The sequence below is a fragment of the Bradyrhizobium sp. TM239 genome (assembly GCF_036247985.1).
Taxonomy (GTDB): domain Bacteria; phylum Pseudomonadota; class Alphaproteobacteria; order Rhizobiales; family Xanthobacteraceae; genus Bradyrhizobium; species Bradyrhizobium ottawaense.
The window spans coordinates 167,529-208,699 of the sequence record NZ_BTIR01000010.1; the positions used below are offsets into that span (position 1 = coordinate 167,529).

At 64.4% G+C, this 41,171-nt stretch carries 38 protein-coding genes; 12 read left to right on the forward strand and 26 right to left on the reverse strand.

The window, feature by feature from the left end; translation table 11 throughout:
* Positions 1 to 206: 206 nt before the first annotated feature.
* Complete coding sequence (locus tag AABA84_RS18325; protein ID WP_018317786.1) at positions 207 to 371, reverse strand: Flp family type IVb pilin; 165 nt, start codon at positions 369 to 371, stop codon at positions 207 to 209.
* A 417-nt stretch (positions 372 to 788) separates the two neighbouring features.
* Between AABA84_RS18325 and AABA84_RS18330 the strand changes: the two genes are divergently transcribed.
* The 4 genes from AABA84_RS18330 to AABA84_RS18345 all read left to right on the forward strand — a co-directional run bounded on the left by AABA84_RS18330 (position 789) and on the right by AABA84_RS18345 (position 5,794).
* The gene (locus AABA84_RS18330; protein ID WP_338312666.1) at positions 789 to 2,276 is read left to right on the forward strand and encodes a hypothetical protein; all 1,488 of its coding nucleotides are present in this window, start codon (positions 789 to 791) and stop codon (positions 2,274 to 2,276) included.
* Positions 2,277 to 2,378: 102 nt separating this feature from the next.
* Entirely contained in the window at positions 2,379 to 3,941 is a 1,563-nt protein-coding gene (locus tag AABA84_RS18335; RefSeq protein ID WP_338312667.1) for a hypothetical protein, read from the forward strand.
* A 165-nt stretch (positions 3,942 to 4,106) separates the two neighbouring features.
* Positions 4,107 to 5,102, forward strand: a complete 996-nt coding sequence (locus AABA84_RS18340) for a glycosyltransferase family 2 protein (RefSeq protein WP_338312668.1) — start codon at positions 4,107 to 4,109, stop codon at positions 5,100 to 5,102.
* An 8-nt stretch (positions 5,103 to 5,110) separates the two neighbouring features.
* Positions 5,111 to 5,794 (forward strand): class I SAM-dependent methyltransferase, encoded by a 684-nt coding sequence (locus tag AABA84_RS18345; RefSeq protein WP_212248724.1) that lies wholly within the window; start codon positions 5,111 to 5,113, stop codon positions 5,792 to 5,794.
* Position 5,795: 1 nt separating this feature from the next.
* On the opposite strand, the gene AABA84_RS18350 is transcribed toward AABA84_RS18345, so the two are convergent.
* The 11 genes from AABA84_RS18350 to tolQ form a co-directional block, all read right to left on the reverse strand.
* Positions 5,796 to 7,241 (reverse strand): hypothetical protein, encoded by a 1,446-nt coding sequence (locus tag AABA84_RS18350; RefSeq protein ID WP_338312669.1) that lies wholly within the window; start codon positions 7,239 to 7,241, stop codon positions 5,796 to 5,798.
* Between the two features lie 170 nt (positions 7,242 to 7,411).
* The gene (gene ftsH / locus AABA84_RS18355) at positions 7,412 to 9,337 is read right to left on the reverse strand and encodes an ATP-dependent zinc metalloprotease FtsH (protein WP_018317780.1); all 1,926 of its coding nucleotides are present in this window, start codon (positions 9,335 to 9,337) and stop codon (positions 7,412 to 7,414) included.
* A 264-nt stretch (positions 9,338 to 9,601) separates the two neighbouring features.
* Positions 9,602 to 10,660, reverse strand: a complete 1,059-nt coding sequence (tilS, locus tag AABA84_RS18360; RefSeq protein ID WP_338312670.1) for a tRNA lysidine(34) synthetase TilS — start codon at positions 10,658 to 10,660, stop codon at positions 9,602 to 9,604.
* A gap of 76 nt (positions 10,661 to 10,736) precedes the next feature.
* Positions 10,737 to 11,777 (reverse strand): tol-pal system protein YbgF, encoded by a 1,041-nt coding sequence (gene ybgF, locus AABA84_RS18365; RefSeq protein WP_338312671.1) that lies wholly within the window; start codon positions 11,775 to 11,777, stop codon positions 10,737 to 10,739.
* Between the two features lie 204 nt (positions 11,778 to 11,981).
* A complete protein-coding gene (gene pal / locus AABA84_RS18370) occupies positions 11,982 to 12,470 on the reverse strand; it encodes a peptidoglycan-associated lipoprotein Pal (RefSeq protein ID WP_018317777.1) in 489 nt (162 codons plus the stop codon).
* 305 nt (positions 12,471 to 12,775) lie between these two features.
* Entirely contained in the window at positions 12,776 to 13,516 is a 741-nt protein-coding gene (locus AABA84_RS18375) for an N-acyl amino acid synthase FeeM domain-containing protein (RefSeq protein WP_028140318.1), read from the reverse strand.
* A gap of 190 nt (positions 13,517 to 13,706) precedes the next feature.
* Positions 13,707 to 16,037: a putative bifunctional diguanylate cyclase/phosphodiesterase gene (locus AABA84_RS18380; RefSeq protein WP_212248720.1), complete on the reverse strand. Its 2,331-nt coding sequence runs from the start codon at positions 16,035 to 16,037 to the stop codon at positions 13,707 to 13,709.
* Positions 16,038 to 16,289: 252 nt separating this feature from the next.
* Positions 16,290 to 17,645 (reverse strand): Tol-Pal system beta propeller repeat protein TolB, encoded by a 1,356-nt coding sequence (tolB, locus tag AABA84_RS18385; protein WP_433960975.1) that lies wholly within the window; start codon positions 17,643 to 17,645, stop codon positions 16,290 to 16,292.
* Positions 17,646 to 17,668: 23 nt separating this feature from the next.
* On the reverse strand, positions 17,669 to 18,628 hold the full coding sequence (locus AABA84_RS18390; RefSeq protein WP_338312672.1) for a protein TolA: 960 nt from the start codon (positions 18,626 to 18,628) through the stop codon (positions 17,669 to 17,671).
* Positions 18,629 to 18,631: 3 nt separating this feature from the next.
* The gene (gene tolR, locus AABA84_RS18395; RefSeq protein ID WP_212248718.1) at positions 18,632 to 19,081 is read right to left on the reverse strand and encodes a protein TolR; all 450 of its coding nucleotides are present in this window, start codon (positions 19,079 to 19,081) and stop codon (positions 18,632 to 18,634) included.
* A 145-nt stretch (positions 19,082 to 19,226) separates the two neighbouring features.
* Positions 19,227 to 19,943: a protein TolQ gene (tolQ, locus tag AABA84_RS18400; protein ID WP_018317771.1), complete on the reverse strand. Its 717-nt coding sequence runs from the start codon at positions 19,941 to 19,943 to the stop codon at positions 19,227 to 19,229.
* A gap of 423 nt (positions 19,944 to 20,366) precedes the next feature.
* On the opposite strand from tolQ, the gene AABA84_RS18405 reads away from it, so the two are divergent.
* Complete coding sequence (locus tag AABA84_RS18405) at positions 20,367 to 20,885, forward strand: DUF2231 domain-containing protein (RefSeq protein WP_338312673.1); 519 nt, start codon at positions 20,367 to 20,369, stop codon at positions 20,883 to 20,885.
* Between the two features lie 94 nt (positions 20,886 to 20,979).
* Here the strand turns inward: AABA84_RS18405 and AABA84_RS18410 are convergent, their stop codons facing one another.
* The gene (locus AABA84_RS18410; protein WP_338312674.1) at positions 20,980 to 21,747 is read right to left on the reverse strand and encodes a serine O-acetyltransferase; all 768 of its coding nucleotides are present in this window, start codon (positions 21,745 to 21,747) and stop codon (positions 20,980 to 20,982) included.
* Between the two features lie 320 nt (positions 21,748 to 22,067).
* On the opposite strand from AABA84_RS18410, the gene AABA84_RS18415 reads away from it, so the two are divergent.
* On the forward strand, positions 22,068 to 23,231 hold the full coding sequence (locus AABA84_RS18415) for an acyl-CoA desaturase (RefSeq protein WP_338312675.1): 1,164 nt from the start codon (positions 22,068 to 22,070) through the stop codon (positions 23,229 to 23,231).
* 54 nt (positions 23,232 to 23,285) lie between these two features.
* Here the strand turns inward: AABA84_RS18415 and AABA84_RS18420 are convergent, their stop codons facing one another.
* The 7 genes from AABA84_RS18420 to AABA84_RS18450 form a co-directional block, all read right to left on the reverse strand.
* Positions 23,286 to 23,987 (reverse strand): peptidoglycan-binding domain-containing protein, encoded by a 702-nt coding sequence (locus tag AABA84_RS18420; protein WP_338312676.1) that lies wholly within the window; start codon positions 23,985 to 23,987, stop codon positions 23,286 to 23,288.
* A gap of 106 nt (positions 23,988 to 24,093) precedes the next feature.
* On the reverse strand, positions 24,094 to 24,987 hold the full coding sequence (locus AABA84_RS18425) for a peptidoglycan-binding protein (RefSeq protein WP_338312677.1): 894 nt from the start codon (positions 24,985 to 24,987) through the stop codon (positions 24,094 to 24,096).
* 407 nt (positions 24,988 to 25,394) lie between these two features.
* Positions 25,395 to 25,886, reverse strand: coding sequence for a DUF2852 domain-containing protein (locus AABA84_RS18430; RefSeq protein ID WP_212248712.1), 492 nt, complete (start codon positions 25,884 to 25,886; stop codon positions 25,395 to 25,397).
* 118 nt (positions 25,887 to 26,004) lie between these two features.
* Positions 26,005 to 26,742, reverse strand: a complete 738-nt coding sequence (locus AABA84_RS18435; protein WP_212248711.1) for a TetR/AcrR family transcriptional regulator — start codon at positions 26,740 to 26,742, stop codon at positions 26,005 to 26,007.
* A 163-nt stretch (positions 26,743 to 26,905) separates the two neighbouring features.
* Positions 26,906 to 27,268, reverse strand: a complete 363-nt coding sequence (locus AABA84_RS18440; RefSeq protein WP_338305580.1) for a hypothetical protein — start codon at positions 27,266 to 27,268, stop codon at positions 26,906 to 26,908.
* 60 nt (positions 27,269 to 27,328) lie between these two features.
* Positions 27,329 to 27,733, reverse strand: coding sequence for a YciI family protein (locus AABA84_RS18445; RefSeq protein WP_212248709.1), 405 nt, complete (start codon positions 27,731 to 27,733; stop codon positions 27,329 to 27,331).
* Positions 27,734 to 27,858: 125 nt separating this feature from the next.
* Entirely contained in the window at positions 27,859 to 28,224 is a 366-nt protein-coding gene (locus tag AABA84_RS18450; RefSeq protein ID WP_212248708.1) for a nuclear transport factor 2 family protein, read from the reverse strand.
* A gap of 156 nt (positions 28,225 to 28,380) precedes the next feature.
* Here AABA84_RS18450 and AABA84_RS18455 point away from each other — a divergent pair, with 156 nt between their 5' ends.
* From AABA84_RS18455 to AABA84_RS18465, 3 genes are all read left to right on the forward strand, one after another.
* Positions 28,381 to 29,169, forward strand: coding sequence for an SDR family NAD(P)-dependent oxidoreductase (locus AABA84_RS18455; protein ID WP_338312678.1), 789 nt, complete (start codon positions 28,381 to 28,383; stop codon positions 29,167 to 29,169).
* A 21-nt stretch (positions 29,170 to 29,190) separates the two neighbouring features.
* Positions 29,191 to 29,628 carry a hypothetical protein gene (locus tag AABA84_RS18460; RefSeq protein ID WP_338305583.1) on the forward strand — a complete coding sequence of 146 codons (438 nt, stop codon included), beginning with the start codon at positions 29,191 to 29,193 and terminating at the stop codon, positions 29,626 to 29,628.
* A gap of 551 nt (positions 29,629 to 30,179) precedes the next feature.
* Positions 30,180 to 30,542, forward strand: a complete 363-nt coding sequence (locus tag AABA84_RS18465) for a hypothetical protein (protein ID WP_212248705.1) — start codon at positions 30,180 to 30,182, stop codon at positions 30,540 to 30,542.
* Between the two features lie 108 nt (positions 30,543 to 30,650).
* Here AABA84_RS18465 and AABA84_RS18470 read toward each other — a convergent pair whose 3' ends face one another.
* The 4 genes from AABA84_RS18470 to AABA84_RS18485 all read right to left on the reverse strand — a co-directional run bounded on the left by AABA84_RS18470 (position 30,651) and on the right by AABA84_RS18485 (position 33,463).
* Positions 30,651 to 31,064, reverse strand: a complete 414-nt coding sequence (locus AABA84_RS18470) for a VOC family protein (protein ID WP_212248704.1) — start codon at positions 31,062 to 31,064, stop codon at positions 30,651 to 30,653.
* Positions 31,065 to 31,094: 30 nt separating this feature from the next.
* Positions 31,095 to 31,634 carry an SRPBCC family protein gene (locus tag AABA84_RS18475; protein WP_338312679.1) on the reverse strand — a complete coding sequence of 180 codons (540 nt, stop codon included), beginning with the start codon at positions 31,632 to 31,634 and terminating at the stop codon, positions 31,095 to 31,097.
* 162 nt (positions 31,635 to 31,796) lie between these two features.
* Positions 31,797 to 33,098 (reverse strand): RNA polymerase sigma factor, encoded by a 1,302-nt coding sequence (locus AABA84_RS18480; RefSeq protein ID WP_338312680.1) that lies wholly within the window; start codon positions 33,096 to 33,098, stop codon positions 31,797 to 31,799.
* Complete coding sequence (locus AABA84_RS18485; protein WP_028140339.1) at positions 33,095 to 33,463, reverse strand: YciI family protein; 369 nt, start codon at positions 33,461 to 33,463, stop codon at positions 33,095 to 33,097. The genes AABA84_RS18480 and AABA84_RS18485 overlap by 4 nt, the downstream gene beginning before the upstream one ends.
* Before the next feature lie 142 nt (positions 33,464 to 33,605).
* On the opposite strand from AABA84_RS18485, the gene AABA84_RS18490 reads away from it, so the two are divergent.
* Positions 33,606 to 34,571: a 2-hydroxyacid dehydrogenase gene (locus AABA84_RS18490; RefSeq protein ID WP_338312686.1), complete on the forward strand. Its 966-nt coding sequence runs from the start codon at positions 33,606 to 33,608 to the stop codon at positions 34,569 to 34,571.
* A gap of 322 nt (positions 34,572 to 34,893) precedes the next feature.
* A complete protein-coding gene (locus AABA84_RS18495) occupies positions 34,894 to 36,861 on the forward strand; it encodes a methyl-accepting chemotaxis protein (protein WP_338312681.1) in 1,968 nt (655 codons plus the stop codon).
* A 182-nt stretch (positions 36,862 to 37,043) separates the two neighbouring features.
* On the opposite strand, the gene AABA84_RS18500 is transcribed toward AABA84_RS18495, so the two are convergent.
* Positions 37,044 to 37,730, reverse strand: coding sequence for a TetR/AcrR family transcriptional regulator (locus tag AABA84_RS18500; protein ID WP_338312682.1), 687 nt, complete (start codon positions 37,728 to 37,730; stop codon positions 37,044 to 37,046).
* Between the two features lie 103 nt (positions 37,731 to 37,833).
* On the opposite strand from AABA84_RS18500, the gene AABA84_RS18505 reads away from it, so the two are divergent.
* A complete protein-coding gene (locus AABA84_RS18505) occupies positions 37,834 to 38,478 on the forward strand; it encodes a glutathione binding-like protein (RefSeq protein ID WP_338312683.1) in 645 nt (214 codons plus the stop codon).
* A 106-nt stretch (positions 38,479 to 38,584) separates the two neighbouring features.
* Here AABA84_RS18505 and AABA84_RS18510 read toward each other — a convergent pair whose 3' ends face one another.
* The gene (locus AABA84_RS18510) at positions 38,585 to 40,735 is read right to left on the reverse strand and encodes a methyl-accepting chemotaxis protein (RefSeq protein ID WP_212248697.1); all 2,151 of its coding nucleotides are present in this window, start codon (positions 40,733 to 40,735) and stop codon (positions 38,585 to 38,587) included.
* Between the last annotated feature and the right edge of the window lie 436 nt (positions 40,736 to 41,171).

Genomic DNA, 41,171 nt, shown 5'->3' on the forward strand with positions numbered 1-41,171 from the left:
AACTATTCAGGAAGGATGACAAGAAGCAAATGCGCGGGGCGCCGCTGCTCGCGGCCGCCTATGGCCACCGGATCGTCAAAGGCGAGCTTGCGGATCCGGCGTCTGGGTCCGCAGCGCCGGCTTCGTTACGGGCCTTGCCGGCCTCGCCCAAAAGAAAAGAGCCCCGTCAGGGACGAGGCTCTCAGAAATTCGCAGTTCGTCCGGTCTTACTTGAGGCCGGTCGAGATCGCGGTGAACTTGGTGTTCAGCGTGGTGCCGAGATTGTTGACGACGGTGATGATCGCCAGCGCGATGCCGGCAGCGATCAGGCCGTATTCAATGGCGGTGGCGCCGGATTCATCCTTCAGGAAACGCGCAACGAGGTTCTTCATAGAGTGCTCCAAATGAGTACACGAGGCTACAACTGATCTGGTCTTTTCGGCTTCCCAGCGCCGCCCGACCATGGAACCGAACGTAGAGGCAAAGAATTGCGCCGCAGTTAATTCGACTGCGTAAACACCGAACGGTTTGCGTGTATTCGCCGATGGTAAATTGGAATCTAAAACAATCCGTTAAATTTGTCGGGACATGAAACCGGCGTGGCCTGCCGGTTTACCCGAAGTTATGACCGCCCGTGGTCCAATGCCGCCCACTCGGACTGACACGCGACGAGATGAATCGTTCATCGCGCGTCAGGTGATCGCTCGAGCATGAACTTCTCGGAAAGCCGCACCACACTTTGCGCTTAACGCGGCCCTCCGGATCCAGATCGTGCCCGACCGACAAGAACAACAGGACGACGAGGCGGCATGTCCCTTTCCTTTGCCAACAGCATCGCGGCGCAGAGCCGCGCGAGGGCCCTGGTGCCGCTGTGCGTCGGTGCCGGCGTCTATCTGTTCTTCCTCTACCTCGGCGACACGCGGCTACAGGACTCCGACTCGTTCTGGCAGGTGAAGATCGGGCAATGGATTCTGGATCACCGCACCATGCCCACCACCGACTTCTATTCCTTCACGCGAACGGGCGCGCCATGGATCTCGACGTCGTGGCTGTCACAGGTGCTGTTCGCCTATTCCCATGCCCAATGGGACTGGGCAGGCCCCGTCATCCTCACCGCGGTCGCGGTCGCGATCACGGTCGCGATCTTCGTCCATCTGCTCGACGCGCAGATCGAGGCACCACGCGCTGTCCTGTTCGCGATGCTGGCGCTGCTGCTGTCGACCCATCACGTGCTGGCGCGTCCGCATATCCTGGCGCTGCCCGTCATGGTGGCGTGGGTCGGCCTGCTGATGGCGGCTGCCGACCGCAAGAGCGCGCCGTCCTGGTATTGGCTGCCGCTGATGGCGCTCTGGGCGAATTTGCATGGCGGCTTCGTGCTGGGCCTCGCGCTGATCGGCCCGATCTCGCTCGAGGCCGTCGAGCATGCCGAGAAGGGACGCCGGCTCCAGCTGTTCCTGCGCTGGGTGTTGTTCGGGATCGGCGCGCTGATCGCGAGCTGCTGCACGCCATATGGCTGGCGGACGCTGCTGGGCGCGACCAACATCCTCGGCCTCGGCGAGCTGCTGTCGCTGATCTTCGAATGGATGCCGGCGAACTTCTCCACGTTCACCCCATTCGAAGGCGCCCTGCTCGGCTTGATCGCATTCGGCTATTATCGCGGCCTGGTGCTGTCGGCGCCCCGGATCTTCCTGATCCTGTTCCTGACCTGGAGCGCGCTGACCCATATCAGGAGCATCGAGGCATTTGCGTTCCTGGTGCCGCTGGTGCTGGCAAAGCCGCTCGGCGAGCTGTTCCAGCGCCCGGCGCCTGACGCCGGTGCCGGGCGCTGGCCCGCCCGCTATGTCACCGCGCTCGGCGCGCTGATGATCGTGGCGGCGAGCTGGACCTCGACGTCGCTCTACATGGCGCACCACCGCTTCACCTTCACGACGACGCACACGCCGGTTGCGGCCGTCGACCTGCTCGAGCAACGCAAGGTGCAGCGCATCTTCAATGCCTACCAGTTCGGCGGTTATCTGATCTCGCGCGATATTCCGGTCTTCGTCGATGGCCGTGCCGAGCTCTATGGCGAGAAATTCGTCATGGACTTCTTCAAGGCGACGGAGGGCAAGAAGCCCGAATTGCTGCCGCGCCTGCTCGACGAGTACAAGATCGACGCGACGCTGCTGGTTGCCGATGCGCCGGGCCCGCAGATCCTCGACCAGCTCAAGGGCTGGAAGCGGATCTATACGGACGACATCGCCGTGATCCATGTGCGAGACCATGCGGACAGCTCGACCGCGACGCCTTCGAAGTGAGTACCTACTTGCGGGCGCGTATTCGTAACCGTGAGACGTCCTTCCAAATGCGACGCGGACTCGACCTGGCACACCGCGCTCAGACATCAGCGATCCCACGACATGTCTTCTTTTGACAGGCCGAGTTTGACAATCCCGGCTCGGTACGGCTCGGAGCGGTCGGTGGCGATCGCCGTTCTTGCGGTGCTGGCGGCCGTCTCGTTTCTGCCGGTGCTGCTGAGCCCCATTCCGGCGATGGTGGATTATCCCAATCACCTCGCCCGCATGTACATTCTGAGCCGGAACGGCACCGCCGACGCCAATCCGTATTACGAGGTGGCCTGGGCCTTCTATCCCAACCTTGGAATGGATCTGCTGGTCCCGCAGCTGGCGCGGCTGATGAGCGTCGAGAACGCCACACGGCTGTTTCTGCTGCTGAGCCAATTGCTGATCGTCGGGGGCGCGCTGCTGCTGGAATGGGCCCGGAAGGGGCGGGTTCATCTTGCCGGCTTCGCTGCGCTCGCTTTCCTCTACTGTCTGCCGTTCAGCTGGGGCTTCGTGAATTTCGAGTTTGGGCTCGGCCTCGCTCTCTGGGGCATCGCAATCTACCTGATGCTGGCCGAAGGCCCATGGCCGCTGCGTTTTGGCGCCAATTTGCTGTTCGTCGCTGCGCTGTATGCGGCGCATTTCTTCTCGCTCGGCATCTACGGCGCGACGCTTGGCCTCTACGAGCTCTCGCGCATTCGTCAGCAGCGTACATCGTACCTGGTTGCGGCCGCGCGACTCGGCGCGCTGGCCCTGCCGGCGCTCGTGTTGTTTGGGATCATGCAAATGACTGCGGGCTCGATCGGAAGCGAAGGGACGAGCTGGTTCCTCGGATTCAAGCCGATCTGGCCGTTGCGCATCCTGAACGGCTACAGCCTGACGGCATCGGCAGTGACCGGACTGGCGCTGATGATCCCGTTGCTTTTCGCCGCAAGGCGCGGCGTCCTCAAGCTCGAGCCGGCCGGGCTCTGGCTCGCGATCGGCTTTGCGCTGCTCTACCTGGTCATTCCCTCGAAGCTGTTCGGGACCGCCTTTGTCGACCTTCGCGTGATTCCCGCTGCAGCTCTGATCCTGCCGGCCTTCTGCTCGCTGTCGCTGCCCAGCCGTGCCTGGAGATCGGCTGCGCTCGCCGCGATCAGCGGCATCACACTGATCAATCTCGCCGTCGTCCTTGCGGTGTGGCTGCCTTACCGCGCCGACTATGCGGCCATGATCGCCTCGTTCCACAAGATCGATCGCGGCTCCCGCATCCTTGTCGGTAGCACCGGCGACAATGGAGACCCGCCCTTCGCCGATCTCACCTCGTATCCGATGTATTACGCGCCGACGCTGGCCGTGCACTATGCCAACGCGTTCGTGCCCAATTTATTCACGGAAGCGGGCAAGCAGCCGGTGCGGCCACGCGAGGCCGTGCGCCATCTTGCCATTCCCTACGGAGGGCCGGTGCCGTCGGAGCTGCTCACCGCGATTGCGACAGGCCAGCCGCCGGCGGATGTTCCGCCGTTCATCCGCACCTGGTACCAGGACTACGACTATCTCTATGTGCTCGGCCCGCCGGCCGCGAACCCGCTGCCGGATCTGCTGGAGGCGCTGGACACCTCGGAGCGATTTGTTCTCTACAAGATCCGCCGCAGATCCTAGACCGAAGCTGGGACTGCACCGCATGGTTAATCGGGGATCACCATCCCGTCCCGCCTCCCGCCCTCAGCCACCCCAGGGCCCTAGATCCTTAACGGTTGCGGCAAGGCGACCTTAACCACCGCCGAACTAGACTCCCGCCCCTGCAACCCAGCCGGAATCTCTCGCATGGCGGCCAATTCCAGATCGATCCGCTACAGCCTCGTCATCCCCGTGTTCAACGAGGAAGCCGTGCTGCCGGTCCTGCTGCGCCGGCTCGACCAGGTCTTGTCCCGGCTCGACGGGCCGGCAGAAGCAATCTTCGTCGACGACGGCAGCAAAGATTCCAGCTCGATCGTCCTTCAGGCGCTCGCCAAGCGCGATCCGCGCTTTCGCTATATCGGCCTGTCGCGAAACTTCGGACATCAGGTTGCCATCACCGCCGGCATGGACGCCGCGCAAGGTGACGCGATCATCGTCATGGACGCCGATTTGCAGGATCCGCCCGAAGTGATCGAGCAATTGATCGCAAAATGGCAGGAAGGCAACGACGTCGTCCACGCCCGCCGCCTGTCGCGCGAAGGCGAAAGCCGGTTCAAGCGTGCGACCGCGCATGTGTTCTACCGGCTTCTCGGCAGGATGTCCTCCGTCGGTATCCCCGCCGATGTCGGCGATTTCCGCCTGATCGATCGCAAGGTGCTCGACGCACTCAGGCAGATGCCGGAGCAGGACCGCTTCGTGCGCGGCATGATCGCCTGGCTCGGTTTCCGGCAGGCCGAGGTCGCCTTCCACCGCCTCGAGCGCGCCGCGGGCGAAACCAAATACCCGCTGTTCAAGATGGTGCGGCTCGCGGTGAACGCCGCGCTCGGCTTTTCCGATCTGCCCTTGCGGCTTGCGATCTGGTGCGGATTGACGGTGTCGGGACTGGCCCTGCTCTACGGCGGCTGGGTGATCCTGCTGTGGCTCAGCAAGGACAGCCATCTCGTGACCGGCTGGTCGTCGACGATCGTCGTCGTGTCCCTGCTGTGCGGAATCAACATGCTGATGACCGGAATCGTGGGGCTCTATGTCGGCCGCATCCATGCCGAGGTGAAACGCCGCCCGCTCTATGTGGTGCAGACGCGCGCCGGCTTCGATCGCAACGAGGCGGCGGCAGCACCTGCAATCCACGCCGTCAACGAGTGACCCGGCGCATGACTGAGCTCTTCGACGGTTATCACGCCAACTACCGTGACGTTGTCCAATCCTCGATCGACTTCTCCGGCTTGCCGCATGATTTCTTCATGCGTGCGAAGGCCGATCTGCTGGGCGATCTGATCGCGCAGCGGCTGAATACGGAGAGGCCCGACATGCTGGACGTCGGCTGCGGCGTGGGCAGCCTTCATCCGCTGCTGCACGGCATGGTCGGCCGCTTGAGCGGTATCGACGTCTCGTCGGCCAGCCTGGCGCAGGCCCGCGCGGCCAATAGCGAGGTCGACTACCGCGAGTTTGACGGGCGCACTTTTCCCTTCGAGGACGCCAGCTTCGATCTGGTTACGGCCATCTGCGTGATGCACCACATCCTGCCGGCCGAATGGACGCATTTCATCAGCGAGATGCGGCGGGTGGTGCGCCCGGGGGGGCTCGTCTGCGTGATCGAGCACAATCCGTACAATCCGCTGACACGTCTGGCCGTTGCGCGCTGTGAGTTCGACCGGGACGCCGTCCTGCTCAGTGCCGGCAAGACCCGAAAGTTGATGGCTGCGGGCGGCCTGCGCGAGATCGGCGCGCGCCATTTCCTGCTGCTTCCCTGGGACACCAAACCGGCGCGTCGCCTCGAAGATGCCCTGAGCGGCGTGTCGCTCGGCGGCCAATACGCGGCCTTCGGGTCCGCCTGACCTATCTTTGCGGCGTATCCCGCCGCTTGTGCACGACCGCCACGTCGTCGCTGTAGACGCGCTGCCACTGCGGCAGCCGGTCGAGCATCGCGACTGCCGGCGTCCGCGGCGCGAGCAGCGTCGCGTCGATGTTGTATTCGTCGAGCAGCTTGAGAAGATCTGCGAGGTCGACCAGCGCCAGGGCACGATTGTAGCGGTCGATGAACGGTCCCCCGTACAATTCGCCGCGACCATCGATGAAGGTGGGAATGCCGGCAAAGATCAAATAGCCGCCGAAGGAATAATCGTTGAGCACGCGCCCCGCCTTGGCAAGGTCGGCTTGCGCGATGGCAGCCTGGGGGGTGATGACGGGAGCCGGCCGAATGTCGCGCGCCAGCGCCGCTCCGCTCATTGCGATCAAGACACCGAACGCGGCCAGATTCAGGCCGCGCGACGCGCCCTCCGCATCGTCCGTGATCCGCCCGCCGAACCTCTGGCCCAACGGGGCCGCCAGATAGAGCGGCGCCAGCATGGCGAGCAGATCCGCATTGCGCACCTGCGCCAGTGCGAAATGAAGCAGGCCGATCACCACCAGGGCGCGCACGACCGGCAGCGTCACGCCGCGCGCGAGCGCGAAGATGCCCCCCAGCAGCAATAACTCGAAGCCGCCCAAGTGGCTGAAATCCTGCGGCCGCCATTCCCCGATCCAGGCGAGCGCGGAGCCGAGGCCGAGCGTCGTCAGCGGCATCAGCAGCGGTTCCGGCCCGTGCGGTGTCAGGCATGATGCTGCGAGGGCAAGCGCCGAGAATGGCAGCCAGCGCAGCAGCACGCGCGGCCATTCGCGTCGCTCCTCACGCAGCAGCGCCTCGAGCACCGCCGGGCCGATCAGCCCGAGCGCCAGCACGACGCTGCCATGCAGATTGGTCCACAAGACCAGCAGCGGCAGCGCCCAATATGGCGGAGGCCCGCCGCGATCCATGCAGCGCACCAGGGCAGCCGCCCAGGTCACCATCACCGGCAGCACGAGGACATGTGGCCGCGCCAGCATATGCGGCGCCAACAGGATGACGGCCGCGATCACCATGAGCAGCGTCAGGGCCGGCGAGAGCTCGCGCAGCAGGAAGAAGGTGAACAGGCCAAAGGCGAGCGCTATCGCGGCTGCCGCGACGACGACGACACCGGGCCAGCCGGACAATGCGTAGGCTCCGGCGTAGACGACTTCCGAGAGCCATTCGAACGTGATCCAGCGCGCGCCATGCTTCGAAAACGAAAAGGGATCGCTCTCCGGCAGGGTGCCATGCGCGATGATCCAGCGCCCGACCTCGATATGGGAATAGCTGTCGGGATCACCGAGCAGCCACGGCCCAACGATCAGCAGCAGGGCATAGACACCGAGGCCCACGGCCCAAGGGAGCGCTGCACGTGCCGAAAACGGTTGAACCGCGCTGTGGACGACCTGGTCAGTCATGGCGGGCCAAAATAGGACGCAAGCGTTAAGTTCTTCTTTAGTGATTCCCGCGTTTGCCCCGGAAGCCGCGCATCTCGCTCGCGCCGGCGACGCCCCGCATCCGCGAACCGCCGGCCAACAAAAAACGCGGCGTTTCCGCCGCGTTTTGCAATCTCATCTGGCGCTCGCGATTACGCCTGCGGCTGCGGCTCCAGGCCGGGATCCGCATCGGGCCGCGGGCGCGGCGACTTGCCGGCCGGGGGCACCGCGGAGGCGCGCGGCGTGCTCGGCTCGAGCACGGACTCGCGGTTCGGCTTCTTGCCCTTGAGCAGATCGACGATCTCGTCGCCGCTCAGCGTCTCGAACTCGAGCAGGCCCTTGGCGAGCGCTTCGAGATCGGCGCGCTTCTCGGTGAGAATACGCGTCGCTTCGTTGTAGCCCTCTTCCACGAAACGCCGGATCTCGGTGTCGATCTTCTGGACCGTCGCCTCCGATGCGTTCTGGGTGCGCGACACCGACATGCCCAGGAAAACCTCGTCCTGGTTTTCGCCATAGGACACGGTGCCGAGCGCCTCGGACAGGCCCCAGCGCGTCACCATCATCCGGGCCAGGCGTGTCGCCTGCTCGATGTCGGAAGACGCACCCGAGGTCACCTTCTCGCGGCCGAAGATCAGCTCTTCGGCGACACGGCCGCCCATCATGATCGCGAGCCGCGAGGTCATCTGCTCCAGCGACATCGACAGCTTGTCGCGCTCGGGGAGCTGCATGACCATGCCGAGCGCACGGCCGCGCGGAATGATGGTCGCCTTGTGGATCGGGTCGGTCGCGACGACGTTGAGGCCGACGATGGCGTGGCCGCCCTCGTGATAGGCCGTCAGCAGCTTCTCTTCCTCGGTCATGACGAGCGATTTGCGCTCGGCGCCCATCATCACCTTGTCCTTGGCCTCTTCGAACTCGGCCTGCGTCACCATCCGCTTGTTGCGACGGGCGGCGGTCAGCGCAGCCTCGTTGACGAGGTTCATCAGGTCGGCGCCGGAGAAGCCCGGCGTGCCGCGCGCGATGGTCTTGAGGTTGATATCGGGGGCCAGCGGCACCTTGCGGACGTGGACCTTGAGGATCTGCTCGCGGCCGACGACGTCGGGGTTCGGCACCACGACCTGGCGGTCGAAGCGGCCCGGACGCAGCAGCGCGGGATCGAGCACGTCGGGACGGTTGGTCGCGGCGATCAGGATCACGCCCTCGTTGGCCTCGAAGCCGTCCATCTCGACCAGCAACTGGTTGAGCGTCTGCTCGCGCTCGTCATTGCCGCCGCCGAGACCGGCGCCACGATGACGACCGACCGCGTCGATTTCGTCGATGAAGATGATGCAGGGTGCGTTCTTCTTGGCCTGCTCGAACATGTCGCGGACGCGGCTCGCGCCGACGCCGACGAACATCTCGACGAAGTCAGAGCCGGAGATGGTGAAGAACGGCACGTTGGCTTCACCCGCGACCGCACGCGCGATCAGGGTCTTACCGGTGCCGGGAGGGCCGACCAGCAGCACGCCGCGTGGAATGCGGCCGCCGAGGCGCTGGAATTTGCCGGGATCGCGCAGGAATTCGACGATCTCCTGAAGGTCCTGCTTGGCTTCGTCCACACCGGCGACGTCTTCGAAGGTGACGCGGCCATGCGCTTCGGTCAGCATCTTGGCGCGCGACTTGCCAAAGCCCATCGCCTTGCCGGCGCCGCCCTGCATCTGCCGCGACAGGAAGATCCACACGCCGATCAGGGCGATGAAGGGCAGCCAGGAGACCAGCAGCGAGACGAACCACGGCACGTTGTCGCCGGGCGGCTTCGCGGTGATCTGCACCTTGCTGTCGTACAGGCGCTTCACCAGCGTCGGGTCGCTCGGCGCATAAGTCTGGAAGCTGGAGCCGTTGGTGAAGGTGCCGTGAATGTCCGGCCCCTGGATCACGACGTCGCGCACATTGCCGCGGTCAACCTCGCTCAGAAGCTGCGAGAAGGCGATGTCCTGCGAGGAGGCCCGCTGACCCGGATTCTGGAAGAGCGTGAACAACGCCAACAGCAGCAAGACAATGATGACCCAGAGGGCGAAATTGCGCAGATTGGCGTTCATCGATCTTCCTTCGTGGTCGCGCGGATCGCGGCCTCATCCTTGGGCTCTACGAGGAAATCCCCAAGGAATCCTCATCGTTAGACGCATACAATTTAGGTGCCGTCCCGGTCGCTGCCAAGGGAACGAGGTGGGACTATTTATCCCATCTTAGAGCGATTCCCGCTGAAATAATGGCGTCCGAAGCGGGGTTTCTCCTGCCTGGTTAAGGTGTCCTGACGGCGCGGGGCCGAATTGGCCGGTGTCATGATCCGCCCTCGTCCGCGCCTATCCGCCCTTGCGGCGCCGGACCGGCGCCGGTGCGACGTGGATACGCCCGCCGGCAACGCTGATCAAGGCTCCCGCAAGGGTCTGCCTCAGGGCCTGCCGACCATTTGCGCCCGTGCGAGGGCTTGCGGCGAGGGCCTGGTCGAGCGCGGCCAGGAGGGTCTCAACCTTGCCGAGTTCCGCCGGCCCTTCATGCCCGAGCGCGTTGATGGCCCGCAGCAGGAGGCGCAGCCGGACCTCCTCCGGCAGGACGGCAAAGGCGGAGGCCTCGAAGCTTCGAACGCCGACCTGCGGCGCATCGCCGCGATCCCTCAAATGGAGGAAGCGCTCGGCGCCGTCGGCCAGCAACTCGACCGCCGCATTGGCCCGCGCCAGCCGGGCCGCGAGCCGCACCAACGTGCGGGCATCGCCGCCCTCGGCCGCAAGGAGCGGCAGCAGCGCGCGCAGCCGCGGTCGGGTGAAGGCGGTGTCGCGGTTGGTGGGATCGTCGGCAAAGCCGATCCTGGCCCGCTTCAAGGTCGCAATCAGCTGCGCCTTCGGGACGTCGAGCAGCGGACGCGCCAGCACGATCCCGTCGCGCTCGCTGAGGGAGGCCATTGCCGACAGCCCGGCAAGTCCGCTGCCCCGCAACAGGCGCATCAACAGGGTCTCGGCCTGGTCGTCGCGGGTGTGGGCAGTCAGCACGTGGCTCGCGCCGACGGCACGCGCGGCCTGCGCGAGCAGGCGGTAGCGGGCCTCGCGCGCCGCCGCCGGCAGTCCGGTCTTCGGCTTTGCGCCGCGCCAGCGCAGGGTCCGGTGCGGCAATCCGAACTCAGTGGCGAGCCGCTTGACCTCGCGCGCCTCACGCGCCGCCTCTCGCCGCAGGCCGTGATCGATCGTGACGACGGTGAGACGCGGGCCGCGCGCGAGACTGTGCCGCCAGCGCGCCGCAAGCCACATCAGCGCGACCGAGTCGGGCCCGCCCGACACGGCGAGCACCAGCGCCGGCGCGCTCTTCAGGCCGGCGAAGAGTCGCCTCGCCTCGCGTGTCGAGATCGGAGAATTGTCGTCGTCTGGCATGAAGCGGCCCTGACAGTCGCAGACGGATGGTTACGATGTCTAGCGCAGCACCATCCGCATTGTCAGGACCCCGACGTCAGCACTTCACCCGTTTCTGCTCGCGGTCGACCGCGGCTTTGACGCCGGCGGAGGCGCGCGGATATTTGCGGCCGACCTCGCCGAAGGCGGCGCAGGCGGCCTCCTTCTCCTTCAGCGCGGCGAGCGACTGGCCGAGCCGCAGCAGCGCATCCGGGGCCTTGGCCGATTTCTCGTATTTGGTGGTGACGGCGAGGAAGGCTTCCGCGGAGTCCCGATATTGCTGGCGCTGGAAGTAGCTCTCGCCGAGCCAGTATTGCGCGTCGCCGAGCAGCGGGTCGCTCGGATATTTCTGCGTGAAGTTCTTCATGGTCTGCTCGGCGAGCGCGTAGTCCTTGCGCTGCATGTAGCCGATGCCGAGGTCGAACTCGTCGCGCGGCGTTGCCGAGGGCGGCAGGGTGGTCAGACCGGCGCCGCCGGCCGGCGGATAGCCGGGCTGGGCGGCCGGGGGAGCGGCCTGCTGCTGATAACGGGGGGCGGTGTTGGCGAGATCGAGCGGCTCGCCGGCGCCGCGGCCGCCGGGTGCTCCCGACGGCATCGGCTGCGGGCCGCCGCCGAGCGCGCGCGGCGCACCCGGCGCGCTCGGGTTCTGGTTCGGATCGAAGGCATCGCCGCGACGACGCGTGCCGGGGGCGCCGGGCGCCGGCTGCTCCTGAACGATCGGCGCAGAAGCGGCGCTCTGCGGCTGCTCGTAATTCGGCTGCACGGCCTGCTGCTGCGGCTGCTGGCGATAGCCTGGCGCAACCTGACCTGGTCCGACCTGGGCGGGCGGCATCGCCGCGACGTTGGGCGCCTGTCCGGGCGCGCCTTGCGCGCCGCCCTCGAGCGCCCGCAGCCGCTCTTCGAGCTGGCGGTTGCGGTATTGCAGCTCTTCGTTCTGGCCGGTGAGCTGGCGCAGCTGGTTCTCCAGCCGCTCGATCCGCATCTCGGGATCGGCATCATCCGACTGCGCAAAGACCGACTGCGCAGTTGCGGGCGAGCACAAAGTGAGCAGCGCGACGGTTGCCACGGTGCCGGTAACTGCCTTGAATTTCGATGACATCTTGCCCTGACGACAAAAGCGACGTGGCACATGGCGGACCATTCGCCGCGCCACACAATGAGGAAGGGAGTACGCCAAAACCGTGACTTGAACCAAGGGGTTTTAGGTCACGGTTTGCTGAAACGAAACCGGCGCCCGAGAGGGCGCCGGCATAATCTGTTTTGGAAGATGAACGGCGCCTGACCGAGTGTCAGTATCTCGGCGTCAGGAGCTCGCGTTCAGCACGGTGACGGCACGACGGTTCTGCGACCAGCAGGAGATGTCGTTACAGACGGCGACCGGCCGCTCCTTGCCGTAGGAGATCGTGCGCATGCGGTTCGGATCGATGCCGCGCGAGGCCAGGAACGAACGCACCGACTGGGCTCGCCGGGCGCCGAGCGCGATGTTGTATTCGCGGGTGCCGCGCTCGTCGGCGTGGCCTTCGACGGTGAAGCTGTAGCGCGGATAGGTCTGCAGCCACTGCGCCTGCTTCTCCAGGGTCACGATCGCCTGCGGGGTCAGATCGGTCTGGTCGCTTTCGAAGAACACGCGGTCACCCACGTTGACGACGAAATCCTGCTGACTGCCAGGTGTTGCCGCATTGGCCATCGCATCCGTCGCGGCATTCTTGTTGGCGCAGGCGCCCATCGACAGCGCGACGGCGAGCACCGCGACCAGCTTCAATCCCTGGAGGATACGCATAGGATGTTTCATTCCGGAGCCTCCACGCTCACGTTAGTCCACTGCTGTCCGGTCTACAGGGGGTTGGTTAAGCGAACGTTCCGTCAACCTTGACGGAACCTTGCCTCAGCCGATCAAATGCCCCCAACCAGCGAAAAGCACCCGTCATGGTTAATGGGTTGTAAATGTGGCGCGAGGGTGAAGGCAAGCCGCGCCGGCCGGCAAAAACCCGGCTTTCGCCGGAATTTTGGGCCCAGGGCGAGATGCGTGGCGACGCGTGACGGGTAAGGGGCAGAGCCCAGGCTCAAACCTGGAGCCGCATCCACACTATCGCCGACTCAGGCGTGCGCGGCGTCCGCGTGTGCAGCGTCCGCCACGAGCACCGGCCGCTGCGGCACCTGGCGCTGGCCGCCGCGCCCGAACAGCATCCGCCGCTCGAAGGCAGTCGACCGCATGATTGGATAACGCTCGAACACCTTTTTGCGGAAGGTCGGGAAGTCCGCCGCCATCAGTCCGAACGGCTTGGTGAGGCCGGGAACCAGTCGCGGCTCGGCGATGGTCTCATGCAGGAACACCCGCCGGTAGAAGGCCTGATGCTCGGGGCGCACGATGGCGAGGCCGAGATCGGCATTGAAATGCTCGCAGGCCATGTAAGCGAGACGCGTCGTCAGATAGGGCAATTCCGGAACCCGCTTGACCTGGTCGGGATCGGCGACGAAGCGGGTCGGGTCGATCATGACCTCGCCGCGATCGAGCCGCGGCAGCAGGATGTCCGGGAAGACATCGGCCGAGGTGGACTCGCGCCATTCCGACGTCAGCACGCTGATGCGCACCGAGCTGCAGAGCTCACCATGGAGATAGACGCCGAAGGTCCACGCGTTCGGCAGCTCGTCGTAGCGGTCTGTCACCCGCGCATCCGCGGAGGGCTTGACCGCGCCTTCCCGCAGATAGGCGCGGTAGCGGAGATTGTAGATCTCCTCCTTCTCCGCGACGGTTTCCGCAAGATGATAGTCGACGTCGGTCAGGAGTTCCGCTCCCCGTCCAACAGCCGAAATGACAGATCTGGCTGAGGACTGCATTCCAACTCCTTAAACACACTCACGTCGCGGCATTCGAAGGCAATTCCTGCAAGACAACTTACGCGCGCGCCATGATTTATTAACACCTTCTTAACAAGTATGCAAAGCAATCGAAGGGTTAGGGTTAACCTCCGTAGCACTACGGTACCCTGCAACAGCCTGAAATGATGGGACGTTCCGAGAAACGGACTTAAGCGAAGGAGCGCGAGCTGGCGACGTGGAGCTGGCCTTCGCCGCGCCGCCCATGCGAGGCGTTGAGCAGCTGGCGCATCCGCACGGCGGGCACCGGACGGCTGAACAGATAGCCTTGCGCTTCGGACACAGTGCCGTCGGCGCTGATCAGATCGAGCTGCTCGTTGGTCTCGATGCCCTCGACCACGACGGCCATGCCGAGATCGGCGGACAGCCGCGCCACGCCACGCAGCAGCGTCAGCGGGCGGTCGGTATCGATGCCTTCGAGGAAGGAGCGGTCGATCTTCACCTTCTGCATCGGGAAATTGTGCAGGTAGCTGAGGCTGGAATAGCCGGTGCCGAAATCGTCGAGCGAGATGCGCACGCCGAGCGCATGCAATTGCGACAGGATATCGTGGGTGAGCTGGGTGTTGCGCAGCAGCGAGGACTCGGTGATCTCGATCTCCAGCCGATGCGCCGGCAGGCCCGACACCTCCAGCGCGTAACGGATTTCGCTCAGCACGTCGCGCTGGTGGAATTGCTGCGGCGAGAAGTTGACGGCGACGCTGACGCTCTCCGGCCACTTCATGCATTCCATGCAGGCGCGGCGCAGGATCCAGCGGCCGAGATCGACGATCAGGCCCATGTCCTCGGCGACCGGGATGATGTCGATCGGCGAGACCGTGCCGCGCACCGGATGATTCCAGCGCAGCAGCGCCTCGCACGTGGTGATCTTGCCGGACTTCAGATTGACCAGCGGCTGGTAGAACAGCTCGAATTCCTCGTTGGCGAGCGCCTTGCGCAGGTCGAGCTCGAGGATGCGGCGGGCCTCGACGGTCGCCGCCATCTCGTCGCGGAAGAAGCAGAAGGTGCCGCGGCCGTCGGCCTTGGCACGGTACAGCGCCATGTCGGCGTTCTTGAGCAGCGTGTCGGCACTGGCATCGCCCGGCGAGGTCAGCGCGATGCCGACGCTGGCGCCGATCTCGACCAAATGATTGTCGATGCGGTAGCGCTCGCTCAGCCGCTCGACGATGCGGCGGGCAAGCGCGGCGGCGTCCTCGGGCGAGGAGATGTTCTGCTGGAACACGACGAATTCGTCGCCGCCGAAACGCGCAACGAAATCTTCGGGGCGCAACATCTCGCGCAGACGGTTGGCGACGGCACACAGCAGCTGGTCGCCACAGGGATGACCGAGCGTGTCGTTGACCTGCTTGAACTGGTCGAGGTCGACGAAGAGCAGCGCGGAGAGCCGCTCGGCATGATGCGAATTCTTCAGCAGCCGCTCGATCTCGTCGTGAAAGCTGACCCGGTTGGGCAGCGCCGTGAGCTCGTCATAACGGGCGAGATGGCTGATGCGGGCTTCCGCATTGGTGCGTTCGGTGATGTCTTCCAGCAGCAGCACCGTGCCGCCGCCGGTCATCGGCTGGAACGTCCAGGCCAGGGTGCGGCCGCGCGAGGAATCCGGATCGGCGGTGACGATCTCGCAGATCCGCGCATGCTCGATCTCGGCCAGGATGTGGTTGCCGCTCTCCGCCGAGATCGACCCGGCGGAAACGCAGGCCGCCGCGATATCGGCGGCAGTGGCGCCGCGCTTGACGAGATCCTCGGGCAAGGCCATCAGCTCGCCGAAACGGTGGTTCATCACCGCGAGGCGGCCGTCGGCGCGGAACATGCACAGGCCATGCGGCATGTTGTTGAGCGCGGTGTCGAACTGGCTCGCCAGCGCGGATTCGCGGAAGCTCGAGGTCAGCGCCTTGACGAAGATCGCATGCAGGCTGAGGTTGATGTTCTTGAGCCCGATGAAGAAGAACACCAGCAGGATGGCAAGACCGATGTGGTAGAAGCCGCCGTGCAGCAGCAAGGCGAGCGACATCGGACCGCAGGCCAGCGCGACGTGCCACTGGATCACCCGGGGCTGCCCGTAATTGCGGGCGGCGCCGCCCGCGGTGTAGCCGATGCCGATGGCGACACAGAGCATGTCGGCGACAGGATCGTTGTTGTTGTAGATGACGACGAAGGCCCACAGACCGAGCACCGCCGCATAGCTCAGCGCGCCGATCCAGTAGCGCGGCTCGAGGTGCTTGGCCTCTTCGAATGACAGCACCTCGGTGCGGTTTTCATATCCGCGCATCTGGAAGGCGCGCGCGGTGCCGATGGCAATCAGCAGGAACGCGAGCGGCCACAACCAGACATCGCCCGTCTTCAACGCAGTCATCACCGCGGCCACGGCCGCGGAGGCCGAGCCTAGGAAGATCGCCCAGAAATTCTGCACCATGGAGTTGATGAGAGCGGCGTAGAGTATCGGCTCCAGCTCGTCTCGATCACTCTGCTTCTGGTCGGCCAGTTGCATTGGCTTGTTACGCGTCCTGTTTGGCGCGTAGTCTTACCCAGCCCAGATGAAGCCTTTCTGAGGGAATATCGTTAAAGTCGAGTTGTTTTTCGGTATCAGCGAACCGATTTCCGCTTAAATATCAAGCAACTAGGCAAGCCTTGCCGGGCACAAGGTGAAGGAAGGCTTGCTTTGCGCAGAAAAGTCGAAAAAATCGACGCGTTTTTCGACAACATCGCGCCTCTGAACGCGCGATGTATTAGCGCTCTCTCGTCAGCCCGCCGTCGAGGATAGCAGCGGCGACCATGCAGGGTCGGAGGCGAAGCCGGGCGTCGGCACCTTGAGCTCGTTGCGGCCCGAGATGTCGACGCTGTACAGCGACGGCCCGCCACTGCCGCCGGGATCGCGGAAGAACATCAGCACGCGCCCGTTCGGCGAGAAGGTCGGACCTTCATTGTGGAAGCCGGAGGTGAGCAGCCGCTCGCCGGAGCCGTCCGGCTTCATGACGCCGATCGAGAACTGCCCGCCGCCCTGTCTGGTGAAGGCGATGTAATCGCCCTTCGGCGACCACACCGGCGTCGAATAGCTGGCGTTGGTGTCGTCCTTGGAGAAGGAGATCCGCTGCGCCTGTCCGCCGCCCGCCGCCATCACATAGATCTGCGACCTGCCGCCGCGATCGGACTCGAAGCAGATGCGGGTGCCGTCCGGCGAGTAAGATGGAGACGTGTCGATCGCCGGCGTGTCGGTGAGGCGCGTGGTCGAGCGCGAGCGCAGATCCATCACGAACAGGTTGGAATTGCCGCCCTGCTGCAGGCTCATGATGACGCGCTGGCCGTCCGGCGAGAAGCGCGGCGCAAAGGTCATGCCCGGGAAGTTGCCGACGATCTCGCGCTGGCCGGTCTCGATGTTGAACAGATAGACCTTCGGATCGCCCTGGCCGAACTCCATGTAGGTGATCTCTTGCGAGTTCGGCGAGAAGCGCGGCGTCAGCACGAGATCGGAGCCGCGGGTCAAATAGCGCACATTGGCGCCGTCCTGATCCATCATCGCGAGCCGCTTGACGCGGCGCTCCTTCGGGCCGCTTTCGTCCACGAACACCACGCGGCTGTCGAAATAGCCCTTCTCGCCGGTCATCCGCTCATAGATCTGGTCGGAGATGATGTGGGCGATGCGGCGCCAATATTCCGGCGAGGTGAAATATTGCTGGCCGGCGAGCTGCTGGCCGGAGACCACGTCCCACAGGCGGAATTCGGCCTTGAGCCGTCCATCTGACTGCCGCGTCATGCGGCCGGTGACGAGGGCCTGCGCGTTGAGCGTCTTCCAGTTCTGGAATTGCGGCGCGACGTCGATGTTGCTGATGCGCTCGATGAAGGCGGCCTGGTCGATCGGCGCGAACAGGCCCGAGCGCTTCAGATTGTTGGTGATGACCTGCGTGACGCCATTGCCGACGTCGCCGTCGGCGGGCGAGCCCGGCACGAAATTGGTGATCGCGATCGGGATCGGCTGGAATGCCGTGGGATCGATGCGGAGCCGGTCCTGAGCGAAGGCACGTCCACCCCCGAGCATCGCGAGGGTCGATCCGGTCAGGGTCATGAAGCGGCGGCGGTTCATCGATCGGACGTCATTCATTGCAAAATTCTTTTGTTCGGATGTCACAACATATCTTTCAGGCCGAAAGTCATCGGAATGAGCTTCCAGCTCTCGTACTGCTGCCTCGGCATGAACGAGTAGACCTGACACTGCACGATGGCGCGCTTGGCGCTCTCCGCCACCGCCTGGGCGATCGACCGCGACGGTCCCCTTACCGCGACCACGATGGGTTCGGACGCCAGCGATCCGTCGATCTTCATGGGAATGTCGATGTCGGCTTCGTACTGGTCGGCATCCTGTCCGTTATAGGTCGGCGTGAAGCAGCGCTTGACCGCGCCCTGGAACGCACCGCGCCAGGTCGCAATGTTGTTGGCGGCAGTGCCGGTCGTCGATCCCAGCGAGGCCGATGCGTTCAACGCTGTTCCAGTGAGTTCGTGCCGGGTCGCTGCCCGCTTGTCGAGGTCGCGCTGGATCTGCGCGGGATCGAAGCTGCGTTCCTTGGGCTTCGGCTGCTGCTGCGGCTGCACCGCCGCGACCTTCTGCTCCACGGGCTTGGGCGGCGGCTTCTTGGTCTCCAGCTTCTTCTGCAGCTCGGCGATCGGATCTTCCTTGGCCGGATCAGGCTTCTTTTCCTGCGGCTTCGGCTCTTCCTTCGGCTTCGCCTCGGCCACGGGCTTCGGCGGCTCGGGCTTCTTCTCCACCGGCTTCTCGACCGGCTTCGGCGGCGGATCTGGCTGCGAATTGGTCTTGATCAGCTCTTTCTTCTCGGTGACCTTGCCGACGGCGTCTTCCTCCGGCTTGGGCTCCGCGATCTTCTCGACCTTGGGCTTGGGCTCTTCCTTCTTGCCGGTCTTCTGCCCGGCCATCATCTTCGCGAGCTGATCGGTCGAGATGATGTCGATCGGGAGCGACTCTTCCGGCGCGACGTAGGCCTTGCTGCTGAAGGTGACCAGCCCCCATCCCAGCACGAGGACATGCAGGGCAATCGACGCAACGAGTGTCTTGTCGACCTTCACCTTCACGGCCTACCCCTGATCCGCTTCCGTGACGAGGGCGAGCTTCTTGAATCCGGCGCCGGACAACTGGCCCATCACCCTGGCCACCGTGCCGTAATCCGCCTTCTTGTCGGCGCGCAGATAGATGCGCTCCTCGAGCCCGCCGCGCGCGTCGGTGATCGCCTTCAGCTTGGGTATCAGCTCGTTGATCGCGATCTCGGAATCGTTGATGAACACCTTGCCCTTGATGTCGATCGACATCTGGATCGGCTTTTGGTCGTTGTTTTCGAGGCTCTTGGCCTGGGTCTGCGGCAGGTCGAGCGGCACGCCGACCGTGAGCATCGGTGCCGACACCATGAAGATGATGAGCAGCACCAGCATCACGTCGACCATCGGCGTGACGTTGATCTCGGCCACGACGGGCTTGCGCCGGCCACGGCGGCCGCCGCCTCCGGACGAACTCGCAACGTTCATCGCCATGATCGCGTGCCCAAATTGCCCTTCACAGTAGAGTCAATTCCGTTCCGATGAAATCGGAACGGGGCTCTAGATTCCTGTCTTGACGCGTTTTCTTCACGCGAACCGGTATCCACTTCGCTCGAAAACGCTCGATACATGCCGTCCATCAGCCCCGCTCGTCGATCTGACGCGACAGAATGGCGGAAAATTCATCGGCGAAGCCTTCCAGCCGCTGGGCCTGCCGGTTCACCTCGGACGTGAACTTATTGTAGAAGATAGTGGCAGGAATGGCGGCGATAAGGCCGACCGCGGTCGCAAACAGCGCCTCCGCGATGCCCGGAGCCACCACCGCCAGAGAGGTATTTTTCGACGCCGCGATCGACTGGAAGCTCGACATGATGCCCCAGACCGTGCCGAACAGGCCGACGAAGGGGCCGGCGGAGCCGACGGTCGCGAGCACCAGCAGCCGGCGTTCCAGCCGCTCGACCTCACGCGCGATCGAGACGTTCATGACCTTGTCGATGCGCATCTGGAGACCCGCGACCGAGCGGGCCTGGTTCTCGAACGAGCGCTTCCACTCGCGCATCGCCGCGACGAAACAGGCCGCCATCGAATGCGTCGGCTTGGCCGAGAGCGTGCGATAGAGCTCCTCGATCGATTCGCCGGACCAGAACGCCTGCTCGAAACGGTCCATCGAGCGACGGGTGCGGGCAAACAGGAAGATCTTGTCGATGGCGATCGCCCAGACCCAGACTGAGCAGGACAAAAGTCCCAGCATCACCGCTTTCACGATCCAGTGAGCCTGCCAGAACAGCGCGATCAGCGACACGTCCGCGGAAGCGGCAACCGGAAGGGCTGACTGAGCCACGTCGGCCGGATTCATAGGCAGTATCCTCTCAAGGCGATCGTTTACCCGATGTGCCGGCCAGCAAATGGCTGCCGGTTCCCCAATGGCCGCGCTAGCACCGGCGCGGCCGGCAAGCCCGCTCAAAGCCTTGTCTTTCTGGGTGCAGGGGCTCGTCCAGAGCCGGCCGTCTGCATTCCCTGCCAAGATGTCAAAACTATGGGCCTTTGGCCCCGGGCCTTGACGGTCCCTGGCTTCGGGCTTTGGGCGCGATTGTCCGCCCTTACCAGAGCCCGGCGTTGGTTAATGCGGGGTTACCAGGGGTGAATTTGGTTGCCGGAAAGGTAGCCCGCGCAGGGGGATGGGCGGACAGGCTTGGTCCGTGTCCGTGCGACCGGAGGAACCACCCCTCCCCCAGAAAATTGTCCCGAAAATCACGTGGTCCTGCCACGAGGTCCTGCCATGACCATCAACCCCAAGACGACCGCCGCCATCGGCGATCACCCGCTTCATCCCATGCTGATCCCCTTCCCCGTCGCATGCCTGGTCGGTGCGCCCCTCGCCGATCTGGCCTTTCTCGGAACCGGCGACAGTTTCTGGGCCCGGGCGGCGATGTGGCTGATCGGCGCCGGCATCGTCATGGCGCTGGTTGCTGCCGCGGCGGGCTTTACGGACTTCTTCAGCGAGCCCCGCATCCGCCGCCTCAACGATGCCTGGTACCATATGGTCGGCAATCTCGCGGCAGTCGTGCTGGCCCTGATCAATTTCTACCTCCATTACGCCCAAGGCACGGAGGCTGCGATCAAGCCGTGGGGCGTGGTGCTCTCCCTGATCGTGGTCGGCATCCTCCTGTTCACGGGATGGAAGGGCTGGGAGATGGTCTACCGGCATCACGTCGCGGTGCTGGATGCGCCGGGCCAGACCAGCTCGGAACCGGTCACGCCCCATCATGACGGCGAAAGCCATCGCCGCGCCGCCTGAGGCAACGGGATGTCGCCGGGGGCAGACCTCGGCGACCCTGCCTTTGCGGCTGATCGGGCCGCGCCCCCGCCGCATCTCATGACGTGACGGCGCCTCAGGCCGCCGAAGCGGGCGCGGGACAATTGGTCAACCGAGCAGGATTTCCAACCGCGGTGCAGCCGCTGGGAACGTCGGAAGTCACGACCGTGTCGGCGCCGATCCTGGCGAAATCGCCGATCCGGATATCGCCCAAAATGGTCGCGCCGGCGCCGATGAAGACGCCGCGGCCGATGCGCGGCGAGCGCGTCGGCAGCTCGCTGCCGCGGCCGATGCTGACATTCTGGAGGATGGTGACGTCGTCGCCGATCACCACATCGGCGCCGATCACGATCCCGGTGGCGTGGTCGAGATACACGGACGAGCCGATGCTGGCCGCCGGATGAATGCTGACCTGCAAGAGGTTCGACGCCTCGTTCTGAAACAGCAGCGCCGCATCGCGATGGTCATGACGCCAGAGCCAGTTCGAGACGCGCCAGGCTTGCAGCGCGACATAGCCCTTGAAATGCAGCAGCGGCGCCAGCAGGCCGGCGATAGCGGGATCGCTATGCACGATCGCCTGCAGATCGCGCCCGGACGCGTCGATCAATTCCGGCGCGCCACGAAAAGCGTCGCGGGAAAAGGCCGTGAAACGCGCTTGTCCGGCGGCGTTGCCGCCAAGCCTGCGCCCGATCAGATCGGCCAGAGCCGCGGCAAAATCATCATGCGCCAGCACCGCATCGACAAGCGACTTGCCGAAGACGGGATCGGATGCGCAGGCGCGCTGCGCCTCCTCGCGTATGTTCTGCCAGAGGCCATCGTTCGTCGCGGTCGCAGCTGCCGTCATCGCCGCCTCCGGTGGCTTGGTGCTTCCTTCACGTGTCGACTATAGGCCGCGGGCGACCCGCGCGCCACGCGGCGTCCGCGGCAGCGTGACTACCCGAGCACCATGCCGCAGCTCCCCGTGAGGCTACGAGCTTGCATGCCAGCCATCCGCGACCATATAGTCAGTTGAATTGCTGATGCTGCTTTGGCCGGGATGAACACGCAAAGCAGCTCGCTTGAGCCCCGCGGTGGTCCGCCATCCGCGGGTTTTTCGTACCCGGCAGCCCACGGTGCTGCCGGCGCGAATTCCGGATCCCCGTTACCCTGAGGTCACGCTGAAACATGTTGCCCAACGCGCCCGCCGACGACCACCACGACGACGTCATGTACCCCTCCGCCATACCGTTCGTGCTGGTCCATCTCGGCTGCTTTGCGGCGATCTGGTCAGGCGTCACGTGGCAGGCCGTCGCGATCTGCGGCTCACTGTATGTCGTGCGCATGTTTGCAATCGGTGCCGGCTACCACCGCTATTTCTCCCATCGGGCCTTCGCCACCGGCCGCGTGTTTCAGTTCATCCTGGCATGCCTCGCGCAAAGCACCGCGCAGAAGAGCGTGTTGTGGTGGGCGGCCAAGCACCGGCACCATCACCTACATTCCGACACCGAACTGGATGTGCATTCGCCGCGCCAGCGCGGCTTCCTGTACAGCCATCTCGGCTGGATCTTTTACCGGGAGCACGACGCGACCGATCTCGTGAAAGTCGGCGATCTCGCGGTCTATCCCGAGCTGATGTGGCTGCATCGGCTGGAGCTGCTGCCGGCCTTCGTGCTTGCAGCGCTCTGCTTCCTGATAGCGGGGTGGTCGGGTCTGATCGTCGGCTTCCTGTGGAGCACGGTGCTGGTCTATCACGCGACCTTCTGCATCAACTCGCTGGCCCATGTGCACGGACGCAAGCGCTACGTGACGGGCGACGATTCCCGCAACAACTGGCTGCTGGCGCTGCTCACCATGGGCGAGGGCTGGCACAACAATCACCACGCCTATCAGAGCAGCGTGCGACAGGGCTTTTACTGGTGGGAGATCGACGTCACCTACTACGTGCTGAAAGCGCTGTCCTGGTTCGGAATCGTCTGGAACATGAAGGCGCCGCCCGAACAGGTGCTGCGCAACGAGCAGCCGCTCGGCGCCCGCGTCATCAATCGGGCAGCCCGCGAGCTTGCCGGGCGGTTCGACGCACCGAAGCTCGCACATGCGATCTCTTCGGCGCTGCACCGGGCCGACCCGACCCAGCTGCAGTTGCCGACGCTGCACGACATCCTCAATCGTGCGCATGACGGCGTCGACGCGCTGACACACCTGCATCTGCCAAAGATCCCGACCCGCGAGGAGTTCCTCGCCGAGGCCAAGGCGATGTTCGCACGAACGCGATCGCTCAACGAGATCGTGGATCACGCCTACGAACACTTCCTGGCTTCGGTTCACGCGCAGCTGGCGACGGCGCGCTGAACCTGAAGCATGATCCGCAAAAGTGCGCAGGGGTCTTACCACCCCCGCCGCCCCCTACAGTTCGATCTTCAACCGTTTTGCCGTCTGCGGTCCGACCTGTCCGTCGACAATGAGTCCTTTGGTCGCCTGGAAGGCTGCGACCGCCGCCACCGTGAGGTCATTGTATTCACCGTTGATCGGCCCCGGATTGAAGCCCAGCTCTTTCAAGGCGCGTTGGATGTCCCGAACGACGGACGCCTTCATATTCGGCTGCCCCAGCGCATACAGGTGGCTCGGCTCGACCAGATTGAGTGCTCCACCCGCCGCCCCATACGTAAAGTTCGGCAGCAGGACACCCGTATCCCAATTCCGGCCGGTCACCTTGCCGCGACGAACGCCATAGGCCGTTCCCATCGCCTCGACAGTGCCGCCCTCGCCGTCACAGACGACGATGTGCCCCATCATGCCCGGTCCGGGCGGATAGCGGAGAAGAATGCCTCCTACCGTTGCAGCGGCCTGCCGCCACGGCACGCGCTTTCCAAGTTTCTGTGAATCGCTCTTCCAGGCGCCCGTATAGGCCTCGACCGTTGCAGGATTGCCGTTGTTGTCGACGCATCCGTAGAGGAATCCACCGACCTGATACACCAGCCAGGACATGAACTCCGCACAGTCCCATGGACCGTGCCAGTTCTTGTTGTTCTTGGGAACGCAGACGTTGACGTATTTCTCGCCAATGTGGGCCTCGGCCAGCTTCAGCATCTTTTCGCCGTCGGTCATGCTCAATTCCTTCTGCGTGATAAAACTTGCTAAAATTCGGTCCTCAATATCGAGACATCTAGTTGCGAAGCTCCGGCGAACTTCGCGCGTCAAAGGCGGCACGCTGTTAGGAGCGCTCTGAAGCCGTCCGGGAATTCAGGCGGAGATTCAACGCCGCCTGCGTCACCACGCCGGCATTTCCATCGACCGGGATCTTGGCGTGGTTTTGAAACCACTCGACCGCCTGCGCGGTGGCGGGACCATATCGTCCATCCACGACGAGCGCCGGCTCAGCCCCGAGATCGTTCAGGGCCTCCTGAAGCTCGCGGGTTTCATCCGACGCGGTCGCGGTTTTCCAGGCCACCTGGTTCGCGCCGCTCTTGCCTGTTGCGCTCCACACGATCTCGAAGAGCTCCGTGCGACCGCTCAGGCCGTTGTAGCCGCCGTTGATGATCCGCGTGATCGTCCGGATATCGTTCCGGTCCGCATATGCGTTCAGGCCTCCCTCATTCCACTCGTGAAGGGCGGGAAGCAGAGCGGCTTCGGGAGCAACAATCAGATCCGGGTTATTGTAGAAGTCCACGCCTGCGAGTTTGCCCATGCGCTGGTAGTTGGCGCCGCCGGTCGTCTGCAACAGGCCGCCGCCGCGGTACTTATATCCGTCTCCTTGCTTGGTGTTGCCGAGCTCCTTCGCCTTCTTCGGATTACCCAATCCGTAGACGCGCTCGGCCAAGGCGCGATCATTGTTGAGATATTGATCGACCTCATCGGGCCTGATGGCCGCGCTGTGATTGCCGATGCCGAAAATCTCGAGAAGTCGCGCCGCAGTCTTGTATTTGAGGCTCTCGAACAGAACCGTACCGCGGCCGGTCTCATATAGCGCCTGAGCGAGGAAATGCGCGATGCGAAGCGGTGTGTTGATCTTGAAGCGCTCGAAGATCTCGTCGCCGTCTTCAAAAGCCTTGAGATAATTGGGATAGCAGCGCGGGGCCACCTTCCGAACGATCGTTACGATCCGCACGAAACCACTCCCTAATATTCAGCAAAATATCATCGAGTGAAAACGTACCGAGATTACGCGTGGCACCCTCTGGTTGCAAGAGGGGATTCGATTTCGGGGCAAGGCTCCATCGCCGCAGTTCGGCGGTATTCGCGGCAACGTCCGGCCAGTGATGGTCGGTTGCTGCAGCGATCAACTGCAACCCGCGGCTCGGGACAGGGCTTGGCGCGGCTAAAGTCACGACGAGCAATGCGAACAAGGATGACGGCCGAAGTCGGCCCGTGCTCGATCTCGCGCGCGCGAGAGAGATCGAAGCAGATCCCAAAAACCAAACCGCCCGCCTGCGGGTTGCGCAGACGGGCGGCTCGGGGCCATCAGGACTTTGGGGGCATGCGCCTGAAGGCTTTGAGAGGTGTCAGCCTTGAAGATCAGCCCTGCTGCTGGTCGGTCGGCGGCGGGGTCGGACGCGTCTTGTGCTGCGCCATGAACTGGTCGAACTCTTCCTTGTCCTTGGCGTGACGCAGACGGTCGAGGAAGTTCTTGAACTCGACCTGCTCCTCCTCGAGCCGCTGCAGCGTCTCGGTGCGGTACTCGTCGAAGGCGCGGTTGCCGGAGGACGGCGGGCCGAAGCCAAAGCCGAAGCCGCGGCGCTCCATGCGGCCGCGCATGCGGTCCATCTTGTACTGCATCTTTTCCATCTTGTTCTGCCAGCGATCCTGGTGGCTCCAGCACGACATTCTTCTGCTCCCGAGTGTGAAAAAGAGAAGGGCGAGTCCGATCGGCCACCAGATGATGAAGCCGAGAATGGTCACGGCGATCCAGCCCGGATGCCACGGCGTATCGAGCATGTGGGGGCGCTCGTACTGTTGGTGTTGGTCCGAAGGGCCGCGCCATCGATTGACATCAGCGGTGTAGGCCATTTCCTTCTCCATGACGGCATCTGCCGTTGTGAATGTAAATAACATTTACATAGCTAGACCATCCCGCGATTTTGTCAAGCTGGCCGCTGGACACGGCCGAGTGATTATTTGCGTAATTTTATTTCGGCTTGCCCCAGGGACCGCCGGGCGGCACGCCTGAACCGGAGGATGCCTCCGGCGGCACCGGCGGCGGCTCGGCGCTCCTGCCGGGTCGGCGATCGGTCGGGAAGCCGAGACCGCGCAGGTAGATCAGGACCTCGGCCTCGAGCAGCTCATCCGGCGACATCGGCAGTTTTCGCCGCGCGGCATCACCGCGCGAAAACAGCGAGGCTACGCCGTGCGCCATCGACCAGATGTGCAGCGCCATCATCATCGCCGGCGGCCGCGGCGTGCCGGGCGGCGCCAGCGCAGCAAGCCGCTCGGCCGCAGCACGAATGATGTTGAACGCGCGCTCGCTCGCGGCCTGCAGCGCCGGATTGGCATCGACCGGCAGACCGGACTCGAACATCGCGTTGTAAAAGGCAGGCTCCTCGCGGGCAAAGGCGAGATAGGCCTTGCCGACGCGCTCGAACGCGGTGACCGTGTCGGGGCGACCGTCGTCCCAGGCCGCGGTCAGGCGCTGCTCGAACTGCTCGAAGCCACGCTGGGCGATCGAGGACAACAGCTCCTCGCGGTCGCGGAAATGCCGATAGGGCGCCGCCGCACTGACGCCAGCCATGCGTGCGGCATCGGCGAAGGTGAAGCCGGCCGCGCCCTTCTCGGCGATCAGCCCGAGAGCGGCCTGCAACAGGGCTTCCTTCAGATTGCCGTGGTGATAGCCGCGCTCGGCGCGGCGGTGCTCCTTGCGCCAGCTCATGTGAACAATCTTTACATGAGCCGGGTGTGAAGGTCACTAGCGGCGGCCGGATTGGTTAACCCGTATTTTAACTGTCATTCCGGGGCGGCTCGAAGAGCCGAACCCGGAATCTCGAGATTCCGGGTTCGCGCTTGCGCGCACCCCGGAATGACGAAGCTCATAACTAACCGCCCGGGATCGGCAGCACCGGCATGATCTCGACGCGCTCGCCCGGGAAGATCGCGAAATGCGGGTGGTTCTCGAACATTTTTGCCGCGGCATCATGGGACGCGGCCCGGACCACGGTGAAGGCGCCCATCTCGTTGGCGATATCGGCGACGCCGTTGCCGTCCACCTTCTTGGTCTTGCCGAGCGGGCCACCCATGGCCTGGATCGCACCCTGGTGCTTTTCGACCCAGCCCTTCCAGGCCGCCATGCCCTCCTGCTCCTTTGCCTTGCGCTCCGTCTCGGACATCGCGTTCCACGCGGCCCATTTCGGGCTGGTCTTGCTGCCGAGGAAAACGGCGAGATAGGTGTCGGTGCTCATCGGTTCTCTCCCTTGTTGATGGATTGACGAAGCCGCGAGATCTTCCGCGGGTCCGCTTCGCTACAGCTTCAGGCCGTCAAAGCCGGCGGCTGCCTCCTGCACGTCAGGCGGAAAGTCGCTGATCTCCTGGACCTGCCGGATCTCGATGATTTCGTTCGGCGAGGCCGGGCACTGCCTGGCCCAGGCAATCGCCTCTGCGCGCGAGGCAACCTCGATCATCCAGTAGCCGCCCAGCACTTCCTTGGCTTCAATGAAAGGGCCGTCGGTGACAATGGGCTCGCCGGTCGCAAACGAAACCCGCGCGCCCGTCGACGGCGGATGCAGGCCGTCGAGCGTGATCAGCACGCCCGCGTCCTTCAGCGCCTCGTTGTAGCGCATCATCGCCGCGACGCGCTCGGGATCGAGCTGGACGTCCGGCGGCGCGGCCTCGTAGCCGAGCGGGATCATCAACATCATGAATCGCATGGGTCGTGTCCTGGCTTCTGCGGGGGTTCCGGGATGCGCCGTGAGGCGCAGGCCCGCTCGATTTCAAGACGAATGACCTCTCGCGGAACCGACACGCCCGCGGAAATAATCTTGGGGGCCCGGCCCTAGCGCGGCTGCGGCAGGAAACGTCCATCCTGCCGGGCAGCGCCGAAATAGACGTCGATGCGCCGGACCTTGCCGCCTGCGAAGGTGAAGAACTCCGTGTTGCGAAAACTCCTGCCATCGGTCGCAAGGCAGAAATAGGTGACGAAGGCCTCCTCGCCCCGGACGAAGACGCGCTCGATGTCATGGCGTGCGATCCAGCCACTGTCGCTCCAGCAGCGTTCGAAATAGGTCGGCTTGTCGAGCTCGTCGTCAAACGGGCTGGTGAAGCGGAAATCGTCGGCCAATGCGTCGGCGACCCGCTGCCGGTCATTGGCGAGATAGGCGGCGAAGAGGTCTCGGATCAGGCGTTCGCGGTCGTCGGACATTGCGGGTCTCCTTAATAACGACGTCCCTGGAAGACGATCCATCCGGGGCCGCCCCGACATCGCGCCTTCGGCTTGAGGCCTTTCTTGCCGGACCGAAAGCGCAGTAAAAGGAGCCCGCACTCGCGCGCCCCTCCCGGACACAGGACAGATCAGCCAATGCCGCCAGCCCCGCAAAAAGTCGCCCTCGTCACCGGAGCCGCCCGCGGCATCGGGCTCGCGACCGCGAAGAAGTTCCTGGCCGAGGGATGGCGCGTGGCGCTGCTCGACATCGAGGGCGAGTTGCTCGGCCGAGCGGTCGCCGACATCGACCAAAGCGAGGCGACGCTGGCGCTGACCTGCGACGTCTCGGACGCAGCCGCGGTCGCCGCCGCGATGACGACGATCGAACGGCGGTTCGGCCAGTTGGATGCGCTGGTCAACAATGCCGGCATCGCGGTGTTCGCGCCGCTGATGGAGACGCCCGAGACCGATTGGCGCCGCGTGCTCGAGGTCAACCTCACCGGCCCCTTCCTCTGCACCAAGGCCGCGGTGCCCCTGATGCGCGAGGGTAATGGCGGCGCCATCGTCAACATCACCTCGATCTCGGCGGTGCGCGCCTCGACGCTGCGCTCGGCCTACGGCACCAGCAAGGCCGGGCTCGCGCACCTGACCAAGCAGCTCGCGGTCGAGCTCGCCTCTCTCAACATCCGCGTCAACGCGGTCGCGCCGGGACCGGTCGACACGGCGATGGCGAAGCAGGTGCATACCAAGGAGATCCGCGCCGATTATCACGACGCCATTCCGCTCAATCGCTACGGCCTGGAGGAAGAGCTTGCGGAAGCGATCTACTTCCTGTGCTCGGCAAGCGCGAGCTACATCACCGGACAAATTTTAGCCGTCGATGGCGGCTTCGATGCGGCGGGTATCGGCCTGCCGACCCTGCGCGGCCAGCGCCGAAACGGGTAGGTCCCGCAGGGTGGAGACTTCATGCGACGCATCTCATTGCTCAAAGCCCTGATGCTTGCATCCGCGCTGCTCGCCACCGCGCCTGCGTCAGCTGAAATCCGCATCATCCAGTCACCTGGCGGACAGGTCGGGCCGTTCCTCGATTTGTTCGAGAAGGTGCGCGAGAGCGGCGAGCGCGTGGTGATCGACGGTCCCTGCCTGTCTGCCTGCACGCTGGTGCTGAGCATCGTGCCGGGCGAGCGTATCTGCGTCACCAAGCGCGCCGTGCTCGGCTTCCATGCGGCGCGCTCGGTGGACCGGCGCGGGCGCTTCTATGCCGAACCCCAGGCGTCCGAAGCCGTGCTTGCCGCCTATCCCGGTCCGGTGCGCGACTGGATCAGCCGCCGCGGCGGCCTGAGCTCACGGCTGCTGCTGTTGAAGGGCCGCGATCTCGCCGCGATCTATCCGCGTTGCCGGTGACGAATTTGGCAGCCGACACGATTGTGACGTGAATGAGTTCCGTGACCCCGTCACATGAAGGGCGCTTGGTTTGAAAGGCATTTGCTTGGATGGCTCAAGGCCATACGACAGGTTCCCTGTGCTCGCACGCAATGTGCGCACTGGGCTCTGCACCATCACACTTTGGCTGCCTTCAATAAAGAGTCTGGATCACCGGCCCCAGCTTCATGCTGACGCAGATAAGCATCCCCCACAGGGCAAAATTGATCTGTAGCGCCGCCGCCATCGGTCGCTCCCCTTCCAAGTGACGTCCACCCCAGCTTTTTAGATTTTGTGAGTCACCAATAGCGATTCTGACGTGCAGATTACAGCCCAATATTGCGTCAATTGTTGTGCGATGCAGTCCGCATGGTTTCACGAAGCGGCCTCACTGCTCCCGCAAAGTGATGCGAATCGTGCGATCATTCCTCGGCCACGCCGGCCAATCGTTTGCCTTAAGTTCCATTTGACCGACGCGATGCAAGTTTCCCGTGCGGAAGCTTGCGCAGTGCGCATCGAACTTTGGGTCCGGCATGATACGACGCGGCTTCATCTTGCTTACTTTCTGCACAGCGCTGCTTGGATGTGCAGCCGCACCGGCGCAGGAGCGTCGCCCGATCGCATGGGATGGCCTCGGCCAAGACCCCAACAAGGGCTCGAGGCGCCCTCATGTCGCGAAGCGGGGCGCGACGAATCCCGCACCCGCGGCGAGTGATCCCAATCAGGAGCGGGAACGCGTGCTCGGCACCTTGCGGCCATACTCAGAGGCGTGGTGGGCGGTCCATGACGAGATCGAAGCGGAGAACGACAAGCAGCTCGGCACCAAGCTCGTGATCTGCCCTCGCTGCGTTCAGTCGCCGCAGCAAGGTGAGGACGTCACCGGATCGATCCGTTGAGCGAGCTCACGACCGATCCGGGTATGACGCGATAAATTCAGGCGTCCCCTCTCCCGCAACAGTGGAGAGAGGGAATCGCGACTCGACAGATGCAGGCTGTCGCGCCTGTCACATTCCTTCGGCCGGGCAGTTCACCATCCAGGGAATGCCGAACTTGTCGACACACATGCCAAATCCCCTGGCCCAGAACGTCTTGCTGAACGGCATGGTGACGGATCCGCCATCGGCGAGCGCGTTGAACTTGCGTTCGCCTTCCGCGGGGTCCTTCACCGTGAACGAGATCGAGAAGCCCTGCGGCTTGCTGAAATGCTCGGGCGGCACGTCGGAAGCCATCAGCACGCTGCCGTCGGGTAGCGACATCCGCGCATGCATGATCATCTTCTCGCGACCGGGCGCGGCGGGCACGTCCGGCGGCGCGTCCGACGATCGCATCATCGCATCGATCTTGCCGCCGAGTGCCTTGGCGTAGAAGTTGAACGCGGCTTCGCACTTGTCCTGGTAAAACAGATAGGGATTGAGCATCGTTTCTCTCCTCTTCGTTTGCAGTGAGGTTCATTGCTTCTCGGCGAGCTTCTTCAGGCTGGCGAGGCCGGCCTCGAAATCCTTGCCGATCATATCGTCCATGTTGATGAAGACCTGCATGACCTTGGACAGGAACGGGGCCGGACCGGACATCCCCCACGTCACCAGCGTGGCATCGCCTTGCGGCGCAAAGGTGAACTCGGCAGTGTTATGGCCTTCGAACGGACGCTCGAAGTCGAGCTTGATGCGAAGCTTTGAGGCGGCGTTCGCCTCGAGGATCTCCATGCGGCCGGCGCCGACATTGTTGTTGCCGTCCCAGGCGTAGGTCGCGCCCTTCCCTTCCGCAGTTCCGCCGAAGGTGCGCTTCATGGCGGGATCGCGGCCCTCATAGGGCGACCAAGCGGTCCAGCGGCGGAAATCGGCGACCTGCGGATAGATCGCGCCCGGCGGCGCCTTCACCGCGAGGCTGCGCTCGACGCGAAAGGTGTCCGGTTTCGTCAGAGCAAAGGCGAGGACGCCCGCAATTCCGACGGCAAACACGATGGCGATGACGGCAACGGCTTTCAGCATGGATGGCTCCCTGGATACGGGCAAAGGACGAACGGGAACGGCGGGGGCCGACAATCCGGAAACGGATTTTTTGGGCACTGCCCTCACCTCACGTCATGGCCGGACTTGTCCCGGCCATCCACGTTCTTCGCGCGGACGGAAGAGACGTGGAGGCGGACGGGCCTATTTCGCCTTCGCACCCTGCCTGGCGCTCCCGTTCCCACCCTTCGGCTGGCTGTCCCGGATCAGGCGATCGATGTGCATGCGAATGTGGGCGGCTTCTGCGGAAGTGTTGGCAAGCGCGATGGCGCGGTCGAAGGCGACACGCGCCTCGTCGTTGCGGCCGAGTTGCATCAGGAAGGCGCCGCGCACGCCGTAGAAATGGAAATAGTTGGCGAGCTTCGAGGCCAGCGGCTCGATCAGATCGAGCGCGGCTTGCGGCCCGCGCACCTTGGAGACCGCGACCGCGCGGTTGAGCGTCACCACGGGAGACGGCTGCGCAACTTCGAGCGCGCCGTAGAGCAGGTCGATCTGCGCCCAGTCGGTCTCCTCCGGCCTCGACGCGCGGGCATGCAGCGCGGCGATCGCGGCCTGGATCTGATAGGGCCCGCTGCGGCGGTGGCGCATCGCCTTGTCGATCAGCGCCAGCCCTTCCGCGATCATGGTGCCGTTCCACAGCGAGCGGTCCTGGTCATCCAGCAGGATCAGCGAGCCATCCGCGGCAAAGCGCGCGGCACTGCGTGCATGCTGCAGCAGGATGAGCGCCGTGAGCCCCATGATCTCCGGCTCGCTCGGAAACAACCTGAGAAGCAGCCGCCCCAGCCGGATCGCCTCCTCGCAGAGCGGCTTGCGGATCTCCGCGGTGTCGCCGCTCGCCGAGTAGCCCTCGTTGAAGATCAAATAGATCATCGCCGCGACACCGGCGAGCCGCTCGGAGCGCTCGATCGCGCCGGGCGTTTCGAACGGCGTCCCGGCTTCCGCGACCTTCGCCTTGGCGCGGGTGATGCGCTGCTCCATCGCCGCGTCCGAAACCAGGAAGGCGCGCGCGATCTGCTTCACGGTAAGGCCCGAGACGATGCGCAGCGCCAGCGCGATCTGCTGCGTCGCCGGCAATTGCGGATGGCAGCAGATGAACATCAACCGCAAGATGTCGTCGCGATAGTGCGAGCCGTCCAGCCGTTCGGCCAGCGCGCCTTCGGCGTCATCGAGATCGGAGATCGCCTGGTCGTCCTCCGGCAGCGGCTGCTGCTTGCGGGTCCGGCGCACCTCGTCGATGGCGGCATTGCGGCCGACCATGATCAGCCAGGCCGCAGGATCGCGCGGCGGCCCGTTCTGCGGCCAGGTCTTGAGCGCGCGCAGGGAGGCGTTCTGGAACGCCTCCTCGGCGGTATCGAGATCGCGGAAGTAACGCAGCAGCGCGCCGACCGCCTGGGGGCGCGCCGAGGTCAGCGCGGTCTCGATCCAGGCGGTGTCGGCTTCGCTCACGTCAGATTCCCTCCGGGCCTGAACACGCCGACAGGACGCACCTCATAGGCGCCGCCCGGATTGGCAGCGCCAAGGTCGCGGGCGACGTCGAGCGCTTCGTCGAGATTCTTGCAGTCGACGATGTAGAAGCCGAGCAGCTGCTCCTTGGTCTCGGCATAGGGCCCGTCGAGCACCAGCGGCGGATCTTCCTTGCGCAGGGTCGCCGCTGCCGTGGTCGGCAGCAGTCGCGCGACCGGCCCGAGCCGGCCCTGCTGGGTGAGCTTCTCCTGCACCACGGCGAGCTTCTTCATCACGGCCTCGTCCTGCTCCTTGCTCCAGGAGCCGACGAAGTCCTCATCGTGATAGCAAAGGATTGCATAAAGCATGGGCGACATTTTCCTCGGGTCTTGTTGTGAAGACGATCCACTATGCCCCGGTCCGACAGGACTGCGGAAAAAAATAGCAGGAAAAATCCGGCAGGTCGTGCCAAGGAGAGCCTTCTTGAGCGGAACCGACGAGGCACTTCGAATGACCAAGGGCACACTGGCCGTCCTGATCAACAGCACGCAGCAGAACTGGCTCCCGGAGCGCTGGAAGGCCCGGTTTGATGCTGTCTGCGGCGGCCGCCGTGTGGTGCTGCTGCCGGATTCCACGCTCGATCCGGCCGAGGTGCACTATGCCACGGTGTGGAAGCCGGTGCCCGGCGATCTCGGCGCTTTCCCCAATCTGCGGGCGATCTTCAATCTCGGCGCCGGCGTCGATGCGCTGATGGCGGACAAGAGCCTGCCCGACGTGCCGCTGGTCCGCGTCGCCGTACCCGACCTGACCGGCCGCATGACCGAATATGTCGTGCTGCACGTGCTGATGCACCATCGCCAGGAGCTCTATTTGCGGGACTCGCAGCGCGCGAAACGCTGGGAGCCGAAATATCAATGGCCGGCGAGCGCGGTCACGGTCGGTGTCATGGGGCTCGGCACGTTGGGAGCGGATGCGGCCGACGTGCTGCGCCGGCTCGGCTTCCGCGTCGCCGGCTGGAGCCGCAGCCCGCGCACGATCGATGGCGTCGAATGCTTCCACGGCTCGGCCCAGATCGATGCGTTCCTGCGCAAGGCCGACATCCTGGTCTGCCTGCTGCCGCTGACGCCGGAGACGCACGGCATCCTCAACCGCGACGTCTTCGCCAAGCTCAACCGCAACAGCCCGCTGGGCGCGCCGGTGCTGATCAATGCCGGCCGCGGCGGCTTGCAGAACGAGGCCGACATCCTCGCCTGCCTCGACGACGGCACGCTGGGCGCCGCCTCGCTCGACGTCTTCGTGCAGGAGCCGCAGCCGGCGGACAGCCGGTTCTGGACCCACCCCAAGGTGGTGCTGACGCCCCACAACGCAGCCGACACCGACGCCGACGCGATCTCGGCCTATGTCGCCGAGCAGATCGCACGCTTCGAGGCCGGCGGTGCGTTGGAGAACGTGGTGGACCGGGCGCGGGGTTATTGAGGCTCGGTAGCCTGGAGGTGGCAGGCGCGCGCCTCATACTCGCTGTCGTCCCTGCGAACGCAGGGACCCATAACCACAGGGAGCAGTTTTGCGGCAGGTCGTAGTTCGGTACTGCGACCAACGACCATCGATAGATTCCGCGGTATGGGTCCCCGCCTTCGCGGGGACGACACCGTTGTTTTAGCGGCAGTCCCGCGCACATTGCGCCAGCCGCCAGCCCTCTGCCCCCCACAACCACCGCGCTCCGCCGGTATCCCGTTCACCCTCTCTTAGCGAGAAGTTGATAAGCGTCATTAACCAACGCTCAAACAACGAGTCGAACATGCGCGCGAGCCTCGGCCTCAGGATGCGGATCACGGTTGCCCTGGCGGTGACGGCGGCGGCAACCGCCCTGTTTGCCGTGCTCGGGGCGATGTGGATCATCGCGGGGATCATCGACCGCGCCGACCAGCGCGAATTGCACAGCCATTATGACGCTCTTCAGTCGCGCATCGCCGAGGAATCGCACCGGGCCGCCGCCATGAGCGCGATCGTGGCCGCGATGCCGGCGACGCAGGATGCGATGGCCAAACAGGACCGCAACGCCCTGGTCGGTCTGTTCGGACCGGTCTTTGCCGCGACCAAATCGGAATACGGCGTCGATCAATTCCAGTTCCATGTGGCGCCCGCGACCTCGTTCCTGCGCGTGCACCAGCCCGCCAAGTTCGGCGACGACCTCTCCGGGTTCCGCAAAACCGTCGTCGTCGCCAACCAGGATCGCAAGGTCGTGGTCGGCCTTGAAGGTGGCGTCGCCGGGCTCGGCATCCGCGGCGTGGTGCCGATCGCGCAAGGGGCTAAGCATCTCGGCTCGGTCGAATTCGGCCTGACTTTCGGCCAGTCCTTCCTCGACGATTTCAAGACCAATCGCCACGTCGACGTCGCCTTCCACCTCTCCGATGGCTCCGGCTTCAAGCTGTTCGGCGGCACGCTGAAGGGCAAGAGCTTCTTCGACGCGGCCGATTACGGCCGCGCTACCGCCGGCAGCTTCACCGTGAAGCAGGCCAAGCTCGACAACACGCCGGTCGCGGCATTGCTCGGACCGATCAGGGATTTTTCCGGAAAGCCGCTCGGCGCCGTCGAGCTGGTGATGGACAATGCCGATTACGAGGCCTCGGCCGACCGCGCCTGGCTGCTCGCGATCGCGATCGCCGCGATCGGACTGGTGCTTGCCGCCATCGTCGGCTATCTCATCGCCCGCAGCATCTCGCGTCCGATCCTCTCCATCACGTCCGTCATGCGCGAGCTCGCAGACGGCCGGACCGACGTCACCATCCCCGCCAGCAAGGCGAATGACGAAGTCGGGGCGATGGTGAAGGCGGTCGCGGTGTTCCGCGACAACGCCGTCAACTTTGGCAAGCTTCAGGCCGAGCAGCTGGAAGCCAAGGCGCAGTCCGAAGCGGAGAAGCGGCGTGCCTTCGCCGCGCTTGCCGACAATTTCGAAGCCAGCATTCGCGACGTCGTCACCACGGTGTCCTCGGCTGCAGTCGAGATGGAGCATACGGCGCGCTCGATGTCGGCCATCGTCGAGCAATCCCGACAGCAGACCGGCGCCGTATCATCCGCGTCGGCGCTGGCCTCGGAAAATGTGCAGACCGTCGCGGCAGCAGCCGAGGAATTGTCCTCGTCGATGACCGAGATCAGCCGGCGCCTCGCCCACGCGACCGAAGTGGTGGGCAAGGCCGCGAGCGACGGACGGCGCTCGAACGAGCGCGTGCAGAGCCTGGCGGACGCGGCGCAAAAGATCGGCGACGTCGTCTCCTTCATCAACGGCATCGCGGGCCAGACCAACCTGCTGGCGCTGAACGCGACGATCGAAGCGGCGCGCGCGGGCGAAGCCGGCCGCGGCTTTGCCGTGGTCGCTTCCGAGGTCAAGGCACTGGCGACGCAGACGGCGAAGGCGACCGAGGAGATCGGCGCCCAGGTCAACGCGGTGCAGGGCGAGACATCAGGCGCTGTGGACGGCATCCAGTCGATCTGCGCGACGATCCAGCAAGTCGACGAAATCTCCGCCGCGATCGCCGCAGCGGTCGGCCAGCAGGGCACGGCGACGCAGGAGATCGCACAGAACGTCCAGCAGGCGGCCGCCCGCACCGGCGAGGTCTCGCAGAACATCTCCGGTGTCACTGCCGGCATCGCCGCAACGGGCACGGCGGCCGAGGAGGTGCTGGGTTCGGCGATCGAGCTGTCGAAGCAGTCGCAGCGGCTGCGGGACGAGGTGGATCGCTTCCTCGCGCAGATCCGCGCGGCGTAACTGGACGCGGGATCGGGCTACATACTCGCTGTCGTCCCCGCGAAGGCGGGGACCCATACCGCGTGATTTATCGATAGCGCACGGTACGCGTACCCAAGGCCATTGACGCCAAGTCTTTAACCCCGAGTCTTCGCCAAACTTCTCCCTGGGGTTATGGGTCCCCGCGTTCGCGGGGACGACAACTATTCCTTGGCGCCGGCCCCCACCATCACATCGATCGCCCCCTTCACGATCGCCTCCAGCTCCTTGCGCGACACGCGCGCACGCGAGCGGATGGCGATGGTGTGGACGGTGGCTGATGCGATCTGTGCCAGCACGACCGGATCGGCGCTTGCCGGCAACTCGCCGTTCTCCTTGGCGCGGCGGAAGCAGTTTGCAAAAGCCTTGTCGAGCTCGGTGAGACCGTCGAGCACCATGGCGCGGATCTCGGGATCGCCAACGGCTTCGGACGCCGCAGTCACCACCGTGAAGCAGCCGCGCGGACCGGTCTCGCCGGACAGATAGATGTTCAGCGCGGAGGCGAAGATGCGCTCCAGCCGCTGGCGCACCGGCATCTCCTCGCGGAAAATCTCCACCATCGAAGCCCGCGCGTTCTCACGGTAGCGCTGATAGCTCTTGATGTAGAGCTCGCGCTTGTCGCCGAAGGCGCCGTAAAGACTCGGGCGGTTCATCCCGGTGGCTTCGCTGAGATCATCGAGCGAGGTCGCGGCAAAACCTTGCGTGCGGAACAGATCCAGCGCCTTGCCGAGCGCGACATCCGGCTCGTAGGCGCGCGGACGGCCACGGCGCTTAGGTTGGCCGCGGCGCTCGGGTTGGCCGCGGCGCTCGGGTTCTTCGGCAGCAGCTAGCGGCTTCGATTTTTGTACCATTTCGCAATTTAATCCTTGACCCGCCTCATATTATGCAAGATGGTACAAAAATCAATCTGGCCAGGTTGCGCGAAACCTCAAGAATTGCCCAAGGAGGCTACAGATGGATCTCTATTTCTCGCCCCTCGCCTGCTCGATGGCGACCCGCGTCGCGCTGTATGAAGCCGGCGCCGAGGCGAACTATCTCGAGGTCGACCCGCCGACCAAGACCGTGCTGAGCGACGGCTCCGACTTCCGCGCCGTCAATCCGATCGGCCTGGTGCCGACGCTGCGCACCGACGAGGGCGTGATTCTGACCGAGAACGCGGCAATCCTGCAATACGTCGCCGACCGCTTCCCGCAATCCGGGCTCGGCGCCGCAGAAGGCATCGAGCGCACGCGGCTGCATCAATGGCTGTGCTTCATCGGCACCGAACTTCACAAGGGCCTCTTCATCCCGGTGCTCGATCGCAAGGCCCCGCAGGAGACCAAGGCCTATGCTCTCGAGAAGAACCTGTCGCGGCTCGACTATCTCGACAACTACCTGAAGGGGCGCGACTTCCTGCTCGACCAATTCAGCGTTGCCGACGCCTATCTGGTCACGGTCATCAACTGGACCATGGCGACGCCGCCGATCGAGCTCGCCAAATGGCCGAACGTGAAGGCCTATTACGAGCGCCTGCGCCAGCGGCCGTCGGTCGCGAAGGCGGTTGCAGAAGAGTTCGAGCTGTACAAGGCCGAGCTCGCGCGCAAGAAGGCGGCGGCCTAGGTTTTGAACGCCGCATCGCCGTGACGATCAAGTCGTTGTCCCCACGCGGCGGGACAACGACTTCGCATCAAAGGTCTTGTTTGCAACCATGGAGAGCCGCGCCCGTTCAGGCCGCCCGGACGCTGTCGAGAAAGCGACCGACCTCCGTTCGCAGCCGGTTGCTGTCGCTCGAAAGCGCTTGCGCCGCGTCGAGGACCTGCGCGGAAGCCGAGCCGGTTTCCGTTGCCCCCCGCTGGACGTCGGCGATGTTCGAGGAGACATGGTGCGTGCCTTGAGCGGCCTGCTGGACGTTGCGCGCGATCTCCTGGGTCGCTGCGCCCTGCTCCTCGACCGCCGCCGCGATGGTCGACGAGATCTCCGACAAGGACTTGATCGTGGTGCTGATCATCTTGATGGCACCGACCGAATCTTGCGTCGCGCCCTGGATGCCGGCGATCTGCTGGGAAATCTCGCCGGTGGCTTTGGCGGTCTGCTCGGCCAGGGCCTTCACTTCAGAGGCCACGACGGCAAAGCCGCGGCCGGCTTCGCCAGCCCGCGCGGCCTCGATCGTCGCATTCAATGCGAGCAGATTGGTCTGGCCGGCGATCGTGTTGATGAGCTCCACGACGTCGCCGATCCGCGCCGCCGCGATGGAGAGCTCGCCCACTTTCTGATCGGTGAGGCGGGCCTGCTCGACGGCCTCATTGGCCATCCGCGCCGACTCCTGGACCTGCCTGCCGATCTCGTTGACGGACGATGACAGCTCCTCCGTCGCGCTCGCGACGGATTGCACGTTGGTGGAGGCCTCTTCGGAAGCCGCCGCCACCATGGTCGCGAGCTTCTCTCCACGCTCCGCGGTCGAGGTCAGCGTGTTTGCCGAGGCCTCCAGCTCGGTCGAGGCCGACGAGACGGTTTCGATGATCTCGCCCACCGCGCCCTCGAAATTGCCCGCGAGCTTGATCATCTCCGCCTTGCGCTGCGCAGCCGACCGTCTCTCGCTGGCCTTCAATTCGTCGCGATCGAAGCGAACGATCGCCTGCAGCGTCTGCAGGTTCCGGAGAGCGGCGCCGAGTTCGTCGTCGCGCTCGACGACGATGCGGTTGTCGAGCTTGCCCTGGTTGATGCTGAGCATCGCATCGTTCAGGCGCTGGAGCGGGCGAACGATGGCACGGATGGTCTGCCGACTGACGAGCCCACCGATCGCGATGCTCGTCACGAGGAGGGCGATCGCCACGCCCGCAAGCCAAGCATATTCGTGCTCGGCCGCGTCATATTCCGCCTTGGCTTCCTTGACCTGAATCATCACGAGCCTGTCGAGATCGGCCTTCGCCGCGTCGTACAATTCTCGCGCCCGTCCTGCCAACAAGGTGCCGAGCTCATCGTACTTTCGCGCGGCAGAGAGTGATAGCGCCGGCTTCAATCCTTGCTCGACATAGCTCACGCGCCTGGGCGTGAAACTGTCGGCGACAGCTTTCTCTTCCGGCGTCAGATAGGTCGCCACGTACTCGGCCCAGGCCTTCCCGACCTTTTCGAGGTTGGCGCTCACCTTGCCCGTGACGTCGTCGACCGGCTTTCCGGCGCGTCCGTTTGCAGCGGCTTCAAACAGCAGCACGGTATTGTCTCTCATCCGGTCGTTGATCTCGAAGAGCTGGGCGAGCGGCACCGCACGATCCTCGTAGATCGACTTCAATCGCGAATTGCTTTGGCGCGTTCCCAGCAAACCCATAGCGCCGATCGCGAGCAGAAACAGCGAGAGAATCGTGACGAGCGTCACCAGGCGCGCATTCAGGGTGCCCGTGAAGATGGCCAATCTGTCGCGAAACGAACGACGGCGGAGCACGCCGGCATCAAGCCTGTAGTCGTGCGGCTTGTTCTCACGGATCTTCGCATACACCTGCTCCGCCTCGGCGCGCTGATCGGCAGGCAACTTGGTGCGAACGGAGCTGTAGCCGACGATCTGCCCGTCCTGGCGAATGGGAGAGGCGGTCGCCAACACCCAGTAGAAGTCGCCGTTCTTGCGCCGGTTCTTCACGGCACCGGACCAGGGCTTGCCCTGCTGCAGCGTCGCCCACAGGTCTTCGAAGGCTGCAGGCGGCATCTCCGGATGGCGGATGATGTTGTGAGGCTGCCCCGTCAACTCCGCGCTGGAAAACCCGGACGCCTCGACGAACTGATCGTTGAAGTATGTCAGCTTCCCTTTCGTATCTGTGTGAGAGACGATGAGGGTTTCGTCGGTAATCGGATATTCGACGGCCGAGACCGGAAGGTTGGTCCGCATGGGGGCCTCCAAATGACATTCGCAAAAATCGAACCTGTGAACTTCAGGTAAGCGCCGAAGGATTTAATTTGCCTAAATGAGGAGCAGCGAACTGATCAGTGGAATCACTTTTGAGTCACGGTCTTCGGCAAAAACGCATCCAGCGCGGGAGACCGCGAAGCCGCCGCAACCGCTGATGGTCGAAGTCGGTCTCGCAAGGTCCACGCATTCGCTGACAGGTTTCGCAGCTTTGATTCGCACAGATGCTGCAGCCGCTTCTCGTTCGCAGCTAGCCGCACGGCACCCGCGGTAAAATCGTGACGATACCGGGCCACAGCGTCAGCAGCAGCATCGAGGCGCGAGGACGATCAACGCGATCGTTCGTCGGATGGGTAGAGCGAAGCGAAACCCATCGACGCTTCTTCCACGTTGAACACGATGGGTTTCGCAAGTGCTC

Bases quoted from the DNA above. Each gene is read 5' to 3' on its own strand.
- AABA84_RS18325 (WP_018317786.1), bottom strand. From the start codon at position 371: ATGAAGAACCTCGTTGCGCGTTTCCTGAAGGATGAATCCGGCGCCACC.
- AABA84_RS18330 (WP_338312666.1), top strand. From the start codon at position 789: ATGTCCCTTTCCTTTGCCAACAGCATCGCGGCGCAGAGCCGCGCGAGG.
- AABA84_RS18335 (WP_338312667.1), top strand. From the start codon at position 2,379: ATGTCTTCTTTTGACAGGCCGAGTTTGACAATCCCGGCTCGGTACGGC.
- AABA84_RS18340 (WP_338312668.1), top strand. From the start codon at position 4,107: ATGGCGGCCAATTCCAGATCGATCCGCTACAGCCTCGTCATCCCCGTG.
- AABA84_RS18345 (WP_212248724.1), top strand. From the start codon at position 5,111: ATGACTGAGCTCTTCGACGGTTATCACGCCAACTACCGTGACGTTGTC.
- AABA84_RS18350 (WP_338312669.1), bottom strand. From the start codon at position 7,241: ATGACTGACCAGGTCGTCCACAGCGCGGTTCAACCGTTTTCGGCACGT.
- ftsH (WP_018317780.1), bottom strand. From the start codon at position 9,337: ATGAACGCCAATCTGCGCAATTTCGCCCTCTGGGTCATCATTGTCTTG.
- tilS (WP_338312670.1), bottom strand. From the start codon at position 10,660: ATGCCAGACGACGACAATTCTCCGATCTCGACACGCGAGGCGAGGCGA.
- ybgF (WP_338312671.1), bottom strand. From the start codon at position 11,777: ATGTCATCGAAATTCAAGGCAGTTACCGGCACCGTGGCAACCGTCGCG.
- pal (WP_018317777.1), bottom strand. From the start codon at position 12,470: ATGAAACATCCTATGCGTATCCTCCAGGGATTGAAGCTGGTCGCGGTG.
- AABA84_RS18375 (WP_028140318.1), bottom strand. From the start codon at position 13,516: ATGCAGTCCTCAGCCAGATCTGTCATTTCGGCTGTTGGACGGGGAGCG.
- AABA84_RS18380 (WP_212248720.1), bottom strand. From the start codon at position 16,037: ATGCAACTGGCCGACCAGAAGCAGAGTGATCGAGACGAGCTGGAGCCG.
- tolB (WP_433960975.1), bottom strand. From the start codon at position 17,645: ATGAATGACGTCCGATCGATGAACCGCCGCCGCTTCATGACCCTGACC.
- tolR (WP_212248718.1), bottom strand. From the start codon at position 19,081: ATGGCGATGAACGTTGCGAGTTCGTCCGGAGGCGGCGGCCGCCGTGGC.
- tolQ (WP_018317771.1), bottom strand. From the start codon at position 19,943: ATGAATCCGGCCGACGTGGCTCAGTCAGCCCTTCCGGTTGCCGCTTCC.
- AABA84_RS18405 (WP_338312673.1), top strand. From the start codon at position 20,367: ATGACCATCAACCCCAAGACGACCGCCGCCATCGGCGATCACCCGCTT.
- AABA84_RS18410 (WP_338312674.1), bottom strand. From the start codon at position 21,747: ATGACGGCAGCTGCGACCGCGACGAACGATGGCCTCTGGCAGAACATA.
- AABA84_RS18415 (WP_338312675.1), top strand. From the start codon at position 22,068: ATGTTGCCCAACGCGCCCGCCGACGACCACCACGACGACGTCATGTAC.
- AABA84_RS18420 (WP_338312676.1), bottom strand. From the start codon at position 23,987: ATGACCGACGGCGAAAAGATGCTGAAGCTGGCCGAGGCCCACATTGGC.
- AABA84_RS18430 (WP_212248712.1), bottom strand. From the start codon at position 25,886: ATGGCCTACACCGCTGATGTCAATCGATGGCGCGGCCCTTCGGACCAA.
- AABA84_RS18435 (WP_212248711.1), bottom strand. From the start codon at position 26,742: ATGAGCTGGCGCAAGGAGCACCGCCGCGCCGAGCGCGGCTATCACCAC.
- AABA84_RS18440 (WP_338305580.1), bottom strand. From the start codon at position 27,268: ATGAGCACCGACACCTATCTCGCCGTTTTCCTCGGCAGCAAGACCAGC.
- AABA84_RS18445 (WP_212248709.1), bottom strand. From the start codon at position 27,733: ATGCGATTCATGATGTTGATGATCCCGCTCGGCTACGAGGCCGCGCCG.
- AABA84_RS18450 (WP_212248708.1), bottom strand. From the start codon at position 28,224: ATGTCCGACGACCGCGAACGCCTGATCCGAGACCTCTTCGCCGCCTAT.
- AABA84_RS18455 (WP_338312678.1), top strand. From the start codon at position 28,381: ATGCCGCCAGCCCCGCAAAAAGTCGCCCTCGTCACCGGAGCCGCCCGC.
- AABA84_RS18460 (WP_338305583.1), top strand. From the start codon at position 29,191: ATGCGACGCATCTCATTGCTCAAAGCCCTGATGCTTGCATCCGCGCTG.
- AABA84_RS18465 (WP_212248705.1), top strand. From the start codon at position 30,180: ATGATACGACGCGGCTTCATCTTGCTTACTTTCTGCACAGCGCTGCTT.
- AABA84_RS18470 (WP_212248704.1), bottom strand. From the start codon at position 31,064: ATGCTCAATCCCTATCTGTTTTACCAGGACAAGTGCGAAGCCGCGTTC.
- AABA84_RS18475 (WP_338312679.1), bottom strand. From the start codon at position 31,634: ATGCTGAAAGCCGTTGCCGTCATCGCCATCGTGTTTGCCGTCGGAATT.
- AABA84_RS18485 (WP_028140339.1), bottom strand. From the start codon at position 33,463: ATGCTTTATGCAATCCTTTGCTATCACGATGAGGACTTCGTCGGCTCC.
- AABA84_RS18490 (WP_338312686.1), top strand. From the start codon at position 33,606: ATGACCAAGGGCACACTGGCCGTCCTGATCAACAGCACGCAGCAGAAC.
- AABA84_RS18495 (WP_338312681.1), top strand. From the start codon at position 34,894: ATGCGCGCGAGCCTCGGCCTCAGGATGCGGATCACGGTTGCCCTGGCG.
- AABA84_RS18500 (WP_338312682.1), bottom strand. From the start codon at position 37,730: ATGGTACAAAAATCGAAGCCGCTAGCTGCTGCCGAAGAACCCGAGCGC.
- AABA84_RS18505 (WP_338312683.1), top strand. From the start codon at position 37,834: ATGGATCTCTATTTCTCGCCCCTCGCCTGCTCGATGGCGACCCGCGTC.
- AABA84_RS18510 (WP_212248697.1), bottom strand. From the start codon at position 40,735: ATGCGGACCAACCTTCCGGTCTCGGCCGTCGAATATCCGATTACCGAC.